Source organism: Pseudooceanicola sp. HF7 (genome assembly GCF_011806405.1).
Lineage (GTDB): Bacteria > Pseudomonadota > Alphaproteobacteria > Rhodobacterales > Rhodobacteraceae > Pseudooceanicola.
This window is the reverse complement of record NZ_JAATOW010000020.1, coordinates 1-55,082: the sequence shown is the minus strand read 5'-3', so window position 1 is coordinate 55,082 and position 55,082 is coordinate 1. Positions and strand designations below refer to the sequence as shown.

Genomic DNA, 55,082 nt, shown 5'->3' with positions numbered 1-55,082 from the left:
CCTGCTGATCGCAGCCGTGGCCAGCGCCGGTTTCCTGATGCTCTATTCCGTGGCCGGCGGGAACCTGTCCACCTGGGCGGAACCGCAGATGAAACGCTTCGGCATCGGCATGGTGGTGATGTTCGTCGTGGCCATGGTGCCGATCTGGTTCTGGCGCAACATGTCCGCGCTGGCCTATGCCCTGTCGCTGATGCTGCTGGTCTTCGTGGAGTTCTTCGGCACCGTCGGCATGGGCGCTCAGCGCTGGATCGACATCGGGCCGGTCCGCCTGCAACCCTCAGAGCTGATGAAGATCGCGCTGGTGATGTTCCTGGCCGCCTATTACGACTGGCTGCCGCTGCGCAAGGTGTCCCACCCGGTCTGGGTCTTCATCCCGGTGCTGATCATCGTGCTGCCCACCATGCTGGTGCTGAAACAGCCCGACCTTGGCACGGCGATCCTGCTGCTGACGGGGGGCGGGGCGGTGATGTTCCTGGCCGGCGTCCACTGGGCCTATTTCGCCGCTGTCATCAGCGGCGCGGTGGGGTTGGTCTGGGCGGTCTTTCAGAGCCGCGGCACCGACTGGCAGCTGATCAAGGACTACCAGTTCCGCCGCATCGACACCTTCCTGGATCCCTCCAAGGATCCGCTGGGGGCGGGCTATCACATCACCCAGTCCAAGATCGCGCTCGGCTCCGGTGGCTGGGCCGGGCGGGGCTACATGCAGGGCACCCAGTCGCGGCTGAACTTCCTGCCGGAAAAGCACACGGACTTCATCTTCACCACCCTGGCAGAGGAATTCGGCTTCATCGGCGGGGCCTCCCTGCTGATCCTCTACGCGCTGATCATCGTCTTCTGCGTCTCCTCCGCGATGACCAACCAGAACCGCTATGCCGCGCTGCTGACGCTGGGGATCGCCACGACCTTCTTCCTGTTCTTCGCCGTAAACATGTCCATGGTCATGGGGCTGGCCCCCGTGGTCGGCGTGCCGCTGCCGCTGGTCAGCTACGGCGGCTCTGCCATGCTGGTGCTGCTGCTGGCCTTCGGCCTGGTGCAAAGCGCCCACGTCCACAAGGCCCGCTGAACAGGAAACGGCCACGGCCCCCATCGAGGGCCCCGCGCCCGTCGTCGGCCTGCGCCTCCCGGACCAGTGGAGAGGGCAGATCCTTCATCTGGCCGGAAATACTTCCGCCGGAGGCATCCCCGCCATCGGTTTGCGCCCCGTCCACCCACTGGCTACCTTCGGCCCAAACCCGCAAGGAGCCCCCCATGATCAACGTCCTTTATGCCGCCACCTCTCCCACCTGGGAGGAATACGAAGCCCCCCTGCGCCGCGCCTTCGACGCCGCCGGGCTGGCGGTCGACCTGCGCCGGGACTTCGCCCCTGAAAAGGTCGACTACATCGTCTATGCGCCGGCCTCCGAGCTGACCGATTTCACCCCCTACGTGAACACCAAGGCCGTGTTGAACCTCTGGGCCGGGGTGGAGAAGATCGTGGGCAACACCACGCTGACCCAGCCGCTCTGCCGCATGGTTGATCACGGGCTGACCCGGGGTATGGTGGAATGGGTCACCGGCCACGCGCTGCGCCACCACCTGGATATCGACCACTTCCTGGATCACCAGGACGGCTCCTGGGCGCGCTACGTGCCCCCGCTGGCACAGGAACGCCCCGTGACCGTGCTGGGGCTGGGAGAGCTCGGCGCGGCCTGCGCCCAGTCCCTGGCGCAGCTTGGCTTCCCCGTCACCGGCTGGTCGCGCAGCCCGCGTGCGGTTGAGGGGATCACCTGCCTGCACGGGCCGGAGGGGCTGGACCAGGCCCTGTCCACCGCACAGATCCTGGTGCTTCTGCTGCCGCTGACCCCGGAAACGGAGAACCTGCTGGATGCGCACCGCCTTGCGCAATTGCCGCGTGGAGCGGTGATCCTGAACCCCGGACGCGGCCCGCTGATCGTGGATCAGGACCTTCTGGCGGCGCTCGACAGCGGGCAGATCCACCGCGCCACGCTGGATGTCTTCCGGGAAGAGCCCCTGCCCCCCGCGCATCCCTTCTGGGCGCATCCCCGCGTCACCGTCTGCCCGCATATCGCTGCCGAAACCCGCGCCACCACCGCGGCCGAGGTCGTGGCAGAGAACATCCGCCGCAGCGAAGCCGGCGAAGAGCGCCTGTTCCAGGTCGACCGCAGCCGCGGCTACTGACCTGTTACGGGGGCCCCTGAGGGCCCCAGAAACCGGCAGGCCCCCGCTGCGGGGCCTGTCCTGCGATCTTCCGTTAAGGTTCCCTTGGCCCCCTCAGGCCACCCATTCCGCCCCGTCCCGGCCGTCGAACATCGCCACGTCGCCGCCCCGGACAGCAGATGTCTGACCGCCTGAGAAGCTCATCACCAGTTGCTGCAGCTCTGCCGTGCTTTGCTGTACGATATGCATCGCCGCCGTCGTCTGTTCAGCCATGGCCGCGTTGGTCTGGGTCACGTTGCCAAGGTCGTTGGTGGCCGAATTGATCTCGGAGATGGAGACCGATTGCTCCTTGGCAGAGGTCGTGATCTCGGACACCAGGGTCATCACGTCGTTCACGCTGGTCACGATGGCGGTCAGCACCTCGTTGACCTGGGCGTTCTTGTTGACGCCGTTGGTGATGATCTCCCTGTTGCGCTCGATCAGCTCGTTGATCTCCGTCGCGGCATTCACCGACCGGCCCGCCAGCGCGCGCACTTCAGAGGCGACCACGGCAAAGCCCTTGCCCTGCTCGCCCGCCCGCGCGGCCTCCACCCCGGCATTCAGCGCCAGCAGGTTGGTCTGGAAGGCGATGTCGTCGATCACGCTGACCTTCTGCCCCATCTCGGCCGAGGCTTCCTGGATCTGCTCCAGCGCCTCCATCGCCGATTGCACCGCGTCCGAGGAATCCTGCGCGCTCTGGCTGGCTTCCGACACCGTCTCATCGACGCGGGTGGCGCGCTCGGCGGTCTCTCGCACCTTGTTCGTCAGGATGCGCAGCGCGGCCGATGTCTGTTCAAGCGTGGCAGCCTGGCTTTCCGTGCGGGTCGTCAGGCTGGTGGCACTTTGAGAGATCTCCGCGGTAAGAGAGCTTAGCCGCTCCACCGTGCGCCCGACCACGCCCATGGCCTCTGACAGGTTGTGGACGGCGCCGTTGTAATGTTCGCGCAGGTTGTTGAAGCCTTCCGAGAAATCGCTGTCTTCCGGGGCCGGGATGACGTAGCCGAAATCCCGGTTGGACAGGTCCGACAGGCCGTTGGCGATATAGTCGAGCGCGATTTCACGGTCCCGCGCCTGGGCGCTGAAGTAGCTGTCGATGACCATCTCCGCATCCAGCGTGAAGGCCCGGTTCACGATTCCGATGCGACGGGACAGGGACTTGCGGCTGCCCAGGGCGCCGGCGTTGCGAACCAGCATGTCCACCACGTTTGAGGTCACCCGACTATAGGCACTGAGGAAGAAGGAGAACGGCAGCTGGATCTTGTAATGGACCTCTCCGATCATTCTGGCGCTGTCGATGTAGGATTGAGAGAATTCGCCCGACAGCAGCAGGTGCCAATGCTGCTTCTGGCGCTCGCGCGCATGGCTGATCATCTCTTCGGTTCGGAAGAAATCGCTCAGCACCGGCTCTGCCCTTACGAAATCGTAGAATCGGTCCAGCACTGGGTCGATCTTGCTTTCGACAAGGGGGCGGATCTCCATCATGATCTGGCGGTCGGTCTCTGACAATGCAAAGAACCGAAGCCGTTCGTCAAAACTGAGTGCCATTGCGCCTTCCCAAGGTAGCCGTTGAAACTGCCTAGCAGCCCCGGCCTTAACAGTAGGTTTCGACCCGCTGCGACACCTTGGATTGAAGCGACTTTCCCTCTTGCCGGCCGGGCCCTCCCTGAGTCGCCCCCGCATCCTGCCCCACGCCGCCCTAACCATCCGGTAACCCAGCGTGCGGAGCGCACCGACGTAATACCGACGTGATACCGACGCAAAACAGACGCGGTACCGACGGGGTTTTCAGCCCCTCTCGCCCCCCGCCCTCCGGACATGAAAAAGGCGGGCCAAGGCCCGCCTTCTGATCCCTGTAACGCCGTTAGGTGGCGTTCACTGCTTGCCGTAGATCGCCGCGATCTTGGCCACGGCCTCTTCGGGCGGCAGCTCTTCGCTTTCGCCGGTCCGGCGGCTGGTCAGCTCCACCACGCCGTTCTTCAGGCCGCGCGGACCCACGGTGATCCGCCAGGGCAGGCCGATCAGGTCCATGGTCGCGAACTTGCCGCCGGCGCGTTCGTTGCGGTCATCGTAAAGCGGGTCCAGGCCCAGCTTGACGAAGCTCGCGTAGAGCGCCTCACAGGCCGCGTCGGCCTCTTCGTCGCCGGACTTCAGGTTGACGATCCCGACGTCGAAGGGGGTCACGCCCTCGGGCCAGATGATGCCCTTATCATCATGATTTGCTTCGATAATCGCGCCCATCAGGCGGCTGACGCCGATCCCGTGGGACCCCATGTGGACCGGCACCTGCTTGCCATCCGGACCCTGGACCACGGCGCCCATCGGCTCGGAGTACTTGGTGCCGAAATAGAAGATCTGGCCGACTTCGATGCCACGGGCCACGCGGCGGCGGTCCTCCGGCACATCGGCCCAGACGGCTTCGTCGTGGGTCTCATCGGTGCGCGCGTAGCGGCTGGTGAATTCTTCCATCACCGCCTGGCACTGCTCGACGGAATCATAGTCGATCTCGCGCTCGCCGAAGGTCAGATCGGTGATTTCGCTGTCATAGAAGACCTCGGATTCGCCGGTTTCGGCCAGCACCAGGAATTCATGGGTGTCATCGCCACCGATCGGCCCGGAATCGGCCCGCATCGGGATCGCCTGAAGCCCCATCCGCTCATAGGAACGCAGGTAGCTGACCAGGTGACGGTTATAGGCGTGCAGCGCATCTTCCTTCGTCAAATCAAAGGTATAGCCGTCCTTCATCAGGAACTCGCGGCCCCGCATCACGCCGAAACGCGGGCGAATCTCATCCCGGAACTTCCACTGGATATGGTACAGCGTCAGCGGCAGATCCTTGTAGGAGCGCACGTAGCTGCGGAAGATATCGGTGATCATTTCCTCGTTCGTGGGACCGTAAAGCATGTCACGGTCCTGGCGGTCGCGGATGCGCAGCATCTCCGGGCCGTAGGCGTCGTAGCGCCCGCTTTCCTTCCACAGGTCGGCGCTTTGCAGCGTCGGCATGAGCATCGGGATATGCCCGGCGCGCACCTGTTCTTCGTGAACGATATTCTCGATCTTTTTCAGGATCTTGTAGCCCAGAGGCAGCCAGGAATAGATCCCGGCGCTGGACTGTTTGATCATGCCCGCGCGCAGCATCAGCCGGTGGCTGGCGATCTGCGCCTCGGCGGGGGTTTCCTTGAGGACGGGCAGGAAGTAGCGGGACAAGCGCATGTGGCTGAGGGCCTCTCGGTTCTGGTCAGCGCTTGGTTTATTGGACTGCACCCCCGCGAGCAATGGGTATTGCGGGCACCAAGCCGTCATGAGGGTTGAATTCTGCGCCCCGCAAGGTGAGATAGGGGAAAAGAGGAGTGCAATCCTTGGCCCTGCCCGTACGCCAGCAACTGAAATACTGGGGCATCGCGGCAGCGGTGTTCATCTTTGCGCTCTGGTGGCTGGGGGATGTGATCATGCCCTTCCTGCTGGGCGCGGCCATCGCCTATTTCCTGGACCCCGTCGCGGACCGTATCGAAGCCTGGGGCGCCTCGCGCGCGCTGGCGACCACGATCATCACCCTGGTGGCCTTGCTGGTCTTCGTGGTGCTGATGCTGCTGGTGCTGCCCACGCTGATCAACCAGACCATGCAGCTGTTCAACACAGCGCCGGAGCTTCTGGACAAGCTCCAGGCCTTCATCACCCAGCATTTCCCAGAGCTGACACGGGAAGATTCCGTGCTGCGCACGACCCTTGGCTCGATCGGAGACACCCTGCAATCCAAGGGCGGGGCCTTGCTGGATACCGCCATGAATTCAGTGGGTTCGCTGATCAACATCGTCGTGCTCTTCGTGATCGTGCCGGTGGTGGCCTTCTACCTGCTCTATGATTGGGACCGGATGGTCGCCCGCGTGGACGAGCTTTTGCCGCGCGAACATGCCCCCACGATCCGCCAGCTTGCGCGGGATATCGACGACACGCTGGCCGGCTTCATCCGGGGCATGGGCTCCGTCTGCCTGATCCTGGGCAGCTTCTACGGCGTGGCGCTGATGATCGTCGGGCTGCAGTTCGGCCTGGTGATCGGTGCCTTCGCCGGGCTTGTCACCTTCATCCCCTACGTCGGCTCGCTTGTCGGCGGGACCATGGCCATCGGGCTGGCGCTGTTCCAGTTCTGGGGCGACTGGGTGATGATCGGCGCGGTCGCCGGGATCTTCGTGGTCGGCCAGATGGTCGAGGGCAACTTCCTGACCCCCCGCCTGGTCGGTTCTTCGGTGGGGCTGCACCCGGTCTGGCTGATCTTCGCGCTCTCTGCCTTCGGCTCGCTCTTCGGCTTCGTCGGGATGCTGGCCGCCGTGCCGCTTGCCGCCGCACTGGGGGTGATTGCGCGTTACCTCATCGCGCAATACAAGCGCAGCACCCTCTACACGGGATCCGAGGGGGCCCCCTGCCCCGACAGCGAAGAGAGCGCCAAACCCGAGGCGCAACAAGCCGCGGATTGAGCCATGCCGAAGTCACAGCCCATCCTGCCCCTGCTGTCTCCGACCGAGGCGATGGGCAAAGAGGATTTCATCCTTGGCCCCGGCAACGAGGTCGCCTTTGCCATGCTCGACAACTGGCCCGCAGGCTGGAGCGCCAACAAGGTTGCGCTCTGGGGGCCTGAAGGGTCGGGCAAGACCCATCTGACCCGGATCTGGGCGCGCAAGGCCGATGCCTCGCTTCTGGACGCACGGGAGCTGACGCGCGCCGATATCCCCGACATCTCCCGCGGCCCCGTCGCGGTTGAGAACGTGCCGGAAATCGCCGGGGACTGGGTGGCCGAAGAGGCGCTGTTCCACCTGCACAACCTTGTCCTGGCCGAGGGGAACTGGCTGCTGGTCACGGGACGGGAGGCCCCGGCCGCCTGGGGGCTGACCCTGCCGGACCTGGACAGCCGGATGCAGGCCGCCCCCGCGGTCAGCCTGGCCGCCCCGGACGATGCCCTGCTCTTCGCGCTGTTCATCAAGTTCTTCACCGATCGCCAGATCATGCCCAGCCCGGACGTGATCCCCTACCTGCTGCCCCGGATCGAGCGGTCCTTTCGCATGGTCCGCCACGTGGCCGAAGCCTTGGACGCCCAGTCCCTGGCCGACCAGCGCCCGGTGACACGGGCCATGGCGACACGGGTCCTCAAACGGCTGGCCGGAGACGACAATGCCCCCTAGGCCAAGGTCCTGCCCGATCCGGTCCCTCTTGCGCCAGCAGCGGCGGAAAGCGCGATGACAGAAGCAGACTTCTTGAATACCCCCACCCCTCAGCCCGTTGAGATCCCCGCAGAGGAACGCGACGGCCCTAAGCGGTTCTTCAACCGCGAACTCAGCTGGCTGGGCTTCAACTGGCGGGTCCTGGAAGAGGCGGAGAACCCCGCCGTGCCCCTGCTGGAGCGGCTGCGCTTCCTTTCGATCTCTGCCGCCAACCTCGATGAATTCTACACTGTCCGCGTGGCCGGCCTGCGGGAGCTGGCCAAGGCTGGCAGCACCAACCCCTCCGATGACGGGCTGACGCCGGCAGAGCAGCTGGTGAAGATCAACGAGAACGCGCGCAACCTGATGCAGCACCAGCAGAAGGTCCTGGGGGATCTGCGCCGCCTTATGGACGAGGCCGGGATCTCCATCCTGTCGCGCGAGGACCTGCGCGAAGACGACCTGCCCTTCCTGGGGGATGTCTTCCTGAACCGGGTCTTCCCGGTGCTCTCGCCGCTGGCCATCGACCCGGCGCACCCCTTCCCCTTCATCCCCAACCTCGGCTTTTCGCTGGCCCTGCAACTGGAACGCAAACGCGACCGCCGCGCGTTGCAGGCCCTGCTGCCGATCCCGCACCAGATCGACCGTTTCGTCGCCCTGCCCGCAGAGGCCGGGCGCCAGCGTTTCCTGCCCCTGGAAGAGCTGGTCATGGTCCACCTGGAACGGCTGTTCCCCGGCTACCGCGCCACCGGATCCTGCACCTTCCGCGTGCTGCGCGACAGCGACCTGGAGGTCGAGGAAGAGGCCGAAGACCTGGTGCGCGAATTCGAGACCGCCCTGAAACGCCGCCGCCGCGGCGAGGTCGTGCGGCTGAAGATCTCTTCCGGGGCGCCGGCGCCGCTGCAACGTGTCATCAAGCGGGAACTGCGGGTGATCGACGAAGAGGTGATCGAGGTCGACGGGCTGATCGGTATCTCTGCCCTGTCCGAACTGGTGCTGGACAACCGCCCGGACCTGCTGTGGCCCCGCTTCACGCCCCGGGTGCCCGAGCGCGTGCAGGATCACGACGGCGACATGTTTGCCTCCATCCGGCAGAAGGACATGCTGCTGCACCACCCTTACGAGACCTTCGACATGGTGGTGCGCTTCCTGCAGCAGGCCGCGCGGGATCCCGACGTGGTGGCGATCAAGCAGACGCTCTACCGCACCTCCAAGAACTCTCCCATCGTCGAAGCGCTCTGCGAGGCTGCCGAGGAGGGCAAGTCCGTCACCGCGCTGGTGGAGCTGAAGGCGCGTTTCGACGAGGCCGCGAACATCCAGCAGTCCCGGCGGCTGGAACGCTCCGGCGCACATGTGGTCTACGGCTTCGTCGACTGGAAGACCCATGCCAAGATCAGCTCGGTCGTGCGGCGCGAAAAGGGCGAGCTGGTGACCTATTCCCACTTCGGGACCGGCAATTACCACCCGATCACCGCGCGGATCTACACCGACCTCAGCTTCTTCACCTGCGACGTGGGGCTGGGCCGGGATGCGGCAAGGGTCTTCAACTACTTGTCCGGCTACGCCCAGCCCGAGATGCTTGAGAACCTCTCCATCTCTCCGTTGATGATGAAGCGGGACATGATCGATATGATCGACCAGGAGATCGCCCATGCCAAGGCCGGGCGCCCCGCGGCGATCTGGGCCAAGATGAACTCCCTCATCGAAAGCGACATGATCGACGCGCTCTACCGTGCTGGCCAGGCCGGGGTGCAGGTGGACCTGGTGATCCGGGGCATCTGCGGCTTGCGACCCGGCATCGCGGGGCTTTCGCCCAACATCCGGGTGAAAAGCATCATCGGGCGCTTCCTGGAGCATTCGCGCATCGTTTGCTTCGGCAACGGGCACGGGCTGCCCTCGGCCGGGGCGCGGGTGTTCTTCTCTTCCGCCGACTGGATGGGGCGCAACCTGAACCGCCGGGTGGAGACCCTGATCGAATGCAAGACCCAGACGGTGAAGGACCAGATCGTGCACCAGATCATGGCCGCCAACCTGCATGACGAGGCACAGAGCTGGGTCATGCAGCCCGACGGAAGCTTCCGCCGCAACGAGGTGCCTGCCGATGGAAAGGGCTTCAACTGCCACCGGTTCTTCATGGAGAACCCCTCTCTCTCGGGGCGGGGAAGCGCGGGTGCCGCAGATGTGCCACATCTCACCCGAGAGATGCAGGCCGGTTGACCCGGCCCGCTTCGCGGCGCAATAAACGAACAGCAAGTCAGGGACCGCCGACATGGACGGGGAAGACCCACAGTTTCCAGCCGATTGGGGGCCCTTTGGCCGGCCTCTCTTCGATGATCCCGAAGCCCGCGCCCTTAGCCGGGTTGGCGTTGTGGACGTCGGGTCCAACTCCGTCCGGCTCGTGGTCTTCGATGGCGCGGCCCGTAGCCCCGCCTATTTCTACAATGAAAAGATCATGTGCGGCCTGGGCGCCGGCCTGTCAGAGACCGGCCGCCTGAACCCCGAAGGGCGCAAGCGCGCCCTGGCCGCGATCCACCGCTTCCAGCTTCTTGCCCAGGGCATGGATGCCACGCCGCTCTCTGCCGTCGCCACCGCCGCCGTGCGCGAAGCCGAAGACGGGCAGGATTTCGTGGACGAGGTCGCGCGCACGACCGGCCTGAAGGTCTACGTGATCGATGGCCGGGAAGAGGCCCGCCTGTCCGCCCAGGGCGTTCTGCTGGGCTGGCCCGGCGCCTATGGGTTGATCTGCGATATCGGCGGCTCTTCCATGGAGCTGGCGCGGATCCACGACGGAGAGGTCCTGGAACGCGAGACCTCTCAGCTTGGGCCGCTGAAGCTGCAGGACATCAAGGGCTCCAAGAAGGCGCGGCGCAGCTACATCAAGGAAGAGGTCGCCAAGCTGGCAGAGACGATCGAGGTTGATCGCAACCGGCTGTTCCTTGTCGGCGGCTCCTGGCGGGCCATCGCCCGGATCGACATGGACCGGCAGAACTATCCGCTGCACGTGCTGCACGAATACCGCATGACCGCGAAATCGGTCCGCGCCACGGTGGATTACATCGCCTCAGAGAACCCCGATGCCCTGCGCAAGCGCTGTTCGCTGTCCTCGACCCGGATGAACCTGGTGCCGCTTGCCTCTGAGGTGCTGCTTGAGGTGGTACGCCAGTTCAAGCCCCATGACATCGCCATCTCCTCCTACGGGATCCGCGAGGGGCTGCTGTACGAGCAGATGCCGCAGAAGCTGCGCGACCGCGATCCCCTGATCGAGGCCTGCCGCTTCGCAGAGAAGAAGGATGCCCGCCTGCCGGGCTTTGGCCGGGCGCTCTACCGGTTCATCGAACCGATCTTCCGGTCGGCCAAGCCGGAGCGCAAGCGCCTGGCACTGGCCGCTTGCCTGCTGCATGACGTGACCTGGCGTGCCCACCCCGATTACCGGGCCGAGGTCTGCTTTGACAATGCCACCCGCGCCAACCTGGGCGGCCTGAAGCATGCCGAACGGATCTACCTGGGTCTGGCCCTGCTGCATCGCTACAAGAACAACCGCAACGGCACGCCCTTCGAGCGGCTCTACAACCTGCTGCCAGAGGAAGAACTGCTTCAGGCAGAGATCCTGGGCAAGGCCATGCGCTTTGGTGCGATGCTATGGCCTGAGCGCGATACGGAGATCGGCCAGATGCGCTGGTATCCGAAGAAGAAGGTGCTTGAGCTGGAGCTGACCGATTCGGCCTGGCCGCTTTTCGGAGAGGTCGCCGAGGCGCGCTTCCGCTCCCTAGCCAATTCGCTGAACGCGGAGGTTTCGCTGAAAAGCGCCAGCCGGCGACGCTGATCAGAGGTCGACGGAGCCGTCCGGGTTCTCACCGGGTTCGGGCGGCACATAGACCGGGGCATCGTCCTTGCGCCGGATCAGGATATCCCCGTTGGGCAGGATCTGCGGCGCCTCGTAATCAGAGAAGTCCTTGATATCGCCCAGAAGCTCCTGCCAGGCAGGGCCAAGCCGGGCGATGAAGTCGCGCAGCGCCGGTGCGGCCTCTTCCGCCTTGTCGCCAAGCCCGTCGAACGTCCTGTCCATCCCCTCTGACAACCCATCAAGGAAAAGCCGCAGACCATCGCGCATCTTGTCGTCGTTATCCTGCGCCTCCGCCTGGGGAGCGGCCTCTTCCTGAAGAGGGGCGGCCTGCCCGTCCTCCTGGGCCAGCGCGGGCGTGGCGGCGGCGAGCGCAAGGGGAAGCGAGAGGGTCAGGATGAGCTGTTTCATGACCAAGATATAGGGCGGGTCGCGGATTCCTCAAAGCCCCAAGCGATGCGGGGCGCCAGGGGGCGTCCGGCTCAGGCGTGGATCCGCTGGATTTCGTCCCAGGCGCGGTTGATATCCACCATCCGCCGCTCCGCCATCTTCACCGCTTCCTCGGGCACCCCGCGGGCGACCATCTGGTCCGGGTGGCTTTCACGCACCGCCTGCGACCAGGCCGCGCGGATTTCCTTCATCGACGCATCGGGAGAGATGCCCAGAACCGTGTAGGGATCGCGCTTGGCATCCGGCACGAAGCGGGCGCGCAGCACCTCGAACTTGTGCTGCGGCAGGCCGAAGATCTCTGCCACGCGGGACAGGAAGGCATCTTCCGCGTCGTGGTAATCGCCATCCGCCACGGCGATGTGGAACAACCCCTCCATCAGGTCGCACAGGACCGGGCTGTCATCCTTGAACATGCGGGCGATGCGCTCCGCGTAATCCTCGAAGCCCGCGACGTCCTGGCGCGCCAGGTTGAAGACACGGGCCGCGCCTTCCTCGTCCTCGGGCGGGATCTGAAAGACCTCGCGAAAGGCCGTGACCTCGTTGCGCGTGACCAGGCCATCGGCCTTGGCCATCTTTGCACCAAGGGCAATGACGGCAATGGTGAAGGCGACGGAGCGTTCGCGCGGCCCCCGCAGATGGTCGAAGACCACGGAGAGGGAGTCACCCTTTGACAGGGCGCGAAGGGCTTCGATTATGCGGGACCAGATCGACATGAGGACTACCCTATCCCGGTGACGCGGCATTGTCAGCGCGACATCACAGCAACTTCTGCATCAGCACCAGATCCAGCCAGCGGTCGAACTTGCGCCCGACCTGCGGCATGCGCCCGGTCTCTTCATAACCGATGGCGGCGTGGAAACCGATACCGGTGGCGTTCTCTGCGGAGACGCCGGCAACCATCACATGGGCCCCGGCCTCTCTGGCGTGCCCCTCGATCGCCTGCATCAGGGCCCGGCCCGCCCCCTGCCCCTGGGACTCAGGCGCAAGGATGATCGTGTGCTCCATCGCGTGCACGTAGCCGTCTCCGCCCCGGAACTGGTCATAGGAAGCGAATCCCAGGACCTGCCCCACCCTCTCTGCCACGAAGGTTTCGCGCCCCTGGCTGCGACGGGTTTCGATATAGAGCGGCAGCGTCTCTTCGGTCTTTTCCTCGGAGGCGAAGGTCACCGTGGTCTCACGGTAAAAGGGTCGCCAGATCGCAAGGATACGGGGGTAATCACGGGGTTCAGCGGGGCGGATCGTCAGGGCCGGGGGTGTCAGGGGGCGCTCCTGTCAGAAAGGGGTTCGGCGCCATAATTCAATCCCGCGCGGGAATGGCAAGAGCGCCCGTGACGCGGCGCTGCAGGGCGTGGCCGATGCCGCTCTTTTGCATACCGTGGGGTCAAGGGGTCCCCTCCGGGGTCACGAACGAAAGACAGGCAGGTGTCATCTGGGCAATATTGCGGCACAATGGGCCAAACTGGGAGGAACCATGACAACAACCGAGAGCCCGCCTGGCCAGAAAGCCCTGAACATCCGGAACCAGAACATCTCTCGCATCCTGGAGGCCGCGACGGAAATCTTCGCGCGCAAGGGCTATGACGGAACGCGCATGGCGGCAATCGCGGAACTGGCAGACCTGCCGAAGGCCAATGTCTATTACTACTTCGGCACCAAGGAAGACATCTATCAGGCCGTCCTGCAAAGGATGGTCGGCATCTGGGAAGAGGCAATCAGCGTCCTTGACCCGAACAAGGACCCCTTCACCTGCCTGGAGGAATACGTCCGGGTGAAGTTGAACCAGTCCCGCGATTACCCGGCAGAGGCCCGGGTCATGCTGACGGAGATGATCGCCGGCGGGCAGCATCTGACGCCAGAGATGAACGCTTTCCTCAGAGAGGTGGCCATGCGCCAGATCAGGGTGGTCGAAGCCTGGATCGATCAAGGGCGCATCCGACCGGTCCACCCCAGGCATTTCCTGATCGCCCTGTGGTCAGCGACGCAGTTTTACGCTGAATGTGACACCCTTGCGGCGACAGTGCTTGAGGTCGACAAGCTGAGGCAGTCGGATTTCGACACGGCAGGCGATACGCTGGCGGCGACCCTTCTAAGAGGGCTCAGACCGGACAGTGCCTGAAAGGACCCCGATGACCGACCCGCACACCCTGATCAAGACCCTCGGCATGACTCCGCACCCCGAAGGCGGATGGCACCTGGATACCTGGCAACCGGAATGGACCGGCGGCACGCGGCCCGGCATCTCTGCGATCTACTACCTGCTGGAAGAGGGCCAGAGCTCACACTGGCACCGGATCGACTGCGACGAGACCTGGTATTTCCACGCCGGCGCGCCCCTGCTGTGCCAGACCGCCGCAAGCGAGGGCGACACGCCCCGGGATCATTGGCTGGGGCTGGACGTGGTCGCGGGCCAAAGGCCCAGCCACTACATCCCGCGCGGGGTCTGGCAGGCCTCCTTCGCCGTGAAGGGCTGGACGCTGGTGAGCTGCGTCGTCTCGCCCGCCTTCACCTTCGACGGCTGGGAAATGGCCCCCGAGGGCTGGGCCCCCGGGCGCTGAACCAATCTGCCCGGCCGCCCGCTGGGCAGCCGGGGGCGGGCATCAGCTGCGCGCCGCCCTGATCAGCGTCAGGATATCCTGAGCCGCCGTCGGGATGTTGGTGCCGGGTCCGAAGATGGCCTTCACACCCGCCTTCTTGAGGAACTCGTAATCCTGCTGCGGGATCACGCCGCCGCAGATGACCAGGATATCCTCTGCATCCTGCGCCTTCAGCGCCGCGATCAACTGCGGGGCCAGCGTCTTGTGCCCCGCCGCCTGGGAGCTGATCCCGATCACGTGCACATCGTTGTCGATGGCGTCCTGCGCGGCTTCCTCCGGTGTCTGGAACAGCGGCCCAACGTCCACGTCGAACCCGATATCGGCAAAGGCCGTGGCGATCACCTTGGCCCCCCGATCGTGGCCGTCCTGGCCCATCTTGACCACCAGCATCCGGGGCCGCCGCCCCTCTTCCTCGGCGAATTGCTCTACCGATTTCTGGATGGCGGCGAAATCCGCGTCGCCCTCGTAAGCCGCCCCGTAGACCCCGGCCAGGGTCTTTACCTCGGCCTGGTGCCGTCCGAATTCCTTCTCCATCGCCATGCTGATCTCTCCAACGGAGGCCCGGGCGCGCGCGGCTTCCACCGCCGCCTCAAGCAGGTTTCCACCTTCCTTCGCACGTCGTGTCAGCTCTTCGAGCGCCGCCGTGCAGGCGGCGTCATCGCGGGTGGCACGGATCTTCTCCAGCCGCGCGACCTGGCTTTCGCGCACCTTGACGTTGTCGACATCCAGGATGTCGATCGGGTCTTCCTTGTCCTTGCGGTACTTGTTGACGCCCACGATCACGTCTTCGCCCCGGTCGATCAGCGCCTGGCGCTTTGCCGCGGATTCCTCGATCCGCAGCTTCGGCATGCCAGAGGCCACGGCCTTGGTCATGCCGCCCATCTCCTCGACCTCTTCCATGAGGGCCCAGGCCTTTTCCACCAGCTCGTTGGTCAGGCTTTCGATGTAGTAGGAGCCCGCCAGCGGATCGACCACCTTGGTCACGCCGGTCTCTTCCTGCAGCACCAGCTGGGTGTTGCGCGCGATGCGTGCAGAGAAATCCGTGGGCAGCGCAATGGCTTCGTCCAGGGCGTTTGTGTGCAGGGACTGCGTGCCACCCAGAACGGCGCTCATCGCCTCGTAGGCGGTGCGGATGACGTTGTTGTAGGGGTCCTGTTCCTGCAAGCTCACGCCGGAGGTCTGGCAGTGAGTCCGCAGCATCTTGGAACGTTCGGACTGCGCGCCCTGCTCCGTCATGATGCGGTGCCACAGGGTGCGCGCGGCGCGCAGCTTGGCAATCTCCATGAAGAAGTTCATGCCGATGGCGAAGAAGAAGCTCAGCCGCCCGGCGAACTTGTCCACGTCCATCCCGGCCTCGATCGCCGCCTTCACGTATTCGCGCCCGTCCGCCAGCGTATAGGCCAGCTCCTGCACCAGGTTCGCGCCGGCTTCCTGCATGTGATAGCCGGAGATGGAGATGGAGTTGAACCGCGGCATCTCGTTGCTGGTGTATTCGATGATGTCCGAGATGATCCGCATCGAGGGTTCGGGCGGATAGATGTAGGTGTTGCGGACCATGAACTCCTTCAGGATGTCATTCTGGATGGTCCCGGACAGATCCGCCCGGCTGACGCCCTGTTCCTCACCCGCCACGATGAAGCTGGCCAGGATCGGGATCACCGCCCCGTTCATGGTCATGGAGACCGAGACCTTCTCAAGCGGGATGCCGTCGAAGAGGATCTTCATGTCCTCGACACTGTCGATGGCCACGCCCGCCTTGCCCACGTCGCCCACCACGCGCGGGTGATCGCTGTCATAGCCCCGGTGCGTCGCCAGGTCGAAGGCCACGGAAACCCCCTGCTGACCGGCGGCCAAGTTGCGGCGGTAAAAGGCGTTGGATTCCTCGGCGGTGGAAAAGCCCGCGTATTGCCGGATCGTCCAGGGGCGACCGGCGTACATCGTGGCCTTCACGCCCCGGGTGAAGGGACCGAAGCCGGGCAGGTTGCCCATCTGCGGCAACCCTTCGGTATCCTCGGCCGTGTAGATCGGCTTGACCGGGATCTCTTCAAGCGTGTTCCATGTCAGATCCTCCAGGGGCTTGCCCCGCAGTTCCTTCTTCGCCAGCTCTTCCCAGTCCTTGAGCGTCTTCATCGCGTTCCTCCCGGCCCTCAGGCGCTCATTCGAATTCCATGATCACTTCGTCCACGGCAAGGCTGTCGCCGGGACCTGCATTCACCTTGGAGACCACCGCGCGCTTTTCGGCGCGCAGGATGTTTTCCATCTTCATCGCCTCGATGGTGCAAAGCGGCTGGCCTTCCTGCACTTCCTGGCCCTCTTCCACGTCGATCTTCACGACCAGGCCGGGCATCGGGCAGAGCAGCAGCTTGGAGGTATCCGGCGCGACCTTCTCAAGCATGTGCTTGCCCAGTTCGGCCTGCCGGGGATTGCGCACCCAGACCTCCAGGTCCGCACCGCGCGCGCGGATGCGGAAACCTCCGGTGATCTTGCCGACCTTCAGCACCAGCGGCGTGCCATCCACGGTCATCCGCGCCAGCGTGTCCCCGGGCGTCCAGTCGCCCTGGACCTTCATGGTGGTGCCATCGCCAAAGTCGATCTCTGCCCCGCCCTGGTAGGCAGAGACGGTCACGTCGAAACGTTCCCCCTGCAGGGAGACGACCCATTCGTCGCCCACCTTGCGTTCGTGGTTGTCCATCCGTCCGGAGATCCGCGTCCGCCGGATTTCCGCCACGCGGTGCATGGCGGCGGCGCTGGCGGCGATCCGGCGCAGCATGACGCCGTCCAGCTCCACCCCGGAGAAACCATCGGGCCATTCCTCGGCAATGAAGGCCGTCGTCATCTCGCCGGACACGAACTTCGGATGATCCATCACCGCAGAGAGGAACGGCAGGTTGTGCCCGATCCCCTCGACCTCGAAACTGTCGAGCGCCTCGCGCATGGCCTGCACGGCCTCGCCCCGCGTCGGGGCCCATGTGCAGAGCTTGGCGATCATCGGGTCGTAGTACATGGAGATTTCGCCGCCCTCGAAGACGCCGGTATCATTGCGCACGATGTGGCTGGCCTGAGAAACCTCCGACGGCGGGCGGTAGCGCACCAGCCGGCCGATGGAGGGCAGGAAGTTGCGATAGGGATCTTCGGCGTAGAGCCGGTTCTCGATCGCCCAGCCCGTCAGCTTGACGTCGTCCTGGGTCATGGTCAGCGGCTCGCCATTGGCGACCTTGATCATCTGCTCGACCAGGTCGACGCCGGTGATCAGCTCTGTCACAGGGTGTTCCACCTGCAGGCGCGTGTTCATCTCGAGGAAGTAGAAGTTCTTTTCACCGTCGACGATGAATTCCACGGTCCCGGCACTGGCATAGCCCACGGCCTTGGCCAGGGCGACGGCCTGTTCGCCCATCGCGCGGCGGGTGTCCTCGTCCAGGAAGGGGCTGGGGGCCTCTTCCACGACCTTCTGGTTGCGGCGCTGGATCGAGCATTCCCGTTCGCCCAGGTAGATGCCGTTGCCATGGCTGTCGCAAAGCACCTGGATCTCAATGTGGCGGGGCTGGGTGACGAATTTCTCGATGAAGATACGGTCATCGCCGAAACTGCTGGCCGCCTCGTTCTTGGAAGACTGGAAGCCCTCGCGCGCCTCCTCGTCGTTCCAGGCGATGCGCATGCCCTTGCCACCGCCGCCGGCGCTGGCCTTGATCATCACCGGGTAGCCGATCTCTCCGCTGATCTTCACGGCCTCGTCTGCATCCTCGATCAGGCCCATGTAGCCGGGCACGGTGCTGACGTTGGCCTCCTGCGCGATCTTCTTGGAGGTGATCTTGTCCCCCATCGCCTCGATTGCCTTGACCGGCGGGCCGATGAAGGCGACGCCCTCTGCTTCCAGCGCCTTGGCGAACTTCGGGTTCTCCGACAGGAAGCCGTAGCCGGGGTGCACGGCCTCTGCCCCGCTTTCCCGCACAGCAGCCATCACCTTGTCGATCACGATGTAGGACTGGTTCGCCGCCGGCGGCCCGATGTGGATCGCCTCGTCCGCCATTTCCACGTGCAGCGCGTTGCGGTCCGCATCGGAATAGATGGCAACGGTGGCGATACCCATCTTGCGCGCGCTCTTGATGACACGGCAGGCGATTTCGCCCCGGTTCGCGATCAGGATCTTCTTGAACATGCTGTCCCTTCCCCAGAGGAATTCCGGTCCACCCGGAGGGCAGACAAAACAAAACCCCCGCCGCGCGACAGCGCGGCGAGGGTTGCATCCCGACCACCCCCACGACGGAGGGCGGTGCGATTATTCAGTTGAAACCGGGCCTTAGTTGCAGGCGCTCGGGTTGGTCTGGCAATAGGCAACGTTCGCCGCGGCACCGACGAGAGCGCCGGAGCCCATGCTGCCGCCAGTCGCGGCGGATGCGCCGGCGCCGACAGCGCCGCCCACGATGGCCTGTTCGCCAACGGTTTGGCCGCAAGCTGCAAGGCCCGTGCAGAACAGGGCTGCGATGATCCAGTTTTTCTTGTGCATGACTTCACACCTTCATGTTGATCGCTTCTGAGAGAAGCAACGCACGGAACATGCGCTGGTTCCACGAATAGGCGAGAGAAGGCTTTATAGAAAGTCCGCGCACGCGAGTCCCGGCAGGCTTCCGCCGCCTCCCCGAAGGGAGTCGGCGGAAAACCCGCGAAAGATTCGGTGCTCGAAAAAAATTTGGGCGGTCGGAATTTGGGGACGCCGAGCCGCCCAGAAGGGGAAGGGTAACAGTAGTGACGCGCCCAAGGCCCGGTTCCCCGAACATCCGACGCGACAGGGCCGTAACTGCACCCGCAACCCCGAGTGCAAAAGCACAACTTCGCTCCGGCCGAAACTTGGGCCGAATACTGCTCAAGATTGCGGGAGCTCGGCATGTTCATGCCCAGTCGTCCTCCTCGAAGGCGCCCGGAAAGGATGCGCGCGCCGCATTTTCGTCAATGACCAGAAGGGCTTCGTAGCTTTCCGGATCAAAGGGTTCTTCGGCCGGAAGGACCTCGCGGCCGAAAAGCCAGCTCAGCCGGCCCGCGTCTAGGTTGCCCCGCTCAAAAGGTTCATCCCCGAATTGCTGCCACAGTGCCGCCATGAAGGCCTCGTCTGCACGGCGATCGGGCGCACGGCGGTCACGGTACCTTTCACGACGGGTGATAGGCGAGGCACCCTTGGGGTTCGCCCTACGCACGGTGAATTGGAAATCCGTTCCAGAAAGCCGCCCCGGGAAACCGCGATGCTTCAGCATGGCGCACCTCCGGAACAGATCTTTGTGCTGGCCGGACCCTGGTTAGTGCGGGCCGGGAAGGGCGAGACAGGACGGTCTTTGGGTGGCGTCCCGCAAAAGCTGATTGCACGCACAACAGCGTCAATCACGGCGGGAGATTCGGCATTCGTCGGAAAAGCCAGTGACATTCGGGAAACGATCCCCTCGGTGCGCACCCCGTTCGGGGGCGAAGTTTCGAAGGCCGCGCGCTCGCGCGGCGTGACGGTGACGGGGCGACGATCAGACATCTGCGCGCCTCCCGGCATGGGCAAGCCACCTGGCCCGGCGCTCTGGATCATCCAGCAGCGCCTGCGCCCGCCTGCGGTCATGCGCCGTCACGCGCCCATGGGCAAGCCGTCCGCCCGCGATGATTTCCAGTTCGGGGCCATCCCGCCGCACCTGTACCGCCGGACTCAGCCCGCGCGTGTCCTGCAACAGCCGCCAGAGATCCTGCCGGACCTGGTGCGCCAAGGCCGTGCGAGAGACCCGATCGGGCGCGGCCAGCCGCACCTTTGCCTCAAGGTCGAAGCGCACGGGAAGGGCACGGGTCACGGTGACCGCGCCGCCCTCTTCCAGTCTGTGCCATCTGTTGCGTGCCATCGGGATCTTCCGGGATCAGAGCGGGATGTTGTCGTGTTTCTTCCAGGGGTTCTCGAGCTTCTTGTTGCGGAGGCTCGCAAAGGCCCGGGCCACCCGGCGTCGGGTGGATCGGGGCTGGATCACCTCGTCGATGAAGCCGCGCTCGGCCGCGATGAAGGGGTTGGCAAAGCGGGTCTCGTAATCCTGGGCATGGGCCGCGATCTTCTCCGGGTCGCCAAGATCGGTACGGTGGATGATCTCTGACGCGCCCTTGGCCCCCATGACGGCGATTTCCGCCGTGGGCCAGGCATAGTTGAAATCCCCCCGCAGGTGCTTGGAGGCCATCACGTCATAGGCCCCACCGTAGGCCTTGCGGGTGATGACGGTCACCTTAGGCACCGTGGCCTCGCCATAGGCGAACAGCAGCTTGGCGCCGTGCTTGATGACACCGCCGTATTCCTGGCCCGTCCCCGGCAGGAAGCCCGGCACATCGACGAAGGTCAGGATCGGGATCTCGAAGCAATCGCAGAAACGCACGAAGCGCGCCGCCTTGCGCGAGCTGTCGATATCAAGGCAGCCTGCCAGCACCATCGGCTGGTTCGCAACAACGCCCACGGTCTGCCCTTCCAGGCGGATGAAGCCGGTGATGATATTCTTGGCGAAGTCTTCCTGGATCTCGTAGAAATCCGCCTCATCCCCGACCTTCTGGATCAGTTCCTTCATGTCATAGGGCATGTTGGGGTTGTCCGGGATCAGCGTATCTAGGCTGGTCTCGATCCGGTTCACGTCATCGAAGAAGGGGCGCACCGGGGGCTTTTCGCGGTTGTTTAGGGGCAGGAAGTCGACCAGGCGGCGGACCTCGGCCATGGCTTCCACGTCATTTTCGAAGGCACCATCGGCCACGCTGGATTTCTTGGTGTGGGTAGAGGCCCCGCCCAGCTCTTCCGCCGTCACCACTTCGTTGGTCACGGTCTTCACCACGTCGGGGCCGGTGACGAACATGTAGGAGCTGTCCTTCACCATGAAAATGAAGTCGGTCATAGCAGGCGAATAGACCGCACCGCCCGCGCAGGGCCCCATGATGACGGAAATCTGCGGCACCACGCCAGAGGCCATCACGTTGCGCTGGAAGACATCCGCGTAGCCGGCAAGGCTGGCGACGCCCTCCTGAATCCGGGCGCCACCGGAATCGTTCAGCCCGATGACCGGCGCGCCGTTCTGCACCGCCATATCCATGATCTTGCAGATCTTCTGCGCATGGGTTTCGGACAGAGAGCCCCCGAAAACGGTGAAGTCCTGCGAAAAGACATAGACCATGCGGCCGTTGATCGTGCCCCAGCCCGTGACGACTCCGTCGCCGTAGGGGCGCTGCTTTTCCATCCCGAAGTCCGTGCAGCGATGGGCGACGAACATGTCGAATTCCTCGAAGCTCTCGGGATCGAGAAGCAGTTCGATCCGCTCCCGCGCGGTCAGCTTGCCCTTGCCGTGCTGCGCGTCGATGCGCTTTTGCCCACCGCCCAGCCGCGCGGTCTCGCGCCGTTCCTTGAGCTCCTGAAGAATATCCTTCATGCCGGTCTCCTTCCCGCGAAACCATCGCGCCTGTCGAGGATCTTGCCCCGGGCCGGACCACCGGCAGGGGTATTCCGGGGGACCATAGGCGGGGAAGGGTCTGACACAAAGGGAAATCGGGCAAATTTGCAAACCATTGGCAGAGCCATTTCTGCAAATTGCAAAACTGCAAAGAGTATGCGCCGCACATGGACATGCACGCATCACGCGATTAGCAGTTTGCCATGGAAAATACTACGCGTCATGGCGGCGCTTCAGGCCGAACGCCTCCGCACCTGGTCACATTGGTCCTGCTTGCAGGGCTCTCCGCCATGGCGGTCAATGTCTTCCTGCCATCCCTGCCGGGGATCGCCGCGCATTTCGACACGGACTACCAGTTGGTCCAACTGTCCGTGGCGACCTACCTGGCGGCCAGCGGCGTACTACAGATCTTCATCGGCCCCCTCGCAGACCGTTTCGGGCGGCGGCCCATCCTGTTGATCAGCATCGCCATCTTCCTGGTTGCGACCCTTGGCTGCATCTTTGCGCCCAGCTTCAAGGCCTTCCTTTTCTTCCGCGTCATCCAGGCCAGCATCGCCACGGCCACCGCACTTTCACGCGCCGCTGTCCGCGACATGTTCGAAGGCGACAAGGCCGCGGCCACGATGGGATATGTGACCATGGGCATGTCCATGGTGCCGATGTTCGCACCGGCCATCGGCGGTGTGCTGGACGATATCTTCGGCTGGCAGGCCTCTTTCTGGCTGCTGCTGATCTTCGGGTGCGCCATCTTCGCCCTGACTTGGATCGACCTGGGCGAAACGGCGAAACCCAGCAGCCTGTCGATCCTGCGCCAATTCGCCGAATACCCCGAGCTGCTGACGTCTCCGCGGTTCTGGGGTTACTGCATGGCCGCGGCGCTGTCTTCCGGGGCCTATTTCGCCTACCTGGGCGGCGCGCCCTTCGTTGCCACCCAGGTCTACGGCCTGTCGCCTGCGCAATTCGGCCTGCTGAATGCGGCCGCCGGGCTGGGCTATTTCGTGGGCAACGGGATCACAGGGCGTTTCACCATGCAGATCGGCATGAACCGGATGATCATTCTGGGCAGCTGCATCATCACCGGCGGAATGGCGCTTTCCCTTACGCTTGCCTATGCGGGCGTCCCCGGCTACGCGGCCTTCTTCGGGCCGATCGTCTTTGTCGGGATCGGCAATGGCATGACCATCCCCGCCGCAAGTACCGGCATGCTCTCTGTCCGCCCCCATCTTGCCGGCACGGCCTCGGGGCTGGGCGGCGCCATGATGATCGGAGGCGGCGCATGCCTTTCCGCGCTTGCCGGGTCCATGCTGGCCCCCGGTACCGGGCATTTCCCGCTGACCTGGCTGATGTTCTTCTGCGGCGTCGGCGGCATCATCGCCATCACGGCCGTGAAGCGCCGGGAGCGGAAGTTGATGGGCAGCTGAGGCAGCTCACGGCGCGCCCCGCCCTGCCTTACCGCTTGTTAACCATGGTTTGCAAAGTTAGCCTTGCCGCAAGGCTAAGTTGCAAATCACTGACAGGTGGGGAATGGCTGCTCAGAAACTCTATGCCGGGGCGAAGCTTCGGGAAATTCGCCAGCGGCTGGGGCTGACACAAAAGGATTTCGCGGCCAAGCTCACGATTTCCCTGCCCTATCTCAACCAGATGGAGAACAACAACAGGCCCGTCTCCACCTCTGTTGTGCTGGCCATGGCGCAGGAATTCGGCGTCGATGTGACAGAGCTGTCCACCGGCGATCACGAGCGCCTTGTCAGCGACATGCGCGAGGCGATGGCCGATCCGGTTCTGGCAGACAGCAACCCGCCGCTGGCCGACCTGCGCCTGACGGCCTCCAACGCGCCGGCCCTGGCCCGCGCCTTCCTGCACCTGCACCGGGCCTACCGGCAGACCCATGAACGCCTTGCCTCCCTGGACGAAGCGCTTGGCCGGGAAGATGCCCGCGCGACCCCCTCCCCCTGGGACGAGGTGCGCGATTTCTTCCATTACTGCGACAACTACATCGATGCGGTGGACCGCGCGGCAGAGCATTTCGCAAGTCCGGTCCGCAATGAGAACAACATCCGCGTCCGCGCCGTTTCCGCCCTGGGCAGCCTTGGCGTGCGGGTCAGTTTCGATGATTGCGATCAACTGCGCCGGTACGATCCGGAGGCGAAGCACCTGACGCTTTCGCTGCGCGCGACGCCGGAAACCCAGACCTTCCAGCTGCTGTTGCAGGTGGCGCTTCTGCAGCAGGACAAGCTGCTGGACGCCACGCTGGATCTGGCGCGGTTCCAGTCCGACACCTCGCGCGACATCGCCAAGATCGGCCTGGCCAATTACTTCGCCGGCGCGGCGCTGATGCCCTACGGCAAGATCCTTGAGGCGGCGCAGGCAGAGCGCCATGACCTGGAGGTGCTGGCAATGCGCTTTGGCGCCTCCATCGAACAGGTGGCGCACCGTCTTTCCACCCTGCAGCGACCGGGCGCGAAGGGCGTGCCCTTCTTCTTCGTGCGGGTGGATCAGGCCGGCACGATCACGAAACGCCACTCTGCGACGCGGCTGCAATTCGCGCGCTTCGGCGGGGCCTGTCCGCTTTGGAACGTGCACCGCGCCTTCGAGACACCTGGCCAGTTCCTGCGCCAGCTTGCAGAGACACCCGACGGCGTGCGCTATGTCAGCCTGGCCCGCGACGTCAGCAAATCCGGCGGCCACTGGGGCGCGCCGGTGCGCCGCTACGCCATCGCGCTTGGCTGCGAGGTCGCCCATGCGGACAAGCTGGTCTATGCGGATGGCTTGGATATCGGCAATCCCAAGGCCTATGAGCCGATCGGGATCTCCTGTCGGATCTGTGAACGCGAGCGCTGTCACCAGCGCTCGGTTCCGCCCCTTGAGCGGCAGCTGACGATCGACGTCAACGCCCGCGGCACCCTGCCTTACGAGGTCGGCTGAGCTGCCTTGAGCGCGGCAAAGATCTGATCCTTGAGCGCGCCGCGCTGCTTGCGCAGCTCGATCATGGCCAGGTCCTCCACGGGGGCGATGTTGGTCTCGGCCCGGTGGATCTGACCGTTCACGTTCTGGTAGTCTTCCGCTAGGCGCGCGAAATGTGCATCGCTGACTTTCAGGGCGTGCAGCGCATCGGCGTATTCGGGGAATTCATCGTGAAGCTGGTGCGGCGTGTTAGACATCTGGGGTTCCCTTTCCTGTCTTCACGCCGACGCTAGCGCGGGCTTCGCGGGACCACCTTGACCCGGATCAAATGCAACGCAGGAACGCGCGGCTTCACTAAGTCCACCAAGGGCAGCCGGGCAGCCAGCAAGGCCAGCCCTCAGACCTTGGTCGCCACGGCCGGTGGCGTGATTTCCCGCCGCTTCAGCACCGCCTCACGCCAGGTGATGAAGGTCACCGCCGACAGGATCAGCGTGCCCCCAAGGATGACAAAAGGGTCGACCGCTTCGTTGAAGACCAGCGCGCCGACGAGCACGGACCAGACCAATTGCAGGAAGGTCACAGGCTGCGTGACGGTCATCGGCGCCGCCTTGAAGGCCAGCGTCATGCAGTAATGTGCACCGGTCGCCAGGATCGCCACGCCGAAGAGCACCGCAACCTGGGTCAGGTCCGGCGTGATCCAGACCGGGATCGCCATTGGCGCAAGCCCGATGGCCACAGTCACGGACAGCATGGCCACGATAAGCACGGGATCGGCCTCGTCCGAGAGTCGTTTCGAGATCATGTAGGAAGCCGCGAAAGTGGTCGCCGTGCCCAGCATGGCCAGGTGCCCCGGCCCGATTTCACGCAGGCCCGGCCGCAGGATGATCACGGCCCCGACCAGCCCAGCAACGACCGCCGCGATACGCCTTGCGTGAAGCCGCTCGCCCAGGAAGATCGCCGCGCCTAGGGTAATCAGGATGGGCGATAGGTAGTTCATCGCCGTCACATCAGCGAGCGGGATCCGCGGCATGGCGAAGAACCACAGGGCGACCCCTACCGAATGGATCGCGCCCCGCAGCGCGAACAGCTTCCACTGCGTCGGCGTGACATGCTGCCTTGAGAGCTTGCCGATCAGGGGCAGAAGAAGCGCCAGTCCAAGCGCATAGCGCAGGAAGGCGGCCTCACTGGCCGGAAGAGTGGTGCCAAGGCTCTTCACAAGCGCGGTCACCCCCACGAAGAGAAGCCCAGTGACCAGCATCCAGAAGACGCCGAGAAGCGGGCGAGATTTACGTGCTTGTGTCATGCAAACTGGCCTAAGCCGAATAGGCGCGCCTTTCAAGCCCCGCTCAGCCAGGCTCAATCAGAGTGCTCAGGCGTGAGGGCGATAGATCACATCAGCGATCGGATCGAGAGCGCCGTCGCCCGCCACGCCCGGTCAGAACCACTGCCCCGGCTCCATCAGGCCCAGGTCCAGAAGCGTTCTCTCTTTCCATTTGAACTTTTCGGAATTGAACCAGTAGTAGCTGCCGATCTGCTGCCGCGAGCCGGGGTTCTTCTTCAGCGCCTTGGCGGTGCGGAAGGAACAGATGCAGGCGGTCAGGTTATGGTGCCAGGGGCAGGAGTAGGTGTTCAGCTCCTGGTCATCAAAGGTGTAATCCTCACGCACGCGCAGGTCGGGCCGGGCGCGGAAGAAAGAGATCCTGTCGATCTTGCGCCGTTGCGCCGGGACGTGTTCCTCGAACCGCCAGCGCAGGCCGCCGAAGAAATCCAGCTGACGCTCCCGCGGGTGGCCGTTCTCATCCTTGCGGGCCAGCGCGTAATAGCCGGAGCGGTCCAGGTAGGCATCGTCGATGGAAACCGCATTGGGGAAGCGGGCCAGGTCATCGGCGTAGATATCGACGACGTAAGTCAGCATCGCATCGCGGCGCTCTTCGGTGTGGAAGGTCAGCAGCTCTCCCACCGTGCGGGTTTCACGGAAGGGATAGAAAAGGAACTCGGCGTTGTAGCAATAGTAAAGCCAGGTGCCCGCAGGCGCCGCGCGGTTCACCGCGTTCACCGCATTCGACAGGGCATTGTCCTGGGCCATCGTGTAGCGGATCCGTGTCACGACCGGTTCAAGATCCTCGGCCAGCTTGAAGGCATCCGGAGCAAACAGCAGCAACTGCACAAATCCTGCCTCGCGGTGATGGCGCAGGGTCGCGTCCAGCTCAACCTCGTCCTCGGCGAAGATCATGGCGATCGGCCCCTTGGCCAGGATCGGCCGGGACCGGGCGGTAAAGCTTTGCAGGCTATCGAAATACACAGGCGTCTCCGGCAAGGGTCGCGGCGCAGAAAACCCCCTGCGCCCCTGCATTGCAAGCCCCGGGCGTTCTGGTGTAGTCAACCGCCTTGACCCATCTTCCCCCGAAAAGGCACGCGATCATGGCCGGGACCAAGAAACTTTTCATCAAGACCTACGGCTGTCAGATGAACGTCTACGACAGCGAGCGCATGGCAGAGGCACTTGGCGGATCGGGCTACGAAGAGGTCACGACGCCGGAAGAGGCGGACATGATCCTGCTCAACACCTGCCACATCCGCGAAAAGGCTGCTGAAAAGGTCTATTCGGAACTCGGGCGCTTCCAGGGGCTGAAGGCAGAAAAACCCGACCTCAAGATCGGTGTCGCGGGCTGCGTGGCCCAGGCAGAGGGCCAGGAGATCATGCGCCGCCAGCCGATCGTGGATCTGGTCGTCGGCCCGCAAAGCTACCACCGCCTGCCGGAGATGGAGGCAAAGGCCGGTCACGGGGAAAAGGTGCTCGACACCGAGTTCCCCGAAGAGGACAAGTTCGAGAAGCTCAAGGCCCGGCCCAAGGCCCGGCGTGGCCCCACGGCCTTCCTGACCGTGCAGGAGGGCTGCGACAAGTTCTGCGCCTTCTGCGTGGTGCCCTATACCCGCGGCGCAGAGGTCTCTCGTCCCGCCGCCCGCATCCTGGGTGAGGCGCAGGACCTGGTCGAACGTGGCGTGCGCGAGATCACCCTTCTTGGTCAGAACGTCAACGCCTACCACGGCGCCGGCGCGGATGGGGACTGGTCGCTGGCCCGCTTGATCCGCGAGTTGGCAGAGATCGACGGACTGGAGCGCCTGCGCTTCACCACCTCGCACCCCAACGACATGGCCGACGACCTGATCGAGGCGCATGGCACCTGCGCCAAGCTGATGCCCTACCTGCACCTGCCCGTGCAATCCGGGTCCGACCGGGTGTTGAAGGCCATGAACCGCAAACACACGCGGGAGGACTACTTCCGCCTGATCGAGCGGATCCGCGCCGCGCGGCCGGATATCCATATCTCAGGTGACTTCATCGTGGGCTTTCCCGGGGAAACCGACGAGGACTTCGAGCAGACGATGGACCTTGTGCGGCGCGTCGAATACGGCACCGCCTTCTCCTTCAAGTACTCTGCCCGCCCCGGCACACCGGCGGCGGAAAAGGGTGACAAGATGGTGGATCCGCAGGTTGCCTCCGCCCGACTGACGGCCCTTCAGGACCTGCTGAACGCACAACAGCGCCGCCTGCAGGATGCCATGGTCGGTCGTGAGCTTGGCGTGCTGTTCGAAAAGCCCGGCCGCCGGCCCGGCCAGATGGTCGGCAAATCGGATTACCTGCACGCCGTGCATGTCACCGCCGAGGGCCTCGCCCCCGGCGATCTGCGGCGCGTTAAGATCACCGCCAGCCATCCCAATTCGCTGACGGGCGAGCTGGTCTAGGCGTCACTTGCGCGGTGTCTGGCGGATCAGCCGGCGGGTCTGCTCGGCAAGCTGCTCCGGTTGTCCCACAAGGCGTTCATCGCGGCACACGCGCTCTCCGATCTCGGTCGCGCGGTCATAGCTGAAGCCATTCGCCATGAGCGAATCGACAAAGGCCTGCTTGGGGTGATCCCAGATGACGGACTTGAACGGCCCCCGGAAGCAGCCAACCGTGATCGGCTCAGACGTTTGCGTGGCGTTTGCAGGCAGTGTGCCAAAGGGCGTGAGAATGCAGGCCGCGATTGCAGCCGAACCCAGGTAATTTTTCATTTCCAACCTCTTAGTGTCCGCAGGCTGGCCTTCTGGCCCAGCATGAGCGGAAATATCCAAAGCGGTGTCGCCCTTCCCCAGAGGGGGATCGGGACGGAGACGCAGGTCTTTACCCCCGCTTAATGGTCTGGGTTCAAAATCATCTCGCTGGGGGTCGGTTTCAACCACCTGAAAATGCATCGCCGCATTTTTCTGACCAATTGGTCAAATGACGCCGACAGCGCGGCCCCCAAACTGGCAAGAACTGGCCGTGCCAGCCCTGCCCGGGTGGATTTCCGGGGCCGATCGCATTCTTGACTTGCTCGTCGGCCCCTGCCCTGCCACGCTGATCTCAGGCCCGACCTGAATATCTGATGAAGGAGTCCTACTTGGCCACAAGCCTTCTGCCCCCGCAAACGGATGACACTCAACTTGCCGAAGCTGCCGTCGAATTCCCGGACAACTTCCTGCTCATTGAGTTGTGCGGCGAACATGACCGCAATCTTGCCCAGCTGGAAACAAAGCTTGGCACACAGATCCTGAGGCGCGGCAACTACCTTGTCGCCATCGGCTCGGCGGAGGCGGCGAAAGAGACGATCGATGTCCTGCGCGCGCTCTATGCCCGCCTAGAGGCCGGACGAGAGGTCACCAGCGCCGATATCGACCGCGAATTGCGCATGCACAGCGCCCCGGAGATGTTCGATCCCGTTGGCGATCCCGCCGATCAGCTTGAGATGTTCAAGGGCGGCGCGGTCGAGATCAAGACGCGCAAGAAGATGGTCGAGCCCCGGACAGAGGCGCAGAAGGCCTATGTCCAGAACCTCTTTGCGCATGAACTGGGTTTCGGCATCGGCCCGGCGGGCACCGGCAAGACTTACCTGGCCGTCGCCGTTGGCGTGTCGATGTTCATCGAAGGGCACGTAGACAAGATCATCCTGTCCCGCCCCGCCGTCGAAGCCGGCGAAAAGCTTGGCTACTTGCCTGGCGACATGAAGGACAAGGTCGATCCCTACATGCAGCCGCTCTACGATGCGCTGAACGACTTCCTGCCGGCCAAGCAACTGGCCAAGCTGCTGGAAGAAAAGCGGATTGAGATCGCGCCCTTGGCCTTCATGCGCGGCCGGACCCTGGCAAACGCCTTTGTCGTGCTGGATGAGGCGCAGAACGCCACCACCATGCAGATGAAGATGTTCCTGACCCGGTTGGGCGAAGGCTCCCGCATGGTGATCACCGGCGACCGCAGCCAGGTCGACCTGCCGCGCGGCGTGCAATCGGGCCTGCGGGACGCGGAAAGACTGCTGGGCAATATCGACGACATCACCTTCAACTACTTCACTGCCAAGGATGTCGTCCGCCACCCGCTGGTCGCCAAGATCATCGAAGCCTATGAGGCCGACGAGGCCTGAGCCGCCCAAAGGGACATGAGACAAAAGGCCGGCTTAGCCCCTGCGGCGACGCCGGCCTTTTGCGTTCCGGCCTGCTCCAGGGGACCGGCGGAATCCCTCCGCAGGCCTTGACGCAGGTGATGGTACGCGGCCTTCCCAGGTGTTATGGCAAGGCGCATGAGCCTGACCGATTGCCTGATCGAAGATCGCCGCTGGGAAGACTGTGACCTTGCCGCCCTTGCAGAGCGTGCCGGGCAGTTGACGCTTGCCCAGCTGGGGCTGGATCCGGAGGCCTTCGAAATCTGCGTCATGGGCTGTGACGATGCCCGCATTGCAGAGCTGAACACGGAGTTCCGCGGCAAGCCCACCCCTACCAACGTGCTGTCATGGCCAGCAGAGGAGCTGGGCGCCGAGGACGAGGGCGCGCGGCCCGAGCCCCCCTCGGAACCCGATTTCCCGGGCCCTGCTGAACTTGGGGACATCGCGATCTCCTGGGATACCTGCGCGCGGGAAGCCGAGGCCGGCGGGCTGCCGTTCGAAAATCATGTCATCCACCTGGTTGTTCACGGAATCCTTCATTTACTGGGCTATGACCACATCCGCGACGGCGATGCGGAGCTCATGGAAGGAACTGAGGTGGAAATACTTGGCAAAATGGGCATTCGTGACCCATATACTCTATCAACCGGCATTTGAGCCGGCGGCTTCATGGAAAGGTAAGATGGGCGACAGCATAGACGGGTCTTCTAAGGCAGCGCAGGGCGCGCTTTCAACGGACCCAGACCCCGCATCTAGGAGCGGGGCACCGATCGGCGCATCGGTTGTCAATTTCGACGGGAAGACAGATTCCGGTCAGGATGGCTCTGCGGGCATCACAACCAGCGATGCACCCCTGATGCAGACCAATGGCTCCTCTCAGAACGGCATTCATTTCGCCACGATGGCCGATGACTCGGTGGCCAACGACCCGGAAGAGCCGGAGGCGCAGCCGCGCCTTGGCCTGCTCAAACGGTGGCTTGGCTTCGGTTCGGGCTCTGGAGACGACGGCTATTCTGCCGGCGACAGCACCTCCCATACGGTCGAGGACCGCCGGCGGCATTCTCTGCTGAACCTGCGCGACATGCGGGTAGAGGACGTGGCCATCCCCAAGGCGGATATCGTCGCCGTCCCCTCTACCATCAACCAGCCGGATCTTGTTGCCGTCTTCCGGGAAAGCGGGATGACCCGCCTGCCGGTCTACCAGGGCACGCTGGACACGCCCACCGGCATGGTCCACCTGAAGGACTTCGCGCTGAAGCACGGCTGGAACGGGATGACCCGCTTCTCGCTCAAGGCGCTTCTGCGCCCGCTGCTCTTCGTGCCCCCCTCAATGCCGATCGGCGTGCTTCTGCAGAAGATGCAGAGCGAACGCCGCCACATGGCCCTGGTGATCGACGAATACGGCGGGGTCGACGGGCTGGTCACGATCGAGGACCTGATCGAACAGATCATCGGCGAGATCGAGGATGAGCACGACGTCGACGAAGACGCCATGTGGTCCCAGGAACCCTCCGGCAGCTGGCTGGCGCTTGCCAAGGCCCCGCTCGAGGAGTTCGAGCAGGAGACAGGCACATCGCTGACCGATGTCGACAGCGTCGATGAGGAAGAGATCGACACGCTTGGCGGGTTGGTCTTCATGCTCTCTGGCCGGGTTCCCACCCGTGGCGAAGTCGTGCAGCACCCCGACGGCCACGAGTTCGAGGTGATCGAGGCCGACCCACGCCGCATCAAGCGGCTGCGGGTGCGCCTGAACGCCCACCCGCCTGCCGACGCAGAAACCTGAAGTAGACCCGGCCCGATGACCCCACGCCTCAAAGCCTGGTGGCCCGTCGCGGCCGGGATTCTTGCCGCCGGAGGCCAAGAGCCGATCGGGCTTTGGCCTCTGCCGGTGGCCGGTTTCGCGCTGCTCTTCCTGGCCTTCCTGCGTGCGCCTACGCCCCGGGCCGCTGCCCTTCAGGGCTGGCGCTTTGGCGTCGGTTACTTCGGCGCGGCGCTGTCCTGGATCATGGAGCCCTTCCTGGTGGACCTGGCCCGCCATGGCTGGATGGCCCCCTTTGCCCTGCTCTTCATGGCGACGGGGCTGGCGCTTTTCTGGGGAGCGGCCTTGCTGGCCGCGAAATGGGCAGCCCCCGGGGGGCGGGCGGCGCCTTCCGCACTGGCCTTTGCCGGCGCCCTGACGCTGCTGGAAGCCCTGCGCGGCGTCCTTTTCACCGGCTTTCCCTGGGCGCTCATTGGCCACGGATTGATCGACAGCCCCGCCCTGCCCCTGGCCGCGCTTGGCGGGCCCCACGTCCTCAGCCTAACGCTGCTCTTGCCTGCCGCCGCCTTCGGCGCGGCCCTGGCGCACCGCACCCTTTGGCCGGCAGCAACCGGTCTGGCCGTTCTGGCGCTCATGGCCTTCATTGCGCCTCGCTTCGGTGCACCGTCTCTGCCCCCCGGCCCCGAAGCCCCCGTGGTGCGCCTGGTCCAGCCAAACGCCACCCAGAGAGAGAAATGGGACCCGGAGAAATCTCGGATCTTCTTCGACCGCCAACTGGAGTACTCCGGGGCGCTGCCGGCCCCCGACCTTGTGGTCTGGCCAGAGACCGCCGTGCCCTACCTGCTGGACAGCAACCCGACCCTGCCCGGCTACCTGTCCGGTGCAGCCAACGGGGTGCCCATGGCCGTGGGGGTGCAGCACAGCGACCCGCGCAACCGCTACTACAACTCGCTCGCGGTGATCGGCGCGGAAGGCACGGTGCTGGACGTCTACGACAAGCACCACCTGGTGCCCTTCGGGGAATACCTGCCGCTTTCCCAGCTCATGGATCGACTGGGGGTTGGACTGCTGGCCGCGCAATTCGGCACCGGCTACACACCCGGCGCCGGCCCCCGCGTGCTTGAGATCCCCGGCCTGGGCAAGGCCCTGCCACTGATCTGCTACGAAGCCGTTTTCCCGCGCGACATCCGCAATGCAGCAGAGCGCCCGGAGGTGCTGCTTCAGATCACAAACGACGGATGGTTCGGCAATTTCTCCGGTCCCTACCAGCACCTCGCGCAGGCAAGGCTGCGCGCCGCCGAACAGGGTCTGCCCATGATCCGGGTTGCCAATACCGGCGTCAGCGCCCTGATCGCGGCCGATGGGACCGTGCTGGACAACCTGCCGCTGAACACCGCCGGCTACCTGGACGTGACCCTGCCGCCACCCTCGCCAGCCACGCTCTATGCGCGCTTCGGGGACATCCCCGCGCTTTTGCTGGCATTTGCAGCACTTTTCCTGGCGGCTTGTGGCCGATTAACGCGCCGTACACTGCCGTCCCATAAAGCCATTGACCACACCGGCGGGCAGTCGTAACCAAGATCATCGCCGCCCCAACGGCTTCCTGACGGGGCAGGTTAGAAATTACCGGAGCACTTCACATGACAAGACAGAACTATATCTTCACCTCTGAATCCGTTTCAGAGGGGCACCCCGACAAGGTGTGCGACAGGATTTCAGACGCGGTTCTCGACGCGCTGATCGCCGAGGAACCGGAAGCGCGCGTCGCCTGCGAGACCTTTGCAACGACCAACCACGTCGTTATTGGCGGGGAAGTCGGCCTGGCCGATCAGGAGAAGCTCTCCAAGTACATGGAAAGCATCGAGCAGATCGCGCGCGATTGCATCAAGGACATCGGGTACGAGCAGGATAAGTTCCACTGGAACACCTGCAAGGTTACCAACCTCCTGCACGAACAATCCGCTCATATCGCCCAGGGTGTGAATGCTTCCAACGAGAAAGAGGAAGGCGCAGGCGACCAGGGCATCATGTTCGGCTATGCCACGGATGAGACAGAGCAGCTCATGCCAGCACCGATCCACTACGCCCACGCCGTGCTCAAGCGGCTGGCAGAGGTGCGCAAGTCCGGCCAGGAGCCGACGCTGCGCCCTGACGCGAAAAGCCAGCTGTCCCTGCGGTACGAGAACGGTCAGCCTGTCGAAGTCACCCAGCTTGTGCTCTCGACCCAACACCGGGACGAGGACCAGACCAGCGAAGACATCCGCGCCATCGTGGAGCCCTACATTCGTGAGGTGCTTCCGGAAGGCTGGCTGACGGACAAGACCGAATGGTGGGTGAACCCGACTGGCAAGTTCGTCATCGGCGGTCCTGACGGCGACGCGGGCCTGACCGGACGCAAGATCATCGTGGATACCTACGGCGGTGCCGCGCCCCATGGTGGCGGTGCATTCTCCGGCAAGGATCCGACGAAGGTCGACCGCTCCGCCGCCTACGCGGCGCGCTACCTGGCCAAGAACGTGGTCGCCTCCGGCCTGGCCAAGAAATGCACGATCCAGCTCTCCTACGCGATCGGCATCTCGCGGCCCCTGTCGATCTACGCCGATACCTACGGCACCGGCGAGGTGGACGAGAGCCTGATCGAGGAAGCCGTGGCCAAGGTCATGGATCTGACCCCGCGCGGTATCCGCGAGCACCTGCAGCTGAACCGTCCGATCTACCAGCGCACGGCAGCCTATGGGCACTTCGGGCGCGAACCTGACGCCGATGGCGGCTTCTCCTGGGAGCAGACCGACCTGGTCGAGGCGCTCAAGAAAGCCATCTGACCGCGTGACCGGTCCTGATCTGAAAAGGCCCCGCGGGAGCAATCCCGCGGGGCCTTTCCTTTTCTCACCCGCCCCCTGCCCTGCGCATGGCGACCTGCAAGGGCTCAGGGACGCATTGGCAGGTTGATCCGGACACGGACCCCGGATAAAGGGCGCCCATGACCAGAGATACACATCCTTCCGGCGCGCCCTGGCGCAACTTCTACGGCCGCTTCAAGGGCAAGGGCCTGCGCAAGTCGCAGGAGGCCTTCCTTGACGAAGACCTGGCAGCCCTGTCCCCCGGCGCCGTCGGCTGGGAAGAGAACCCCGACCGCGAGCCGCTGGACCTGAAGGCCCGCTTTGGCGATCGCCCGGTCTGGCTGGAAATCGGTTTCGGCGGGGGTGAGCACCTGGTTCACCAGGCCCGGTCCAACCCCGATGTGGCGATCATTGGCGCGGAACCCTACATCAACGGTGTGGCCATGCTTCTGGGCAAGATCCGCGATGCGGGCGTGTCCAACCTGGCGGTCCACCCCGGCGATGTACGTGATCTTTTCGACGTGCTGCCCGAGGCCTCTGTCGAGCGCGCCTTCCTGCTCTATCCGGATCCCTGGCCCAAGAAGCGCCACCACCGCCGCCGCTTTGTCACGCCGGAACACCTGGAACCTCTGGCCTGCGTTCTCAAGCCCGACGCGATCTTCCGCGTGGCCACCGACATTCCCGATTACGTGCGCCAGACCCTCCAACAGGTCCCGCAACACGGCTTCGAATGGCTGGCAGAGCACCCGGACGACTGGCGCAATTCCTGGCCTGACTGGATCTCTACCCGCTACGAACAGAAGGCGCTGCGCGAAGACCGCACACCGCATTACCTAACGTTCCGAAAGATCTGAGGGCGGTTTCGGTCAGCCAGTGAGCCGACCGAAACCCTGATGGAGCCCCTGCGTCAGAGGTTCTCTGGCTGGGGCATCCCAAGCACGTGGTAACCACCGTCGACCCGGATGATCTCTCCCGAGGTGCAGGCGCCTGCGTCGGACGCGAGGTAGACGGCCGTGCCGCCCACGGCCTCCAGCGTGGCATTGGAACGCAAGGGGGCGTTTTCCTCTGTCTGGCGGAAGGTCTTGCGCGCGCCGCCGATGGCAGCCCCCGCCAGCGTTTTCATCGGCCCCGGAGAGACCGCGTTGACGCGGATACCCTGCGGGCCAAGATCATTCGCAAGATAACGAACGGCGGATTCCAGCGCCGCCTTGGCCACGCCCATCACGTTGTAATAAGGGGTCACGCGGTTGGAGCCCTGGTAGGTCAGAGTCAGGATCGTCCCGCCCTCTGCCATCAGCGGCGTGGCGCGGCGCGCGACGTCGATCAGCGAGTAGCAGGAGATATCGAGCGAGTTCTTGAAGTTCTCGCGGCTGGTATTGATGAACCGCCCCGAAAGCTCGTCCTTGTTGGAATAGGCGATGGCATGGACGACGAAATCCAGGCTGTCCCACTTCTCTGCCAGCTGCGCAAAGGCCGCATCCATCGAGGCATCGTCGCTCACGTCGGCATCCAGAAGGATCTCTGAGCCCAGGCTTTCGGCCAGCGGCTTCACGCGCTTACCGAAGGCATCGCCCTGGTAGGTAAAGGCCAGCTCTGCACCGGCCTCATGCATCGCCTTGGCAATACCCCATGCGATGGAGCGCTCGTTCGCGACCCCCATCACCAGGCCACGTTTTCCCTGCAAAATCCCTGTCATGTATCTCTTACCCGTTGTAGCGCGACAGCAGCATCGACCCGTTCGTGCCGCCGAAACCGAAGGAATTGGTCATGACAGTGTCCAGACCGGCGTTCTCCACCAGCGCGGTTGCGATCTCTGCCGGGTCAAGCTCCGGGTCGAGGTCCTGAACATTGATCGAAGGCGCAATGAAATCGCCCTGGAGCATCAGAAGGCAGAAGATCGCCTCCAGCGCACCGGCCGCCCCCTGGGCGTGCCCCGTCATGGACTTGGTCGAGCTGATCGGCGGCGTCTGGCCTTCGCCGAAGACACGCCGCACAGCCTGCACCTCGCCCACGTCTCCGACGGGGGTGGAGGTACCATGGGCGTTGATGTAGCCGACCTTGCGCCCCTCTGGCAGCGTCTCCAGCGCCAGGCGCATGGCCCGTTCGCCGCCCTCACCAGAGGGCGCCACCATGTCATGCCCGTCAGAGGTGGCGGCATAGCCGGTCACTTCCGCGTAGATCTTGGCGCCGCGCGCCTTGGCGTGCTCCAGCTCTTCCAGAACCAGGATGCCGCCGCCGCCCGAGATGACAAAGCCGTCGCGGCCCGCGTCGAAGGCACGAGAGGCCTGCGCCGGGGTGTCGTTGTACTTAGAGCTCATCGCCCCCATCGCGTCGAACAGGCAGGACAGCGTCCAGTCCAGCTCTTCCCCGCCGCCGGCGAACATCACGTCCTGCTTGCCCAGCATGATCTGCTCTGCCGCATTGCCAATGCAGTGCAGGGACGTCGAGCAGGCCGAGGTGATTGAATAGTTGATGCCCTTGATCTTAAAGGCCGTCGCAAGGTTGGCCGAGATCGTGGAGGACATGCACTTGGGCACCGCGAAGGGCCCGATGCGCTTGGTCGCGCCGGTGCTCAGGACCGTCTGGTGCGCGGCCAGCATGGCCGAGGTCGACGGCCCGCCGGACCCGGCCACAAGGCCGGTGCGCGGGTTCACGATATCGTCTTCTTCAAGCCCGGCATCCGCGATCGCCTGGCTCATGGCGATATGGGCATAGGCAGCCCCCGGCCCCATGAAGCGCAGGGTCCGCTTGTCGACGAAATCGGCGACATTGATTTTCAGCGTTCCGGCCACGCGTGAGCGGAAGCCGTGTTCGGTCATCTCCGGGGAGTCGACGATCCCCGAGGTGCCCGCTTTCAAAGAGGTGACGACCTCTTCTGCATTGTTTCCGATCGAAGAGACGATCCCCAATCCGGTAACCACGACTCGGCGCATGGAAGCCTCCCTGACTTGGGCTCAGCCTTCAGACAGAGCCACTTTCATATCCTTGACCTGATAGATCACCTCGCCATCGGCCTCGACGCGGCCATCGGCCACGCCCATGGTCAGGCGACGGGTCTGCACGGCCTTCGTAAAATCGACGTAGTAGCGCAGCATCTTGCGGTCAGGGCGAACCATCCCGGTCAGCTTCACTTCGCCCACACCCAGAGCATACCCGCGCCCCTGCCAGCCACGCCAGCCAAGGTTGAAACCGGTCAGCTGCCAAAGGCCATCCAGGCCAAGGCAGCCCGGCATGATCGGGTTGCCGGGGAAGTGGCATTCGAAGAACCAAAGATCCGGGGTGATGTCGAACTCGGCCACGACGTGGCCCTTGCCGTGGGCACCGCCATCGCCGGAAACTTCTGTGATCCGGTCCATCATCAGCATTGGCGGCGCCGGAAGCTGCGCGTTGCCGGGGCCGAACAATTCGCCTCGGGCGCACTTCAACAGATCGTCACGATCAAAGCTGGTGGGGTAATCGGCCATCCGGGGCTCGCCCTTTCTGATACTTTCTACACGTCCCGCCCCCTCTATCATCGCGCCCGCTCGCCATGCAAGCACGGCGCGACGACACGCAAATAGGTGCGGAACCGGGACTTTTTTGGCCGGTGTTGCTTCCAGCCCTGCTTTTTCACTATATTGTCGGGTGAGCAACGGGATACAAGAACGCCATGAGTTCAAAGGCAACCGAACGCGGCACAAACTGGCTTTCCAAGGCCGGCTTGCGCCCAACACGGCAGCGCGTGGGGCTGGCAACGCTTCTCGTGGGGGACGGGCATGACCGCCACGTCACCGCGGAAAGCCTGTTTGCCTCGGCCAAGAAATCCGGCCAGCCCGTATCCCTGGCGACTGTCTACAACACCCTGCGCGCCTTCTGCGAAGCCGGCCTCATGCGGGAAATCACCGTGGACGGGTCGCGCAGCTATTTCGACACCAACATGCACGATCACCCCCATTTTTACTGGGAACACGACGGCGAACTAACCGACGCGCCCAGCGAAGAGCTGGAGATTGCAAGGCTGCCCCGCGCACCGCAGGGCGCCACGATCTCAAAAGTGGACGTTGTGATCCGCCTGCGCCGCGACATCTGATCCGCGCAAGGACGCCGGAAAGAAAAAGGGCGCCCCGAGAGGCGCCCTTTTCATCTGCGGTTGAAACGGAAGATCAGAGGATCTCGACCATCTCGATTGCGAAGACCAGGTCCTTGCCGGCCAGCGCGTGGTTGGCATCCAGCAGAACCGACTCATCAGAAATCTCTGCCACGGTGACCGGGATCACCTGACCCTGCGGAGAGCTCATCTGCAGTTGCAGGCCGACTTCCAGCGGGATCGTGTCCGGGATTGCATCGCGCGGCACGGTCTGCATCGCGTTGGGGTCGCGCTCGCCGTAGGCTTCGGTGCTGGGCACTTCGACGGTCTTCTTCTCACCGACTTCCATGCCGGGGATGGCACTGTCGAGGCCGGGGATGATCTGGCCGGAGCCAACGGTGAATTCCAGCGGGTCGCGGCCCGAGGAGCTGTCGAAGGTGGTCCCGTCGTGCAGGGTACCGGTATAGTGAATGCGGACGGTGTCGCCCGATTTGGCTGCGCTCATCGCGTGTCCAATCATGAAAGGGGGGTGAATTTCGGGGCTGGCGCGCGTTGCCCAGGTTCCCATCTCGATTGACGCCGACTCTAGCCCAGCCGTGTCCGAGGTGCAAACGGTCCGCAGAGCGCCTCTTTCACCCGGTCGGAAGCCGTGGCAGGGTCCACTTTCCCGTTGCCCGCGGAGGAAGGCCCAGATGCCCGTCACCACCTGCATATTCGACGCCTATGGCACGCTCTTCGATGTCGCGGCGGCGGCGCGTATTGCTGCAGGCGAACCGGGGAACGAAGCCCTGGCCGCCCATTGGCCCGCGCTGGCAGAGACATGGCGACGCAAGCAGCTGGAGTATTCCTGGCTGCGCGCGGTCCAGGGGGATCACTGCAGCTTCTGGAAGGTCACGGAAGACGGGCTGGACTGGGCGATGGAGGCCCAGGGCCTTGCCGGGTCCGGCCTGCGCCAGCGCCTGCTGGATCTATACTGGCAGCTGCCCGCCTACCCGGAGGTCCCCGCCCTGCTGAGAACCCTGCAGGATCGCGGCCTCAACACCGCGATCCTTTCCAACGGCTCCCCCGAAATGCTTACGGCGGCAGCGAAATCCGCGGGAATCGAAGCGCTTCTGGATGACCTTCTTTCTGTCGAAGAGGTGGGGATTTTCAAACCCGCAGCGCCGGTTTATGAGCTGGTCTGCCAGCGGTTCGGTGGCAGCCCCGCCCATGTGCTTTTCGTCAGTTCCAACGGGTGGGACGCCGCAGCAGCAAGCGCTTACGGATTTCACTCAGTCTGGGTCAACCGGTCCGGCCTGCCCATGGACCGCCTGACCGGACAGCCGCAAACCGTCCTCGACACACTTGAACCAATCGCCGACCTGGAGGTCTTCTGATGCCGCATTTCACCGCGCCGGACGGGGCTTCGATCTACTTCGAAGACAGCGGAGAGGGCCTGCCCCTGCTCTGCCTCTCTGGCCTGACCCGCAATGGGCGGGACTTCGATTTCCTGGCACCGCACCTTACCGGTGTGCGAATGATCCGCATGGATTACCGGGGGCGCGGGCTCTCTGCCTGGACAGGCGCGGACAGCTACACCCTGCCGACAGAGGCGGGCGATGCGCTGGCGCTGCTCGATCACCTCGGCCTTGAGGCCGCCGCAGTGCTGGGGACCTCGCGCGGGGGCCTGATCGGCATGTTCCTGGCCGCCACGGCGAAGGATCGCCTGCTGGGCCTGGCGCTGAACGACGTGGGGCCGGTCGTGGATCCCAAGGGGCTGGAGGTCATCGCGGGCTATATCGGGATCGACCCGCCCTACCGCGACCTGGAAGAGGCCGCCCTGGCCCGCATGGCCCACCCCGCCTTTCCCGGCGTGCCGAAAGACCGCTGGCTGAAGGATGCCGCCCATAGCTTTGCCGTCACGCCGGACGGGCTGAAAATCACCTACGATCCCGCGCTGCGGGACGCGGTCCTTGCCTCCATGGACCAGCCCACGCCGGACCTATGGCCCCTGTTCCAGGCGCTCGACGGCCTGCCCTTGGCCGCGATCCGCGCCGCCCATTCGGACATCCTTGCCCCCGACACCCTCGCCCGCATGAAAGAGATTTTTCCCAGTATGATTACCACGACCGTTCCCGACCGGGGGCATGTGCCCTTTCTTGACGAACCGCAGGCCCTGGCCGCCCTGCAGGACTGGCTGGAGCTGATGCAATGAACTTTGAGATGATCCTGGCCGCCGCCGAGCGCCTGAAGGGCCATGCGCGCCTGACACCGATGCTGTCCTCGCCCTTCCTTGACCGGCTGGCCGGGCGGCGCGTCCTGATCAAGGCGGAATGCCTGCAGCACACCGGCAGCTTCAAGTTCCGCGGTGCCTGGTCCGCGATTTCCGCGCTTAGCCCGGATGTCCGCAAATGCGGGGTCATCGCCTTTTCCTCTGGCAACCACGCCCAAGGGATCGCCCATGCCGCCAGCCTGCACAAGGCGCCTTCCGTGATCGTCATGCCCTCTGACGCGCCTCAGCTGAAGATCGAAAACACCCGCGCGCTCGGCGCCGAAGTCGTGCTGTATGACCGCGCCACCGAGGACCGGGACGAGATCGGTGAGCAGCTTTCGGTAGAGCGCGGGCTGACCCTGATCCGCCCCTTCGACGAACCCCAGGTCATTGCCGGCCAGGGCACCACCGGGCTTGAGATCGCCAGCCAGGCCGACGCGCTTGGCGTCTCGGATGCCGATCTGCTGGTGCCCTGTGGCGGCGGTGGGCTGACCTCTGGCATCGCGCTGGCCTGTGCCGAACGCGCGCCCGGCCTGCGGGTCCGCCCGGTGGAGCCAGAGGGCTTTGATGATGTGAAACGCTCGCTCGCCACCGGGCAGGTGCAACGCAACGCCCGTCTATCGGGCAACCTCTGCGATGCGATCATCACGCCGCAACCGGGCGAACTGACCTTCCCGATCATGAAAAGCCGCTGCGGACCGGGCCTGACCGTGACCGAGGACGAGGCGCTTTCCGCGGTCGCCCAGGCCTTCCTGCGCCTGAAGATCGTGGCGGAACCCGGCGGGGCCGTGGCCCTGGCCGCCGCGCTTTTCAAAGGGTCAGAACTGCAATCGGAAAACGCCATCGTCGTGGTGTCGGGCGGCAACGTTGATCCGCAGATGTTCACCCGCGCGCTCGCCACGCTCTGAGACCTCTCCCGCCTTGAAAGACAGCACCGTCGCCGGCCTCCGGCGGCGGTGTCTTCTTGTCTGCCCCTCCGAGCTCACTTTCATTTTGATTGACTTTGACAACCAGTTTTGACAGGTTTCCCGCGACGAACGGGAGAAAATCATGCGCTGTCAGGTTGCCATCATCGGTGGAGGCCCTTCGGGTCTTCTGCTTTCTCAACTGCTGCACAAGGCCGGGATCGACACCGTCGTCCTGGAACGGCGCAGCAAGGAATACGTCCTTTCCCGGATCCGGGCCGGCGTCCTGGAATGGGGCAGCGTCGAGCTGCTTCGTGAAGCCGGCGTGGGCGCCCGCATGGACGCCGAAGGCTTCCCCCATGACGGCACCTACCTCGCCTGCCGCAACCGGGGCTTCCGCATCGATTTCTCCAAGCTGACCGGCAAGAAGGTCATGGTCTACGGCCAGACCGAGGTGACGCAGGACCTCTACGCCGCGCGGGAAGCCGAAGACGGCCGCGTCATCACAGAGGTCGACGGGGTCACCATTCACGGTGCCGATAGCGACGCCCCCTACGTGACCTTCGTGAAGGACGGGCAGGAACAGCGGCTGGATTGCGATTACGTGGCCGGCTGCGACGGCTTCCACGGCGTGTCCCGCAAGACGATCCCGGACAACGTGCTCAAGGAATACGAACGGGTCTATCCCTTCGGCTGGCTGGGCGTCCTGTCCGAGACCCCGCCCGTGTCCCATGAACTAATCTATGCGCAGAACCGCCGGGGCTTCGCGCTGTGCTCCATGCGAAACGCCAACCTGTCGCGCTACTACGTCCAGTGCCCGCTGACCGACAAGGTGGATGACTGGACGGACCAGGCCTTCTGGGATGAGCTCAAGCGCCGCATCCCCGAAGAGGCCGCGGACAGCATCATCACCGGCCCGACCATCGAGAAAAGCATCGCGCCGCTGCGCAGCTTCGTGGCCGAGCCGATGCGTTGGGGCCGCCTGTTCCTGGTTGGCGACGCGGCCCATATCGTGCCCCCCACCGGCGCAAAGGGCTTGAACCTGGCCTTTTCGGATGTGCACTATCTCTACAACGGGCTTGTGCAGTTCTATCAGGGCGATGACGAAGGGGTGCAGAAATACTCCGAACGCGCCCTGGCCCGCGTCTGGAAATCGGAACGTTTCTCCTGGTCGATGACCACGCTGCTGCACAATTTCCCCGAGCACACCGGGTTCGAGATGCACATGCAGGAGGCCGAGCTCGATTACCTGGAACATTCCGTTGCAGCTCAGACCTCTCTGGCGGAGAATTATATCGGACTGCCCTACTGATGAAGATCGCGGAGCTCGACCATCTCAAGATCCACTACACGGACGAAGGCGATCCGAACGGCGCGCCCATCGTCTTTGCCAATTCCCTGGGGACCGATCTGCGGCTCTGGGATCAGCTGGTGCCGCTGCTGCCGGCAAGCCTGCGGATCATCCGCTATGACAAGCGGGGCCATGGGCTGACGCAGGCGACGCCCGCGCCCTATTCCATGGGCACGCTGGTGCGGGATGTGGAAACGCTGCTGGATCACCTGGGAGTCAAGGATGCGCTTTTCGTCGGGCTGTCCATCGGCGGGATGATCGGCCCGGGGCTGGCGGGGAAGCGGCTGGACCTTGTGCGGGCGCTGGTCATCTCCAACTCCGCGGCCAAGATCGGCACGGCGGACATGTGGAACGACCGAATCGCCGCCATCGCCAAGGAGGGGATCGAGAGCATCGCCGACACCACGATGGAGCGTTGGTTCGGCAAGGCCTTCCGCGCCACGCCCGCGCTGGAAGCCTGGCGCAACATGCTGATCCGTCAGAATCTTGCGGGCTATACGGGCTGCTGCGCGGCGATCGCGGGGACGGATTTCTACACGCCCACCAGCGGGCTGCGCCTGCCCGTTCTGGGCATCGCGGGCAGCGAAGACGGCTCTACCCCGCCGGATCTGGTGCGGGAAACCATCGACCTGGTGCCGGGATCCCGTTTCGAGCTGATCCGCGGCGCGGGCCACCTGCCCTGCGTCGAGAAACCCGAAGATTACGCCCGCATTCTCACGACCTTCATCAAGGAGACTGGCCATGTCTGACAGATACGACAAGGGCATGGAGGTCCGCCGCTCCGTGCTGGGGGATGCCCATGTGGACCGCGCCGAAGCCGCCAAGCAGCCCTTTGACGAGCCCTTCCAGACCCTGATCACGGAAGGCGCCTGGGGCACAGTCTGGGCCAGCGACGGCATCAGCCGGCGCGAACGCTCCATGCTGACCCTTGCCCTGCTCGCCGCTACCGGGAATTTCGAGGAAATTCCGATGCATATCCGAGCCACGGCCAACACGGGAGCGACGAAACAGGACGTGCAGGAGGCCTTCCAGCACGTCGCGATCTACGCAGGTGTGCCCAAGGCGAACCACGCCCTGAAGCTTGCCAAGGCGACCTATGCCGAAATGGAGGAGAACGAAGAATGACCGATCTTGGCCCGCTGATCCCGCGCAACCGGGATGCCCATCCGCCAGCTTACGACACCGGCTACAAGACCTCGGTCTCGCGTTCGCCCAGCTGGCCGCTGCTGTCGATGGAATCCACCCCCTCGGAGGAAACTGGCCCCCGGTTCGGCCATTCCCAGCTGGGCGAATACGACAACAACCTGATCGTCAACTGGACCCGCGGCAAGGAACTGGCCGTCGGCGAACGCATCCTGGTCCATGGCCGCGTGCTGGACGAGATGGGCCGCCCCGTGCCCCATACCCTGGTCGAGATCTGGCAGGCCAATGCCGGCGGGCGCTACCGGCACAAGAAGGACGTCTACTTTGCCCCGCTCGATCCCAACTTCGGCGGCTGCGGACGCACGATCACGGATGAGAACGGCTATTACGAGTTCCTGACCGTCCGTCCCGGGGCCTACCCCTGGATGAACCGGGGCAACGACTGGCGCCCCATGCACATCCACTTCTCGATCTTCGGCCACAGCTTCGGCCAGCGCCTGATCACGCAGATGTATTTCGAGGGCGATCCGCTGATCAAGCATTGCCCCATCATCGCCACGATCAAGGATCCCAAGCAGATCGAGGGCCTGGTGGCCGCCCTGGACTTCTCCCATTCGCGCCCGATGGATTTCCTGGCCTACAAGTTCGACATCGTGCTGCGCGGCCGTCGCCAGACGCGCTTTGAAAACAAGCTGGAGGGGATGTGAACCATGGTCCAGAAACTTGACACACTCGTTGAAACGGCCTCCCAGACGGCGGGCCCGTACGTCCATATCGGCTGCATGCCCACCTATGCGGGCAATGCCGGCGCCTATGACGTGGAGACCGGAGCCGAAGGCCCGGCGCTGGAGGGTGCGAAGGGCGAAGTGATTGAAATCACGGGCGAAGTCCTTGACGGTATGGGCTGGGCCCTGCGCGATGTCATGCTGGAATGCTGGCAGGCGGATGCCGCAGGGATCTACCCCCACGAGGAGGGTGCGGACCCCAAGGTCACTGGGTTCGCCCGGATCGGCGCGGATTTCGACACCGGCAAGTTCACCCTGAGGACCATCAAGCCGGGGGCCGTTGCGGCGCGCGGCGGTGGCAAGCAGGCGCCCCATATCTCTCTCTGGCTGACGGCGCGCGGCATCAACATCGGCCTGCAGACCCGCGTCTATTTCGAGGACGAGGATAACGCCGAGGATCCGCTGCTGAACCGGATCGAACAGGCCCCACGCCGCCAGACGCTGATCGCCAAGAAGACGGGCGACGGGACCTACACCTTCAACATCGTCCTCCAGGGTGAGGGTGAAACGGTCTTCCTGGACCTCTGATGGCCAGCTTCCTGCTGATCCACGGCTCCTGCCACGGGGCCTGGTGCTGGCAGGCGCTGATCCCTGAACTGGAGCGCCTGGGCCACGCGGCCCGGGCGCTTGACCTTCCCGGACGGCCCGGCGATCCTCGCCCCCGCGACCAGATGAGCCTGGCGCTGAACGCCGAAACCATCCAGCAGGCCCTGGCCCGAGCCGATACCCCCGTGCATCTGCTGGGCCATTCCGCCGGAGGGTTCCCGATCTCTGCCGCAGCCGAAGCCGTGCCGGAGAGGATCGCCCGACTTTATTACCTTTGTGCTTACGCCCCGCGCGACGGCCTTTCGATGATCGCGATGCGGCGCGAACAGGCCCGCCAGCCGCTGGCCGGGGCCGTGGTGAAGACCGATGACGGTCTGGCCTACAGCGCCCTGCCCGACCGCGCACGGGCGCATTTCTACCAGGATCTGCCCGACCCCATGGCGCAACAGGCGATCGCGCAGCTCTGTCCGGAGCCCATTGCCCCGCAGGCCACGCCCATTCGGCTGACGGAACGCTACCATTCCGTGCCGCGCTGCTATATCCGCTGCACCGAAGACCGCACGATCCCACCCGAATACCAGGCGGAGATGGCGCAGAGCTTTCCGCCGGAGGACAGATACGAGATGCCCACCAGCCATTCCCCCTTTCTTTCCGACCCGCGCGGCCTGGCCGCCCTGCTGTCCCGCGTCGCGGAGGGCAAGTGATGGCCGGATCCGTTCACGACAGCCAGATCTACAACAAGCTCTTCCCGGCCGGAGACGCCGCGCGACTGTTCACCGACAGTGCCGAGGTCCGCTCGATGCTGATCGTCGAGGGGGCGCTCGCTAAGGCGCAGGGCCAGCTTGGCCTCATCCCCGAGGAAAGTGCCCAGTTCATCCACCGCGCCTCTCTCGAGATCCCGCTGGATCCGGGCGGGCTGGCGGCCGGGGCGGCGCAGAACGGCGTGCCCGTGCCCGGCCTTGTCGCCGCCTTCCGCAAGGCGATGGAGGCCCCGGAGCACGCACAGTACCTGCATTGGGGCGCGACATCCCAGGACATCGCCGATACCGGCCAGATGCTGCGCCTGCGCCAGCTTCTGAGCCTCTGCGAAACCGGGCTGACCACCCTGCTGAAGGCACTTGCAGTCCAGGCCGAAACCCATGCGGAGCTGCCCATGGCCGGGCGCACCTATGGCCAGTTCGCCACGCCGGTCAGCTTCGGCTCTCACGTGGCGGCCTGGGGCTGGCCGCTGCTTGACCTGCTGGAAGAGCTGCCCGCGCTGCGCCAAAGCGCGCTCTGGGTGTCGCTGTCGGGCGCGGCGGGCACCGGGGCGGAGTTCGCCGGCAAGGGCGCGGAATTGCGCGCGGCACTGGCTGAGGGGCTGGGCCTGCGCGATCCGGGCCGGAGCTGGCATGCCGATCGCGGGCCGGTGCTGCGGATCGCCGGCTGGCTGACCCGTCTGGCACAGGTGCTGGGCAAGATGGGCGACGACCTGATCCTGATGGCCCAAAGCTCTGTCGGAGAGGTCCGGCTGGGCGCCTCGGGCGGCTCGTCCACCATGCCGCAGAAGCAGAACCCGGTGCAGCCCTCCGTCCTTGTGGCGCTGGCGCGCCAGGTCATCGGGCTGAACGCCACGCTTCAGGGCGCAGGCATGCCCCGGCAGGAACGTGACGGCGCCGCCTGGTTCACCGAATGGATGACCCTGCCGCAGCTGTGCCTGTCTGCCGCCGCCGCGCTTGAGACCGCGCAGGCCGCCGTTCCCGGCCTTTCCCCGCAGGCCGAGGCCATGGCCGCGGTCTTCAGCGATTCCCTTGGCCTGCTGCACGCAGAGGCCCTGTCCTTCCGCCTGGCACAGACGATGCCCCGGCCCGAGGCACAGGCCGCCGTCAAGACGGTCGCCCAGCAGGTCATCGTCACAGGCCGCCCGCTGAAGGAACTGGCGCAGGAGGCCTTCCCGGACGCGGACCTTGAAGGGCTGTTCGATCCGGCCCGGCAAATGGGCGACGCCCCGGCCACCGCCCGCGCCTTTGCGGCGAAAGTCGCCGCGCTTTGAGCGCCCGCCCCCGGCGCGATTGACAGGTCGCGCCGGAGGGTCCTAGCTGGCCCTGTATTCATCCGGGCCCCTTCATGTCGCCTTTTCACCTGCCCCGTCTGCTGATCCTCACCACGGTCCTGATCGAGGCCGTGGCGATCGGGATCATCTTCCCCATCATGCCGGATCTCATGAAGGAGGTGCTTGGTACCGGGCTGGCGGATGCCGCGCTTTGGGGCGGGGTGCTGATCTCTGCCTTCGCCCTGATGCAGTTCCTCTTCGGCCCCATCGTCGGCAACCTGTCCGACGCCCATGGACGCCGGCCTGTGCTGCTGATCTCCCTCGTGGTGATCGTGGGGGATTACGTGGTCATGGCGCTGGCAAGCTCCATCTGGGTGCTGCTGATCGGGCGCATCGTTGGCGGGATCGCGGCGGCGACCCTGGCAACGGCCAGCGCCTACATGGCCGATATCTCTTCGCAGGAGGAACGCTCGGCCAACTTCGGGCTGGTCTCCGCCGCCTTCGGGGCGGGCTTCGTGCTGGGGCCGATCATCGGCGGCTTCCTGGGCGAGCTGGGCACCCGCGCGCCCTTCTGGGTAGCCGCCGGCGTGGGCGCGGTGAACCTGGCGCTGGCGCTGGCATTTCTGCCGGAAAGCCTGGCCGCGCCCCTGCGCCGCCCCTTCCGGCTGGTCCGCGCCAATCCCTTCAGCGCCCTTGCCACCGCCTTCCGCCTGCCGGCGCTGCGCATGCTGCTGGTGGTCATGCTGATCTTCATGATGTCGATGACCGTCTATGCCGCGATCTGGTCCTATTTCGCCAAGGCCCGCTTTGGCTGGGACGCGGGGCTGATCGGCATTTCGCTGACCATCTACGGCAGCGCGCTGATGCTGGTGCAGGCGGTGCTGTTTCGCCCGATCTCTCGCCGGTTGGGGGATCGCGGGACGGTGCTGTTCGGGTTGGTGGGCAACGCGCTGTCCTTCCTTCTGCTGGCCTTCATCCGGAACGGCCCCGCCACCCTGGTCCTGACCCCCGTCACCGCATTGGGAGAGGTCGCCGGCCCCGCGCTGACCGGGATCGCCAGCAAGGCCACGCCGATGGATGCCCAAGGTGAGTTGCAGGGCGTCTTTGCCTCTCTCCAGGCGGTGTCGATGATCGTCTCGCCCCTGGCGCTTGGCGCAATCTTCCGCGCCTTCACCAATGACGGTACCCCCGTCTACTGGCCCGGCGCGCCCTTCATGGCCTCTGCCCTGATGCTGGTGCCCTGTGTGGCAATCTTTCTACTTTCGCGCCCGCCCTCCAGCGCCTAGTTTCTCATTGCGGAATTAATTTTCACGCTTGCGAGGATATTCGCGGGAAAACACCCTGCAGAGGGGATAAGGGAGAGCGAGATGCAGAAAATCAAAGCGGCCGTATGCAAGGAGTTCAACACGCCACTGGTTATCGAGGAGGTAATGCTGCGCGCGCCCGGCCTGGGAGAGGTCGAGGTGGAGATCGCGGCGGTGGCGATCTGCCATTCCGATATCTCCTTCTGGCAAGGCGGGTTTGGCGGCCAGCTTCCGGCGGTGTTTGGGCATGAGGGCGCGGGGCGGATCACCGCGGTGGGCGAGGGCGTCAAGGGGCTGAAGGTTGGGGATCCGGTCTGTGTGACGCTAATCCGCGCCTGCGGCAGCTGCAACACCTGCGGATCCGGTCATCCGACGATCTGCGAAACGCCCTTTGACCCGGTCGGCCAAAGCCCGATTTCCACCCCCGACGGCACCCCCGTGATGCAGGCCATGGCCTCTGGCGCCTTCGCGGAGAAGGTCGTGGTGGACCAGAGCCAGGTGGTGGCCATTCCCGAAGAGATGCCGATGGATTCCGCCTCGCTGATTTCTTGCGGCGTGATCACCGGGGTCGGCGCGGCCGTGCTGGCCGCCGACATCCGGCCGGGGCAGGACGTGGTGGTGATCGGCGCCGGCGGCGTGGGGCTGAACGCCATCCAGGGGGCCCGAATCGCAGGCGCCCGGCGAATCATCGCGGTGGACATGGTGCCCGAAAAGCTAAAAGTTGCCCAAGAATTCGGCGCCACGAATGCCATCAGCGGCGAGGGGAAGCCCTGGTCGGAGGCAAAAAAGATCCTTGGCCGCGGGGCAGACGTGGTGCTGGTCACGGTTGGCGTCGGGCCCGTTTACGACAAGGCGCCGCGCTACCTAGGACGGGGCGGCAAGATCGTTGTCGTGGGGATGCCGCACCTTGATGTGACCTCGTCCTATTCGCCGATCCTGATGGCGGATGCCGGGCAGGAAATCATCGGCTCCAAGATGGGGGACATGGTGATCAAGCGCGACATTCCCTGGATCGTCGACCTGTACCAGCAGGGGCGGCTTAAGCTGGATGAGCTGATATCGGGCCGCTGGGAACTGGAGCAGATCAACGAGGCTGTGGCGGACACGCTGGGCGGTGCCGCCCGGCGCAATGTCATCATGCTGAAATGACGCGCACGAAGCTTGGTATCATCGTGACCGCCTCCGGCCGCCCCTAGCCGGGGCGGGCGCTACCGGAGCCTGGTGAAGCAGACGACCGCTTGCGGGATCAACGGCTGGGGAGAGGTCTCTGTCGGCCCCACAGCCACGCAGGCCGTGATCTGCGATGTCCTTGAACGGCACATGGAGGGCCATCGCCCCGAAGCGGTAGAGCTGACGTTTCCGCCGGCTTCCCGCAGCGCCCCGACCTGACGATGATGGGCGCTTTTTCGGGCCTTGAGATCGCCTGCAGGCACATCATGGGCAAGTCCCGCGAGCGGCCCCTCTGGGCGATGCTGGGCGGCAGGGTGAATGACCGAATCCATATCTACTCGTACCTTTACCCCCTGCAATCTCATGATATTTCCAGGTTCGGGGCCTCTCCTGAAAATGGCCGCCGAAAGCGCGCCGGACCTTGTGGCGCGGGGCTATAGGACGGTAAAGGGCGACCCCACCGGCCCCTCTACCACCCATGGCGCACGGATGCCGTCGCGCTTTGACCTGGAGCTTTTCGAACGGACATGCGCCGCCGTGCGAGAGGACGTGGGACAGCGCGCAGACCTGCTGTTGCCCCCATGGGCAGTTCACCGCCGGCGGTGCCCTGCGCCTGGCCCGGGTCATTGAACGCTTTGACCCGCTGTGGTTCTAGGCGCCCCGACGATCTGCCCTGCTGGCGGCCACCAGCAGGGGCTCCGCCATCCCTTTGGCCACAGCCGCGCGGCGGCCCACGCTCAGTGAATTCCGCGCCGCGCTGGAGGCCGTGGGCGCCATCCTGCCACCCACCTCTGGCCGTGCCGGCGGGCTCTGGGAGGTACGCTAGATCGCCGCTCTGGCAAAGGCTTTCGGCGTTCGGCGGCGCCCCATCTCTACACGGGTCCGGTGGAATGGGCGGCCAACCTGCACCTCTCTGCGACGCTGCCCAATCGGCCCTGTCAGCGACCGTCGAAAGCCCCTCTCGCCGCGACCTAATCGGCGCTGCGATTACCGTGGAAGAGGGCCACGTCAGACGGCCCGATACCCCCGGTCCAGGGCATGACGCGGACGAGGAAATTGCACGGCCACATGGCCGGATCGGCGAGCCACTCCACCTAGGGGTGCAGGAAAAATCTTGCCCATATGCAATGGGAAACCATTTCCAAGGGGGCGTACCTAGTAAATGTTAACTGTCCCGGTTACCAGTACATGCTATATCTGGAAAACGTATTGTGGGGTAAAGCGAATAGAAAAATGAAGGATATGAACGTGCCACCCGAAGAAATGGCCGAAAACGCGGAAAAAGCGGCGGCCTTTCTGAAAGCCATGGCGCATAGGGGTCGACTGATGATCCTTTGCCACCTGAGCACGGGTGAGAAATCTGTGGGGGAGCTCGAAAGCCTGCTCGGCACCCGCCAGGCCGCCGTAAGCCAGATGCTTGCACGGCTGCGCGAGGAAGAGTTCGTTTCGACACGTCGCGAAGGCAAGACCGTCTTCTATTCCCTGGCCGACAGCAACATCAAGGAGATCATCGGCTTGTTGTATCGCCTGTTCTGCGCCGACCAGGAAGAGACCGAAGCAGCCGCCACTGCTTCTGCCTGATCGACCCGGATCCCCGGCGCCTCGCACGCCGGACAGAGCGGATCCAATACGGCAGCCTACCAGCCACCGATACGCAAAAGGCCCGAGAAGAACTCTCGGGCCTTTGTGATTTCCATGTGATCTTTCAGGGACTTGCCGCCCCTGCGACCCGCCCTCAGGAGAGGGAGAGGTTGACCGCGCTTTCGCGGCCGTCACGGCCGGCTTCGATGTCGAAGCTGACTTTTGCACCATCCTGCAGACCGGTCAGGCCGGAGCGTTCGACTGCAGAGATGTGCACGAAGACATCCTTGCTGCCGCCGTCGGGCGCGATGAAGCCGTAGCCTTTGGTGGTGTTGAACCATTTAACGGTGCCAGTGGCCATTCCATAAACTCCTTTTTCATTTGCTGCCCGCGATATGCGGCAGCCCGGCTACGTCGTGTCGATCGATGACTGTAGCCTTGGTAGAAAACAGAATGGTCGATAGATAGCGCTTAGCAGGGTTACCTTAGCAGAAGGTCGCGTCACCTCAAATTATTTTTGCGAGGGGGCGCAGAGGGCCTGCACAAGCCTGCTCATCGGTGTTTTCGCCCTGCGGAATAGATCCTGGATCACCATGTTTTCAAGTAGTTACGCGGATAGCTGCGGAGTAGTGGCGGGCTGGCCGCGCCCGGCCCTTGGGGTCTGTTCATGCTGTCGATTGAGGGCCGCTGTCGCCGGGTCATTCGCGCCTGGCTCCGCTTTGAATCGGGGCTGGAATCGGTGGTCTGCGCGCCCCTGTTCGGAGGCGGTGCGGGTGCCCCCCTAGGCGTGGCTGGATCGCAGGGCCCGGCCCCTCTGCACCCTGCGGGAAAGGGTGCCTGCCCCGGTCCAGCGGAGGAGTCGCTGGTTAGCGTCACATTCGCAATTCAAAATGCATTTTTGGCGGATTTTCGCCCTGTCCAGAGAAAGGAACGGCCGGGAAATCCGCCCCTCATTCGCTGTCGGTGCAGCGTCTGCATTACATCGGCATCACGTCGGTATTACGTCGGTGCGCAGCGCCCGCTCCGTTCGCAGGGCCTTAACGCGACCAGGGGATCATCCCTGCACACCGCGTCAAGACAACAACCGGAGATTGCATGATGTCCTATCGCATGACCAAGACCGAGCGGATCGCCCGCCGCAACTTCGCCCGCGACTGGTACGTGCTGGACCAGATGAGCCTGCCGCCGGAAGAGCTGCGCGCGGTTCTGCCCCGCGAATGGCACCTGCTGGAATGGGACGTGGACGTCACGGAGAAGAAGGAGAAGGTGACGCTTTACCTCGACCAATCCGTGGCCCGGATGATGAAGGCCCAAGGCGCAGGCTACCAGGGCCTTGTGAACCGCATCCTGCGCTGCTGGGTCCAGGCCAAGATGGGCCAGCTTCTGGAGCTGGAGAGCCACCTGGAAGAGCGCCGAACAGAGGTGATCGAGGCCCATGGTGCGGCCCGTGGACAGCCCCGTCCCGGCTGGGACGAGGATGTGGCAGACTGGGCTGAGGATGAGACCGGGGTTCAGGAGGCCTGCAAGGCGGAGGTGCCCAAGGCCTCCTGATACCTCCCGAAGACGTTGCCTACGACCGGCGCCAACCGGCTGGGCTGCGCAGGCCCGCACAGGTGCCTGCCGCGCGCGTCCTAGCCGCTGATCGCATCCGGCCCGCCGGGCAGGCAATCGGGTTCGGGCTGCCATTTCTCCGGGATCAGGTGGATCATGAAGTTGCGATTGCAGCGGGCGTAGCGGCCGCGCTCTGCCGGGTTCAGGGCCGCCTTCCAATCCGGGTCCAGCCCCTGCTCCACCCCGTCGATCCGGTACTTGCCGTAGACCTCCCAGCACTCGGCGACGGCGGCGGCAGAGGCGCCGCGGGCCTCTGCCCCGGAACAGGTCGCATCCAGCCGGCGCAGGTAGTCGGTGTAGCTGTCATTGTCGATAAAGGTGCGGGCGCTGTAGGTCGGCATCCGCTCCGGCAGGCCGGCGCAGGCGGTGAGGGCCGTCAGCGCTAGCACCGCAAGCCCTGCTGCCCCGGCACGGCGGGATCTGCCAATGCGGGAGGGCTTGGGTAGCCCTAGGGAATGGGAGGGGCGATGACGGGCCAGGAGGGGCATGGCGGGCTCCGATGAGGGGTGTTTCCGGACGGCGCCGGGTGGCGCGTCGCTGACCCGGACCTAACCGGGACAGCCCAGGTGAATCAACCGCCAAGCGGGATCGCCCTGAAGGAGGGACCGCCAGCGCCAAAGAGTCGTGCGATTCAACGGCTGGTGACAGAGGCGTGCGGCCCATCGATAGCGCCCGCACTCCCCCGGGCCAGTGGCAGGTGATCCTGCCCCGCGCGTGACCGAGCCGAGGACCACGCCGGCCCTGCCGGGCCTCAAGACATATGAGAGGGCGCGGCTCTCGGTCAGTACCCGGCAAGGGGGTGAACGGCCTGCCTACCCTGCTGAAAAGGAACATGTTTCCGTGTTCTGCAGGCGATTCGCACAACCCTGACGGGAGGTGCGATCTGCCCGCGCATGATGCCCACGGCAAGAGCGCAGATTTTTTCATTCAGCTTTTCATATACTTGCTTTCAGCAGCCCGCAGGTGGCGGGAGGAGCGGACAAATCAACTCTCTCCCCGGGGGAGAGGACCGCCTATGATTTATGATGAATCAAGTTTCCGCCCCGCAATAGCCGGGGTTTCACGGGGGTGTGCCCCGCTTGCCGCAGGGATCATCACACGGACGGGGCGCCAGAACAGGAGGGCCGGGAATGACGGAAAAGACGCCAGCACCCCGCCCCGCCCCACGCCATTCGGTTGCGGCCTGCGCCGGAACCAGACGCCATCACCACGGGCCCACTGCGCCCCCTGCCCCGGCCTTCGACCGACGGACCGGCGCGCCCTCCGACCGGCCTTCCACAGGGGCATGGGTCGGGCTTCTGGCCGCCCTCCCGGTCGATCCCGCCCATGGGACCTTCACCGGGTCAGGACAGGGGGCGCAGCGCATCGCAGAAAGGCCGGCTGCCCCAATCCGGTCCCGGCGATCCGCCCAGCCCGCGGGGCCCGTGGTGAGCCTGTCAGACGCCATTCCGCCCTGGTGCGCGGCCCCGCCCTTTGTCGCTCCTCTAGAGCGCGGGCCCGCCACGGCGGCGGAGGCGGCAGAGCGCAGCCCGGGTCCGTGGCAGCCCCGGGCCAGCCGACCGCCGCCCCCACGAGACGACGTCCGGTCCTGACGTTCCCAGGGGCGCGCCTCGCCCGACCGACAGCATCCCCTGCGGTCACGGGCGCGCCCTGTCAGATCCCCGGACGGTCT

Annotated in this window: 54 protein-coding genes and 1 riboswitch (1 of these 55 running past the window's edge); of the genes, 33 read left to right on the top strand and 21 right to left on the bottom strand. The window is 64.7% G+C overall.

The genetic code is table 11. The features are described from left to right. Positions 1-1,063, top strand: the 3' portion of a protein-coding gene (gene rodA, locus HCZ97_RS12555) for a rod shape-determining protein RodA (protein WP_167689060.1). 77 nt of this gene lie to the left of the window's left edge; the window shows 1,063 of its 1,140 coding nt (coding positions 78-1,140); the start codon falls outside the window, past its left edge; it ends in the stop codon at positions 1,061-1,063. Positions 1,064-1,248: 185 nt separating this feature from the next. Next, positions 1,249-2,178 (top strand): glyoxylate/hydroxypyruvate reductase A, encoded by a 930-nt coding sequence (locus HCZ97_RS12550; RefSeq protein WP_167689059.1) that lies wholly within the window; start codon positions 1,249-1,251, stop codon positions 2,176-2,178. Between the two features lie 93 nt (positions 2,179-2,271). Here the strand turns inward: HCZ97_RS12550 and HCZ97_RS12545 are convergent, their stop codons facing one another. Both HCZ97_RS12545 and proS read right to left on the bottom strand, forming a co-directional pair. Further along, the gene (locus HCZ97_RS12545; RefSeq protein WP_167689058.1) at positions 2,272-3,741 is read right to left on the bottom strand and encodes a globin-coupled sensor protein; all 1,470 of its coding nucleotides are present in this window, start codon (positions 3,739-3,741) and stop codon (positions 2,272-2,274) included. Between the two features lie 327 nt (positions 3,742-4,068). Then, positions 4,069-5,406 (bottom strand): proline--tRNA ligase, encoded by a 1,338-nt coding sequence (gene proS / locus HCZ97_RS12540; RefSeq protein ID WP_167689057.1) that lies wholly within the window; start codon positions 5,404-5,406, stop codon positions 4,069-4,071. Positions 5,407-5,552: 146 nt separating this feature from the next. Here proS and HCZ97_RS12535 point away from each other — a divergent pair, with 146 nt between their 5' ends. The 4 genes from HCZ97_RS12535 to HCZ97_RS12520 are packed head-to-tail and all read left to right on the top strand — an operon-like array spanning position 5,553 to position 11,208. Continuing rightward, positions 5,553-6,665 (top strand): AI-2E family transporter, encoded by a 1,113-nt coding sequence (locus tag HCZ97_RS12535; RefSeq protein ID WP_167689056.1) that lies wholly within the window; start codon positions 5,553-5,555, stop codon positions 6,663-6,665. A 3-nt stretch (positions 6,666-6,668) separates the two neighbouring features. Further along, positions 6,669-7,367 carry a chromosomal replication initiator DnaA gene (locus HCZ97_RS12530; RefSeq protein WP_167689055.1) on the top strand — a complete coding sequence of 233 codons (699 nt, stop codon included), beginning with the start codon at positions 6,669-6,671 and terminating at the stop codon, positions 7,365-7,367. 54 nt (positions 7,368-7,421) lie between these two features. Further along, on the top strand, positions 7,422-9,602 hold the full coding sequence (locus tag HCZ97_RS12525) for an RNA degradosome polyphosphate kinase (protein WP_167689054.1): 2,181 nt from the start codon (positions 7,422-7,424) through the stop codon (positions 9,600-9,602). Between the two features lie 52 nt (positions 9,603-9,654). Then, positions 9,655-11,208, top strand: coding sequence for a Ppx/GppA family phosphatase (locus HCZ97_RS12520; protein ID WP_167689053.1), 1,554 nt, complete (start codon positions 9,655-9,657; stop codon positions 11,206-11,208). Here HCZ97_RS12520 and HCZ97_RS12515 read toward each other — a convergent pair whose 3' ends face one another. The 3 genes from HCZ97_RS12515 to HCZ97_RS12505 all read right to left on the bottom strand — a co-directional run bounded on the left by HCZ97_RS12515 (position 11,209) and on the right by HCZ97_RS12505 (position 12,921). Continuing rightward, positions 11,209-11,637: a hypothetical protein gene (locus tag HCZ97_RS12515; protein WP_167689052.1), complete on the bottom strand. Its 429-nt coding sequence runs from the start codon at positions 11,635-11,637 to the stop codon at positions 11,209-11,211. Positions 11,638-11,708: 71 nt separating this feature from the next. Continuing rightward, a complete protein-coding gene (locus HCZ97_RS12510; protein WP_167689051.1) occupies positions 11,709-12,389 on the bottom strand; it encodes a molecular chaperone DjiA in 681 nt (226 codons plus the stop codon). 43 nt (positions 12,390-12,432) lie between these two features. Further along, a complete protein-coding gene (locus tag HCZ97_RS12505) occupies positions 12,433-12,921 on the bottom strand; it encodes a GNAT family N-acetyltransferase (RefSeq protein ID WP_167689089.1) in 489 nt (162 codons plus the stop codon). 226 nt (positions 12,922-13,147) lie between these two features. Between HCZ97_RS12505 and HCZ97_RS12500 the strand changes: the two genes are divergently transcribed. Then, entirely contained in the window at positions 13,148-13,792 is a 645-nt protein-coding gene (locus tag HCZ97_RS12500) for a TetR family transcriptional regulator C-terminal domain-containing protein (RefSeq protein ID WP_167689050.1), read from the top strand. 10 nt (positions 13,793-13,802) lie between these two features. Beyond that, positions 13,803-14,231 carry a cupin domain-containing protein gene (locus HCZ97_RS12495; protein WP_167689049.1) on the top strand — a complete coding sequence of 143 codons (429 nt, stop codon included), beginning with the start codon at positions 13,803-13,805 and terminating at the stop codon, positions 14,229-14,231. A gap of 42 nt (positions 14,232-14,273) precedes the next feature. On the opposite strand, the gene scpA is transcribed toward HCZ97_RS12495, so the two are convergent. From scpA to HCZ97_RS12465, 6 genes are all read right to left on the bottom strand, one after another. Beyond that, a complete protein-coding gene (gene scpA / locus HCZ97_RS12490; protein WP_167689048.1) occupies positions 14,274-16,400 on the bottom strand; it encodes a methylmalonyl-CoA mutase in 2,127 nt (708 codons plus the stop codon). A gap of 25 nt (positions 16,401-16,425) precedes the next feature. Further along, positions 16,426-18,426 carry an acetyl/propionyl/methylcrotonyl-CoA carboxylase subunit alpha gene (locus HCZ97_RS12485; RefSeq protein ID WP_167689047.1) on the bottom strand — a complete coding sequence of 667 codons (2,001 nt, stop codon included), beginning with the start codon at positions 18,424-18,426 and terminating at the stop codon, positions 16,426-16,428. A 141-nt stretch (positions 18,427-18,567) separates the two neighbouring features. Beyond that, complete coding sequence (locus HCZ97_RS12480; protein WP_167689046.1) at positions 18,568-18,774, bottom strand: hypothetical protein; 207 nt, start codon at positions 18,772-18,774, stop codon at positions 18,568-18,570. Positions 18,775-19,156: 382 nt separating this feature from the next. Further along, on the bottom strand, positions 19,157-19,516 hold the full coding sequence (locus tag HCZ97_RS12475) for a hypothetical protein (RefSeq protein WP_167689045.1): 360 nt from the start codon (positions 19,514-19,516) through the stop codon (positions 19,157-19,159). Positions 19,517-19,774: 258 nt separating this feature from the next. After that, positions 19,775-20,134 carry a hypothetical protein gene (locus tag HCZ97_RS12470; RefSeq protein WP_167689044.1) on the bottom strand — a complete coding sequence of 120 codons (360 nt, stop codon included), beginning with the start codon at positions 20,132-20,134 and terminating at the stop codon, positions 19,775-19,777. Between the two features lie 15 nt (positions 20,135-20,149). Further along, a complete protein-coding gene (locus tag HCZ97_RS12465; protein ID WP_167689043.1) occupies positions 20,150-21,682 on the bottom strand; it encodes an acyl-CoA carboxylase subunit beta in 1,533 nt (510 codons plus the stop codon). Positions 21,683-21,906: 224 nt separating this feature from the next. Here HCZ97_RS12465 and HCZ97_RS12460 point away from each other — a divergent pair, with 224 nt between their 5' ends. Continuing rightward, a complete protein-coding gene (locus tag HCZ97_RS12460) occupies positions 21,907-23,124 on the top strand; it encodes a multidrug effflux MFS transporter (protein WP_167689042.1) in 1,218 nt (405 codons plus the stop codon). Positions 23,125-23,227: 103 nt separating this feature from the next. Next, complete coding sequence (locus HCZ97_RS12455; RefSeq protein ID WP_167689041.1) at positions 23,228-24,628, top strand: short-chain fatty acyl-CoA regulator family protein; 1,401 nt, start codon at positions 23,228-23,230, stop codon at positions 24,626-24,628. On the opposite strand, the gene HCZ97_RS12450 is transcribed toward HCZ97_RS12455, so the two are convergent. From HCZ97_RS12450 to HCZ97_RS12440, 3 genes are all read right to left on the bottom strand, one after another. Then, on the bottom strand, positions 24,613-24,864 hold the full coding sequence (locus tag HCZ97_RS12450; protein WP_167689040.1) for a YdcH family protein: 252 nt from the start codon (positions 24,862-24,864) through the stop codon (positions 24,613-24,615). The genes HCZ97_RS12455 and HCZ97_RS12450 overlap by 16 nt on opposite strands. 140 nt (positions 24,865-25,004) lie before the next feature. Then, the gene (locus tag HCZ97_RS12445; protein WP_167689039.1) at positions 25,005-25,910 is read right to left on the bottom strand and encodes a DMT family transporter; all 906 of its coding nucleotides are present in this window, start codon (positions 25,908-25,910) and stop codon (positions 25,005-25,007) included. A gap of 132 nt (positions 25,911-26,042) precedes the next feature. Beyond that, entirely contained in the window at positions 26,043-26,909 is an 867-nt protein-coding gene (locus HCZ97_RS12440) for a glycosyltransferase family 2 protein (RefSeq protein ID WP_167689038.1), read from the bottom strand. A gap of 119 nt (positions 26,910-27,028) precedes the next feature. Here HCZ97_RS12440 and miaB point away from each other — a divergent pair, with 119 nt between their 5' ends. After that, the gene (gene miaB, locus HCZ97_RS12435; protein WP_167689037.1) at positions 27,029-28,354 is read left to right on the top strand and encodes a tRNA (N6-isopentenyl adenosine(37)-C2)-methylthiotransferase MiaB; all 1,326 of its coding nucleotides are present in this window, start codon (positions 27,029-27,031) and stop codon (positions 28,352-28,354) included. A gap of 3 nt (positions 28,355-28,357) precedes the next feature. On the opposite strand, the gene HCZ97_RS12430 is transcribed toward miaB, so the two are convergent. Then, positions 28,358-28,843 carry a hypothetical protein gene (locus HCZ97_RS12430; RefSeq protein ID WP_167689036.1) on the bottom strand — a complete coding sequence of 162 codons (486 nt, stop codon included), beginning with the start codon at positions 28,841-28,843 and terminating at the stop codon, positions 28,358-28,360. 188 nt (positions 28,844-29,031) lie between these two features. On the opposite strand from HCZ97_RS12430, the gene HCZ97_RS12425 reads away from it, so the two are divergent. The 6 genes from HCZ97_RS12425 (at position 29,032) to trmB (ending at position 35,519) form a co-directional block, all read left to right on the top strand. Next, positions 29,032-30,048: a PhoH family protein gene (locus HCZ97_RS12425; RefSeq protein WP_254871505.1), complete on the top strand. Its 1,017-nt coding sequence runs from the start codon at positions 29,032-29,034 to the stop codon at positions 30,046-30,048. 156 nt (positions 30,049-30,204) lie between these two features. After that, positions 30,205-30,723, top strand: coding sequence for an rRNA maturation RNase YbeY (gene ybeY / locus HCZ97_RS12420; protein ID WP_167689034.1), 519 nt, complete (start codon positions 30,205-30,207; stop codon positions 30,721-30,723). Between the two features lie 199 nt (positions 30,724-30,922). After that, on the top strand, positions 30,923-31,849 hold the full coding sequence (locus tag HCZ97_RS12415; RefSeq protein WP_254871504.1) for a hemolysin family protein: 927 nt from the start codon (positions 30,923-30,925) through the stop codon (positions 31,847-31,849). A 15-nt stretch (positions 31,850-31,864) separates the two neighbouring features. Further along, positions 31,865-33,400 carry an apolipoprotein N-acyltransferase gene (gene lnt, locus HCZ97_RS12410; protein ID WP_167689033.1) on the top strand — a complete coding sequence of 512 codons (1,536 nt, stop codon included), beginning with the start codon at positions 31,865-31,867 and terminating at the stop codon, positions 33,398-33,400. Positions 33,401-33,409: 9 nt separating this feature from the next. After that, a riboswitch (SAM-SAH riboswitch) is annotated at positions 33,410-33,459 on the top strand. A 6-nt stretch (positions 33,460-33,465) separates the two neighbouring features. After that, entirely contained in the window at positions 33,466-34,647 is a 1,182-nt protein-coding gene (metK, locus tag HCZ97_RS12405; protein WP_167689032.1) for a methionine adenosyltransferase, read from the top strand. Positions 34,648-34,805: 158 nt separating this feature from the next. Beyond that, complete coding sequence (gene trmB, locus HCZ97_RS12400) at positions 34,806-35,519, top strand: tRNA (guanosine(46)-N7)-methyltransferase TrmB (RefSeq protein WP_167689031.1); 714 nt, start codon at positions 34,806-34,808, stop codon at positions 35,517-35,519. A 53-nt stretch (positions 35,520-35,572) separates the two neighbouring features. Here the strand turns inward: trmB and HCZ97_RS12395 are convergent, their stop codons facing one another. From HCZ97_RS12395 to fabA, 3 genes are read right to left on the bottom strand one after another with little or no spacing between them, the layout of a single operon-like run. Beyond that, the gene (locus HCZ97_RS12395; RefSeq protein WP_167689030.1) at positions 35,573-36,361 is read right to left on the bottom strand and encodes an enoyl-ACP reductase; all 789 of its coding nucleotides are present in this window, start codon (positions 36,359-36,361) and stop codon (positions 35,573-35,575) included. 7 nt (positions 36,362-36,368) lie between these two features. After that, positions 36,369-37,598, bottom strand: a complete 1,230-nt coding sequence (fabB, locus tag HCZ97_RS12390; RefSeq protein ID WP_167689029.1) for a beta-ketoacyl-ACP synthase I — start codon at positions 37,596-37,598, stop codon at positions 36,369-36,371. A 21-nt stretch (positions 37,599-37,619) separates the two neighbouring features. Beyond that, a complete protein-coding gene (gene fabA / locus HCZ97_RS12385) occupies positions 37,620-38,129 on the bottom strand; it encodes a bifunctional 3-hydroxydecanoyl-ACP dehydratase/trans-2-decenoyl-ACP isomerase (protein ID WP_167689028.1) in 510 nt (169 codons plus the stop codon). A gap of 185 nt (positions 38,130-38,314) precedes the next feature. Here fabA and irrA point away from each other — a divergent pair, with 185 nt between their 5' ends. After that, complete coding sequence (irrA, locus tag HCZ97_RS12380; RefSeq protein ID WP_167689027.1) at positions 38,315-38,734, top strand: iron response transcriptional regulator IrrA; 420 nt, start codon at positions 38,315-38,317, stop codon at positions 38,732-38,734. Between the two features lie 73 nt (positions 38,735-38,807). Here irrA and HCZ97_RS12375 read toward each other — a convergent pair whose 3' ends face one another. Beyond that, positions 38,808-39,236, bottom strand: coding sequence for a peptidylprolyl isomerase (locus tag HCZ97_RS12375; RefSeq protein ID WP_167689026.1), 429 nt, complete (start codon positions 39,234-39,236; stop codon positions 38,808-38,810). A 187-nt stretch (positions 39,237-39,423) separates the two neighbouring features. Between HCZ97_RS12375 and HCZ97_RS12370 the strand changes: the two genes are divergently transcribed. The 14 genes from HCZ97_RS12370 (at position 39,424) to HCZ97_RS12305 (ending at position 51,799) form a co-directional block, all read left to right on the top strand. Beyond that, complete coding sequence (locus tag HCZ97_RS12370; protein WP_167689025.1) at positions 39,424-40,107, top strand: haloacid dehalogenase type II; 684 nt, start codon at positions 39,424-39,426, stop codon at positions 40,105-40,107. Then, positions 40,107-40,925, top strand: a complete 819-nt coding sequence (locus tag HCZ97_RS12365; protein WP_167689024.1) for an alpha/beta fold hydrolase — start codon at positions 40,107-40,109, stop codon at positions 40,923-40,925. Before HCZ97_RS12370 ends, HCZ97_RS12365 begins: the two co-directional genes overlap by 1 nt. Further along, positions 40,922-41,890 (top strand): threonine/serine dehydratase, encoded by a 969-nt coding sequence (locus HCZ97_RS12360; protein ID WP_167689023.1) that lies wholly within the window; start codon positions 40,922-40,924, stop codon positions 41,888-41,890. Before HCZ97_RS12365 ends, HCZ97_RS12360 begins: the two co-directional genes overlap by 4 nt. Positions 41,891-42,032: 142 nt before the next feature. After that, positions 42,033-43,199 carry a 4-hydroxybenzoate 3-monooxygenase gene (pobA, locus tag HCZ97_RS12355; RefSeq protein WP_167689022.1) on the top strand — a complete coding sequence of 389 codons (1,167 nt, stop codon included), beginning with the start codon at positions 42,033-42,035 and terminating at the stop codon, positions 43,197-43,199. Next, on the top strand, positions 43,199-43,987 hold the full coding sequence (pcaD, locus tag HCZ97_RS12350) for a 3-oxoadipate enol-lactonase (RefSeq protein ID WP_167689021.1): 789 nt from the start codon (positions 43,199-43,201) through the stop codon (positions 43,985-43,987). Before pobA ends, pcaD begins: the two co-directional genes overlap by 1 nt. Then, on the top strand, positions 43,980-44,363 hold the full coding sequence (pcaC, locus tag HCZ97_RS12345) for a 4-carboxymuconolactone decarboxylase (protein WP_167689020.1): 384 nt from the start codon (positions 43,980-43,982) through the stop codon (positions 44,361-44,363). The genes pcaD and pcaC overlap by 8 nt, the downstream gene beginning before the upstream one ends. Continuing rightward, entirely contained in the window at positions 44,360-45,088 is a 729-nt protein-coding gene (pcaH, locus tag HCZ97_RS12340; protein WP_167689019.1) for a protocatechuate 3,4-dioxygenase subunit beta, read from the top strand. The genes pcaC and pcaH overlap by 4 nt, the downstream gene beginning before the upstream one ends. Positions 45,089-45,091: 3 nt before the next feature. Then, complete coding sequence (gene pcaG, locus HCZ97_RS12335; RefSeq protein ID WP_167689018.1) at positions 45,092-45,694, top strand: protocatechuate 3,4-dioxygenase subunit alpha; 603 nt, start codon at positions 45,092-45,094, stop codon at positions 45,692-45,694. Beyond that, positions 45,694-46,416 carry an alpha/beta fold hydrolase gene (locus HCZ97_RS12330; protein ID WP_167689017.1) on the top strand — a complete coding sequence of 241 codons (723 nt, stop codon included), beginning with the start codon at positions 45,694-45,696 and terminating at the stop codon, positions 46,414-46,416. The genes pcaG and HCZ97_RS12330 overlap by 1 nt, the downstream gene beginning before the upstream one ends. Beyond that, positions 46,416-47,744 carry a lyase family protein gene (locus HCZ97_RS12325; RefSeq protein WP_167689016.1) on the top strand — a complete coding sequence of 443 codons (1,329 nt, stop codon included), beginning with the start codon at positions 46,416-46,418 and terminating at the stop codon, positions 47,742-47,744. Before HCZ97_RS12330 ends, HCZ97_RS12325 begins: the two co-directional genes overlap by 1 nt. Positions 47,745-47,818: 74 nt before the next feature. Next, the gene (locus tag HCZ97_RS12320; RefSeq protein WP_167689015.1) at positions 47,819-49,030 is read left to right on the top strand and encodes an MFS transporter; all 1,212 of its coding nucleotides are present in this window, start codon (positions 47,819-47,821) and stop codon (positions 49,028-49,030) included. Positions 49,031-49,111: 81 nt separating this feature from the next. Beyond that, the gene (locus tag HCZ97_RS12315; RefSeq protein ID WP_167689014.1) at positions 49,112-50,197 is read left to right on the top strand and encodes a Zn-dependent alcohol dehydrogenase; all 1,086 of its coding nucleotides are present in this window, start codon (positions 49,112-49,114) and stop codon (positions 50,195-50,197) included. 72 nt (positions 50,198-50,269) lie between these two features. Further along, positions 50,270-50,437, top strand: a complete 168-nt coding sequence (locus tag HCZ97_RS20860) for a hypothetical protein (RefSeq protein ID WP_368484367.1) — start codon at positions 50,270-50,272, stop codon at positions 50,435-50,437. Positions 50,438-51,451: 1,014 nt separating this feature from the next. Next, entirely contained in the window at positions 51,452-51,799 is a 348-nt protein-coding gene (locus tag HCZ97_RS12305) for a helix-turn-helix transcriptional regulator (RefSeq protein ID WP_254871503.1), read from the top strand. 154 nt (positions 51,800-51,953) lie between these two features. Here HCZ97_RS12305 and HCZ97_RS12300 read toward each other — a convergent pair whose 3' ends face one another. Continuing rightward, positions 51,954-52,160, bottom strand: coding sequence for a cold-shock protein (locus tag HCZ97_RS12300; RefSeq protein WP_167689013.1), 207 nt, complete (start codon positions 52,158-52,160; stop codon positions 51,954-51,956). Positions 52,161-52,909: 749 nt separating this feature from the next. Between HCZ97_RS12300 and HCZ97_RS12295 the strand changes: the two genes are divergently transcribed. Next, complete coding sequence (locus tag HCZ97_RS12295; RefSeq protein WP_217701779.1) at positions 52,910-53,350, top strand: BrnA antitoxin family protein; 441 nt, start codon at positions 52,910-52,912, stop codon at positions 53,348-53,350. An 80-nt stretch (positions 53,351-53,430) separates the two neighbouring features. Here the strand turns inward: HCZ97_RS12295 and HCZ97_RS12290 are convergent, their stop codons facing one another. Beyond that, complete coding sequence (locus HCZ97_RS12290) at positions 53,431-53,898, bottom strand: hypothetical protein (RefSeq protein ID WP_217701778.1); 468 nt, start codon at positions 53,896-53,898, stop codon at positions 53,431-53,433. Between the last annotated feature and the right edge of the window lie 1,184 nt (positions 53,899-55,082).

What these genes read in the sequence shown, in the direction of transcription:
- HCZ97_RS12550 (WP_167689059.1), top strand. Translation starts at nt 1,249, where the DNA reads ATGATCAACGTCCTTTATGCCGCCACCTCTCCCACCTGGGAGGAATAC.
- HCZ97_RS12545 (WP_167689058.1), bottom strand. Translation starts at nt 3,741, where the DNA reads ATGGCACTCAGTTTTGACGAACGGCTTCGGTTCTTTGCATTGTCAGAG.
- proS (WP_167689057.1), bottom strand. Translation starts at nt 5,406, where the DNA reads ATGCGCTTGTCCCGCTACTTCCTGCCCGTCCTCAAGGAAACCCCCGCC.
- HCZ97_RS12530 (WP_167689055.1), top strand. Translation starts at nt 6,669, where the DNA reads ATGCCGAAGTCACAGCCCATCCTGCCCCTGCTGTCTCCGACCGAGGCG.
- HCZ97_RS12525 (WP_167689054.1), top strand. Translation starts at nt 7,422, where the DNA reads ATGACAGAAGCAGACTTCTTGAATACCCCCACCCCTCAGCCCGTTGAG.
- HCZ97_RS12520 (WP_167689053.1), top strand. Translation starts at nt 9,655, where the DNA reads ATGGACGGGGAAGACCCACAGTTTCCAGCCGATTGGGGGCCCTTTGGC.
- HCZ97_RS12515 (WP_167689052.1), bottom strand. Translation starts at nt 11,637, where the DNA reads ATGAAACAGCTCATCCTGACCCTCTCGCTTCCCCTTGCGCTCGCCGCC.
- HCZ97_RS12510 (WP_167689051.1), bottom strand. Translation starts at nt 12,389, where the DNA reads ATGTCGATCTGGTCCCGCATAATCGAAGCCCTTCGCGCCCTGTCAAAG.
- HCZ97_RS12500 (WP_167689050.1), top strand. Translation starts at nt 13,148, where the DNA reads ATGACAACAACCGAGAGCCCGCCTGGCCAGAAAGCCCTGAACATCCGG.
- HCZ97_RS12495 (WP_167689049.1), top strand. Translation starts at nt 13,803, where the DNA reads ATGACCGACCCGCACACCCTGATCAAGACCCTCGGCATGACTCCGCAC.
- scpA (WP_167689048.1), bottom strand. Translation starts at nt 16,400, where the DNA reads ATGAAGACGCTCAAGGACTGGGAAGAGCTGGCGAAGAAGGAACTGCGG.
- HCZ97_RS12485 (WP_167689047.1), bottom strand. Translation starts at nt 18,426, where the DNA reads ATGTTCAAGAAGATCCTGATCGCGAACCGGGGCGAAATCGCCTGCCGT.
- HCZ97_RS12480 (WP_167689046.1), bottom strand. Translation starts at nt 18,774, where the DNA reads ATGCACAAGAAAAACTGGATCATCGCAGCCCTGTTCTGCACGGGCCTT.
- HCZ97_RS12475 (WP_167689045.1), bottom strand. Translation starts at nt 19,516, where the DNA reads ATGCTGAAGCATCGCGGTTTCCCGGGGCGGCTTTCTGGAACGGATTTC.
- HCZ97_RS12470 (WP_167689044.1), bottom strand. Translation starts at nt 20,134, where the DNA reads ATGGCACGCAACAGATGGCACAGACTGGAAGAGGGCGGCGCGGTCACC.
- HCZ97_RS12465 (WP_167689043.1), bottom strand. Translation starts at nt 21,682, where the DNA reads ATGAAGGATATTCTTCAGGAGCTCAAGGAACGGCGCGAGACCGCGCGG.
- HCZ97_RS12460 (WP_167689042.1), top strand. Translation starts at nt 21,907, where the DNA reads ATGGAAAATACTACGCGTCATGGCGGCGCTTCAGGCCGAACGCCTCCG.
- HCZ97_RS12455 (WP_167689041.1), top strand. Translation starts at nt 23,228, where the DNA reads ATGGCTGCTCAGAAACTCTATGCCGGGGCGAAGCTTCGGGAAATTCGC.
- HCZ97_RS12450 (WP_167689040.1), bottom strand. Translation starts at nt 24,864, where the DNA reads ATGTCTAACACGCCGCACCAGCTTCACGATGAATTCCCCGAATACGCC.
- HCZ97_RS12445 (WP_167689039.1), bottom strand. Translation starts at nt 25,910, where the DNA reads ATGACACAAGCACGTAAATCTCGCCCGCTTCTCGGCGTCTTCTGGATG.
- miaB (WP_167689037.1), top strand. Translation starts at nt 27,029, where the DNA reads ATGGCCGGGACCAAGAAACTTTTCATCAAGACCTACGGCTGTCAGATG.
- HCZ97_RS12430 (WP_167689036.1), bottom strand. Translation starts at nt 28,843, where the DNA reads ATGCATTTTCAGGTGGTTGAAACCGACCCCCAGCGAGATGATTTTGAA.
- ybeY (WP_167689034.1), top strand. Translation starts at nt 30,205, where the DNA reads ATGAGCCTGACCGATTGCCTGATCGAAGATCGCCGCTGGGAAGACTGT.
- HCZ97_RS12415 (WP_254871504.1), top strand. Translation starts at nt 30,923, where the DNA reads ATGCAGACCAATGGCTCCTCTCAGAACGGCATTCATTTCGCCACGATG.
- lnt (WP_167689033.1), top strand. Translation starts at nt 31,865, where the DNA reads ATGACCCCACGCCTCAAAGCCTGGTGGCCCGTCGCGGCCGGGATTCTT.
- metK (WP_167689032.1), top strand. Translation starts at nt 33,466, where the DNA reads ATGACAAGACAGAACTATATCTTCACCTCTGAATCCGTTTCAGAGGGG.
- trmB (WP_167689031.1), top strand. Translation starts at nt 34,806, where the DNA reads ATGACCAGAGATACACATCCTTCCGGCGCGCCCTGGCGCAACTTCTAC.
- HCZ97_RS12395 (WP_167689030.1), bottom strand. Translation starts at nt 36,361, where the DNA reads ATGACAGGGATTTTGCAGGGAAAACGTGGCCTGGTGATGGGGGTCGCG.
- fabB (WP_167689029.1), bottom strand. Translation starts at nt 37,598, where the DNA reads ATGCGCCGAGTCGTGGTTACCGGATTGGGGATCGTCTCTTCGATCGGA.
- fabA (WP_167689028.1), bottom strand. Translation starts at nt 38,129, where the DNA reads ATGGCCGATTACCCCACCAGCTTTGATCGTGACGATCTGTTGAAGTGC.
- irrA (WP_167689027.1), top strand. Translation starts at nt 38,315, where the DNA reads ATGAGTTCAAAGGCAACCGAACGCGGCACAAACTGGCTTTCCAAGGCC.
- HCZ97_RS12375 (WP_167689026.1), bottom strand. Translation starts at nt 39,236, where the DNA reads ATGAGCGCAGCCAAATCGGGCGACACCGTCCGCATTCACTATACCGGT.
- HCZ97_RS12370 (WP_167689025.1), top strand. Translation starts at nt 39,424, where the DNA reads ATGCCCGTCACCACCTGCATATTCGACGCCTATGGCACGCTCTTCGAT.
- HCZ97_RS12365 (WP_167689024.1), top strand. Translation starts at nt 40,107, where the DNA reads ATGCCGCATTTCACCGCGCCGGACGGGGCTTCGATCTACTTCGAAGAC.
- HCZ97_RS12360 (WP_167689023.1), top strand. Translation starts at nt 40,922, where the DNA reads ATGAACTTTGAGATGATCCTGGCCGCCGCCGAGCGCCTGAAGGGCCAT.
- pobA (WP_167689022.1), top strand. Translation starts at nt 42,033, where the DNA reads ATGCGCTGTCAGGTTGCCATCATCGGTGGAGGCCCTTCGGGTCTTCTG.
- pcaD (WP_167689021.1), top strand. Translation starts at nt 43,199, where the DNA reads ATGAAGATCGCGGAGCTCGACCATCTCAAGATCCACTACACGGACGAA.
- pcaC (WP_167689020.1), top strand. Translation starts at nt 43,980, where the DNA reads ATGTCTGACAGATACGACAAGGGCATGGAGGTCCGCCGCTCCGTGCTG.
- pcaH (WP_167689019.1), top strand. Translation starts at nt 44,360, where the DNA reads ATGACCGATCTTGGCCCGCTGATCCCGCGCAACCGGGATGCCCATCCG.
- pcaG (WP_167689018.1), top strand. Translation starts at nt 45,092, where the DNA reads ATGGTCCAGAAACTTGACACACTCGTTGAAACGGCCTCCCAGACGGCG.
- HCZ97_RS12330 (WP_167689017.1), top strand. Translation starts at nt 45,694, where the DNA reads ATGGCCAGCTTCCTGCTGATCCACGGCTCCTGCCACGGGGCCTGGTGC.
- HCZ97_RS12325 (WP_167689016.1), top strand. Translation starts at nt 46,416, where the DNA reads ATGGCCGGATCCGTTCACGACAGCCAGATCTACAACAAGCTCTTCCCG.
- HCZ97_RS12320 (WP_167689015.1), top strand. Translation starts at nt 47,819, where the DNA reads ATGTCGCCTTTTCACCTGCCCCGTCTGCTGATCCTCACCACGGTCCTG.
- HCZ97_RS12315 (WP_167689014.1), top strand. Translation starts at nt 49,112, where the DNA reads ATGCAGAAAATCAAAGCGGCCGTATGCAAGGAGTTCAACACGCCACTG.
- HCZ97_RS12305 (WP_254871503.1), top strand. Translation starts at nt 51,452, where the DNA reads ATGAAGGATATGAACGTGCCACCCGAAGAAATGGCCGAAAACGCGGAA.
- HCZ97_RS12300 (WP_167689013.1), bottom strand. Translation starts at nt 52,160, where the DNA reads ATGGCCACTGGCACCGTTAAATGGTTCAACACCACCAAAGGCTACGGC.
- HCZ97_RS12295 (WP_217701779.1), top strand. Translation starts at nt 52,910, where the DNA reads ATGACCAAGACCGAGCGGATCGCCCGCCGCAACTTCGCCCGCGACTGG.
- HCZ97_RS12290 (WP_217701778.1), bottom strand. Translation starts at nt 53,898, where the DNA reads ATGCCCCTCCTGGCCCGTCATCGCCCCTCCCATTCCCTAGGGCTACCC.